The following is a 57,041-nucleotide window of genomic DNA, read 5'->3' on the forward strand; positions in this document are numbered from 1 at the left end:
TCTTCGATCCCTGGCTACCGCCATCGATCCTCGTCGACAATGGCGTCGAGCCGGCCTCGCTCGACGACGTGCTGTCGACCAGCGATTTCGTCTTCGTCGTCGCCTCGGTGACCAGCGAGAACCAGGGCTTTCTCGGCACCGAGGCCTTCGCCAGCATGCGCAAGGGCGCCGCCTTCATCCTGCTCAGCCGCGCCGGCGTCGTCGATTTTCCGGCGCTGATGGCGGCGGTGAAGAGCGGCCATATCGTCGCCGCCAGCGACGTCTTCCCGGAAGAACCGCTGGCACAGGACCATCCAGTGCGTGCCCTGCCCGGCTTCCTGCGCTCGGCCCACCGCGCCGGCGCGCTCGACATCGCCTTCAAGCGCATGGGCGACATGGTGCTGGAGGACATGGACCTGATCGACCGCGGCCTGCCGCCAATGCGTTCGAAGCGGGCCGAGCGCGAGACCGTGTCGAGAATGCGTTCGAAGCCTGTGACCACAAATTGAGCTTAAGGCTGCCTAGGAGATTGAGAGCTTGATCAGGGATGCCTGAGGCTCGGTCTTGCATCGGGCCAGGCAGCGGTCCTACCCGGTTCGTCGCGGTGCTTTGAAGGGCTGCAGTGGTTTCGATGACGAATTGGGTGACAACGGCGACAAGCGCGCCGACGGCTAGGCCGACGCCTAGAAAGAGCAGCGCCAGGAGCGGTCGCTGTGAGCGCGCCCGCCAGCCCTTGAGCCCTCACGATTAGGGCTATTCCGGAAAACGCCCGGCTACGCTCGCCGAGCGCCAGGGCCAGTGGACCAAGGGCAAGAGCTGCGACACCGTCGGCCCGATCGGCCCGTGGCTGGTCACCAGGACGAGGTGAAGGACCCGCAGAACATCAAGATGTGGCTCACCGTCAACGGCAAGACAATGCAGAACGGCTCGACCAAGACCATGGTCTATGGTGTGGCCTATCTGGTTTCCTATCTCAGCCAGTTCATGTCGCTGCATCCGGGCGACAACATCTCCACCGGCACGCCGCCCGGTGTCGGGCCGGGCATGAAGCCGCCGAAGTTCCTGAAAGCGGGCGATTGAAGGGCTTGGCCAGCAGAAGCAGACATTCAGGGGGACGTGTAGAGCTCTCCCCGTTTTTGAGACCTTGCGTCATTCGACGAGAGCGGATCATCCGATGCTGGCGTTCGCAGGGCTCTGTCGCTTTCAGCTCATATTCTCAACCGGGCAAGTTCTTAGCCGGCCAAGTGTCGGAAACCTCATAGCCGGTAGAGAACGGATCGGTTGGATCAAGCATGTGCTGTCCATGATGGACGGCAACGTCATCACAGCGCGGCGGACAGTGGCGACTTCGGCGCTCGCGGCGCGTGCCTTTCGCGTGAGGACTCGCGAAAACTGCTCGTCCTCGGCTCAGGCCGCGTCGCCAGCCCTGTACCGAAGGAAGATCGTGCCGTTCGTCCAATTGCCGAGGGATGGGATATCAATTCGGAGAGCGCGGACCGCATGGTTGCCGATCTGATCAACAAGGTTTCTCAGCATCAATCGTGAGTGGGCTCGAAGCGAGATCAGAAACGCGGATATTGTCAGCGCGGCGACGCTTGCCACGTCACCTTTGATTCATGGCGCATGGCTCTCCCCTGGAATCCATGTTGACCTGATTGGAGGCTTCACACCAAAGATGCGTGAGGCGGACTCCGAGGCTGTGTTACGTGCGGTCGTATATGTGGACACCCCTCATGCGTTGCATGAGGCCGGAGATTTGAGTCAGCCGATTGCGAGCACGCTCATATCGGCAAGTCACATCTGCGGCAACCTTGCGGAGCTTGCAGGGGAGGAGATGAAGGGGAGGAGCAGCGGATCACCCTTTTCAAAGCCGTCGGCTCGGGCCTTGCGGATCTTGTCGCAGCAAAATTGGTGCATTGCTCGCTCTGATGCAGCCAACAGCTGTCAGGTCCTGATGCATCCGGTCGTTCGGCCGGCCTAGCGGTCCCAGGCGCCGCCCGGCGCCCAGGCAGCCCATCAACGGTGATGCGCGTTCAGTTGTTGCCGACGGCGGCGGCCGCCTGCTTGATGAGGCTTGCGACAGCTGCAGGATCGGAGACATAGACGGCGTGACTGCCGGGCGCCTCCACCGTCGTTGCCTGCGCCCGGTTCGCCATGTTGCGCTGCGCCGGCGGCGGGATCATCCTGTCGTCGGTGGCGACAAGATACCAACTGGGCTTTACCCTCCAGGCCGGAGCAGTGACCTTGCCTTCGAGCGCCGCCACGCCCCACGGAACCTGCGAATCCGCCATGAAGGAGGCGAGCCCGGGCCGGACGTCGGCTGCGAACGAGGCGGCGAACTTGGCCTTGTCGAGCATCAGGAAGCCGTCGACGGGCGGCAGGATCGGCGGCACGGACGCTCCGGGCGGCGGGTTGGCGATCAAGGTCGAGACCGACTCGCCGGCGTCCGGCGCGAAGGCTGCGATATAAACGACACCTGCCACCTTCGCATCTGTGCCGGCCTCAGATACCACGACGCCGCCATAGGAGTGGCCGACCAGGATGACATCGCCCGGAGCGGCGGCGATGGCACGCTTGGTGACGGCGACATCGTCGGCGAGCGAAGTGGTCGGGTTCTGGACGATGGTCACGTCATAGCCGTCCTTCTTGAGGATCTGATAGACCCCGTCCCAGCCGGATCCATCGACGAAGCCGCCATGCACGAGGACGACGGACTTTGCTGCAGTGTTCGACATTTGAGTTCTCCTTTTTCAAAAACGTTGGTTGAAGAGTTTGTTGCAGGAGGACTATGCGGCGGGGCGAAGTGGCGCGCTTTGACGCGGCCTTCAGGACCTCTTGATTTTGCATTGAGATCGCTTTGATTTTGCGTCAACGACGCGGTTAGAGTGTCGGCCTGTTTGCCGCGTGGTCTGGAGCGAGTAATTTTGCCGTATCTTTTTGAGGATTTTGCTCTGGACGGCGATCGGCGCGAACTGCGTCGCGGCAACGACCTGATCCCGGTCGAGCCGCAGGTGTTCGACCTGCTGCAATATCTCATCCGCAATCGTGAACGGGTGGTCAGCAAGGACGACCTGGTCGATGCGGTCTGGCGGGGCCGCATCGTCTCGGACGCCACGCTCGCCAGCCGCATCAACGCCGCCCGCAATGCGCTCCAAGACAGTGGCGATGAGCAGCGTCTGATCCGCACCATCCTGCGCAGGGGCCTTCGCTTCGTCGGCACCGTCCGCGAGGAGACCGAGGCGACGACGCCGGTGGAGCAGCCGAAGCCTGCCTCGGGGATTCCCGCCCGTCCCTCCATCGCCGTGCTGGCCTTCGTGAACCTGAGCGGCGATCCGGATCAGGACTATTTTGCCGACGGCATGGTCGAGGACATCATCACCGGTCTGTCGCGCATAAGGTGGCTGTTCGTCATCGCGCGGAACTCCAGCTTCACCTACAAGGGCCGCGCGGTGGACGTGAAGCAGGTCGGCCACGAGCTCGGCGTGCGCTACGTGCTGGAAGGCAGCGTACGCAAGGTGGGAAGCCGCGTGCGCATTACCGGCCAGCTCATCGATGCGGAGGACGGCAGCCATTTGTGGGCCGAACGCTACGACCGCGATCTGACCGACGTCTTCGCGCTGCAGGACGAAATCACCGTCAGCGTCATCGCGGCGATAGAGCCCAATTTGCGCCGGGCCGAGATCGAACGCGTCCGGCGCCAGCGCCCTGACAGTCTCGACGCTTATGATCTCCTGCTTCGCGCACTGCCTGATATCTACACCTTCATGCCGCAGGGTGCCGCCAAGGGTCTGCCCCTGCTGAACGAGGCTTTAGCCATCGAGCCGACCTATGCTCTTGCCCATGGCTTTGCCGCCTGGGCGCATCAGACCCTATTTGTGCGCGGCGGCATGGACGCGGCGAACCGCGAGAAGTCGATCCGTCATGCCCATGCGGCGATCGAGCACGGTCCGGGCGACGCGATGGCGCTCGCTCTGGCCGGCTTCACCATTGGCCTCGTGGAGCATGACCGCAGGCTGGCCGACGAGGCGTTTACAGAGGCTTTGGCGCTCAGTGCTTCCTGCGCCTTCGTCTATGCCTTTGGCTGCGTGCCGGTGGCCTATGGCGGCGACGCGGCGCGCGCGATCGATTGGTGCGAGCGGGCAATGCGGCTGAGCCCCCTCGACGCCATGAGCTGCGTGCCGCAAGGAATCATTGGGTTCGGTAATTTCCTCTCCGGCCGGCATGAACAGGCCGTCGCGGCCGGCCGAAGGGCGGTGGAACTGAACCCCGGCTTCAGCATCCTGCACGGATGGTTGGCGGCACCACTGGCCAGGCTTGGGCGGCTCGACGAGGCAAAAGCGGCGGCCACGCGACTTTTGTCGCTCGACCCGCAATTCACCATCAGGCGCTGGTCTGCCGCCGTCGGAATTGCGCCTGAGATCATCGATGACGTCACCGACGCCATGCGGATGGCTGGCTTGCCGGCATAAGGGCGCACGCCGGGTCGCCGAGCGACCGCTGCCTGTGCGAGCAACGCGAATTCAGGCTTTGCGATCATCCAACGCGAAGTGGTGCCGGTCAAAAGCGGCGGACTACGATCTGAACCCCCGGATGACTTTCTGGCCCGCACTAGATCCGTGGGCCAGCCTAATGGATTTCGCCTGATCCCCAGGGCGATAGAAAGCTGGCTGGCTCGCCATTTCAACCTCCGCCAAATTACGTGCCCGTTTCTCCGAGCATCGCAGATCACCTGCAGCGTCGCTCCCGGCAGATCTTCGGGGAAAATGCTAGCATGGTCATTTCCCATGATCCCGCACCGACAACGGCAAGCCGAATTGACATGAAAGGGCTCCAGTTGCTGTTGCTATCACCGAGCGGCCCCGCTGGCCTTCGGCAGCACGGAGCAGCACCTACACGCTGACGTCGATCCACGCTCCGCTGCCGGAGGACCTTCTTACGTCCTCAACGAGGCCCTGGACACGCGCGCCCGACTGGAAACTCATCGGTTCTGGCCCCTCTCCGGAAATAGCTTTCACGAAGTTCGCTATCTCAATGGCCTTGAGATCATTGAAACCCAGCTGATGGCCGGGGGCGACACAGAACAGACCGTAGGGGTCATGGTCCGGACCGGCTTCGATGCGCCTGAAACCACGACGTCCAGCTCGGTCCGCGACGCTGTAGAAGTGCAACTCGTTGAAACGCTCCTGCGAGAAGACCAGCGCGCCCTCGGTGCCGTACACCTCGAAATCATGCTGCATCTTTCTGCCGGTGGCGATCCAGCTCGCCTCGATTGTGCCAGATGCGCCGTTGTCGAATCGAACGAACATCCGGGACAGGTCATCGACTTCTACATTTCGTCGGCCGCCGGAACTGTCGGGGCGCGAACTGATCACCGTCTCGCAATCACCTAAAACCCGTCTTATCGGACCGAGAAGATATTCGGCCGTGGCAAGCGCGTGGCTTCCGAGGTCTGCAAGGGCACCGCCACCGGCTGGATCATGGCGGAACGTAAACGGGGCTTCTGGATCACCCATATAGTCTTCGGCATGGATGCCGCGATAGCTCCGGATCTCGCCAAGCTCTCCGTCCCGGATCATGTCACGTGCCAAGCGCAGCATCGGATTACAAAGGTAATTGAAACCGACTTGGGTACAGACGCCCGCCCTCTCGGCGGCCTCAGCCATTTCCAAGGCGTCGGCAGCCAGCGGTGCGAGCGGCTTTTCGCAGTAAACGTGCTTGCCGGCAGCGATGGCGGCGAGCGCCATTTCCTTGTGGAAGGCATTCGGCGCAGTGATATCGATCAGGTCGATTTCGGGATCGGAAACCAGAGCGCGCCAGTCGCCACTCGATTTTTTAAATCCTAGCGCTTGAGATGCCTGAAAGGCGATGTCATCGGCCCGGTCGGCGATGGTGTCAAGAACGATATCGAATGGAAGATCGAACACACGTTGCGCGGTTGCGAAGCCGAACACGTGGGTCTTGCCCATGAAGCCGGAGCCGATCAGGCCAATTCGAAGTTCAGGTCTGGCAGTCATGCTTCCGAGTTTCACAAGGTGTAAGTTCGAAACGGATCGGCCGTTGGTCGGCCATGAAATGGGAGGCGGGATGTCTCCCGCCCCCTTTTTGATTACTTCGCGATGCAGGTGGCGACCGTCTCCGGCGTGCAGACGTCAAGTCCTGTGTAGGTCGGATCGGTCGGAGCAGGCTTGCCGTCCTTCATGTCCTTGAGCGCAAACATGGTCTTGTAGCCCATTTCGAACGGACGCTGACCGACCTGGCCGAGGGAGTAGCCTTCCTTCATCTGGTCGATCTGCGTGGGCAAGGTATCGGCAACGACCAGCGCCAGTTCCTTCTTGGCGATCTTGTCCTTGTACGGCTCGACCGCAGCGCGGTTGGCGTCCGGCACAAATTGCGGGAAGCCGCCAGTCGGCACGAATGCGTCAAGGTTCGGCATCTTCGCCATGTAGTCCTGGAACTGCTGCACCGACAGCGGGAAATCATCGTTGGTGTACAGCGGACAGCCGGGCGCCTCGGTCCAGCCGTTCTGACCGGTCAGGGGATCGCCCGGCGAGGCGGCCGACTTGGTCGCGGAGAGCGTGTCGCGGATGCCTTGCATGCGCTCGTTATGGTTTGCCGCTGCCGCGCCACCGGACTGGATGCAGATGGTGCCACCTTTCGGCTTGATCGTCTGCACGATCTTGGCGAGGTTCACGCCGATCTCGTAGTTGTGCGTTCCGACATAGGCGCGCAGGTCCTTGTTCTCGGGTAAGACATCGGCGTCCCAGGTCAGCACGGGAATGCCGGCTTCCTTGGCGGCCTGCAGTGCTACGGCCATAGCGGCCGCGTTCGCCGGCGCGACTGCGATGCCATCGACCTTCTTGGCAACCAGATCCTGCACGATCTGGACCTGCTCTTCACCGCCACCGTGCTCGCCGGGTCCGATGTACATGCACTCGAATGCGCCGTTGGACTCGGCCTCTGCCTTCTTGCAGCCGTCACGGGCCTGGTCGAAATAAGGGTTGTTCATGTTCTTCGGCACCAGCGCGAATACGAGTTTCTGCTGGGCGTAGGCCTGCCCCGCCGTCAGGGCGGACGCGGCAACCGCAGCCGCCAAAAGATATTTCTTCATCGATGTTCCTCCGTTTGTTGTGTTCACCTCAGGATATTCCACCGGCATAGGCCGGCAGAGCTCTAGCCACGCTTGATGGTGAAGAAGGACTTCAGCGATTTGCCTGAAGTACCCAGACCCAGAAGCACAGCGAGAATTATGAAGATGCCGACAAAGGCACCCTGCCAGTTGGAATCGATGCCTGCCATCAATAGGGCGTTGCGGATGACCTCCAGGAATGCTGAGCCGATGACGGCGCCGAACGCGGTGCCGTAGCCACCCATCAGGCTGGCGCCGCCGATGACGGTGCCGGCGATAACGCGCAACTCGTAACCTGTTCCCACCGCGTTGATCGCCGAGCCGCTGTAGCCGAGCAGGAGCAGGGATGCGATTGAGGCACAGAAGGACGAAAACACGTAGGCCTGGAACTTGATCCGATCGACGGGCACGCCTGTCATGCGGGCCGCGCTTTCATTACCGCCGATCGCGAACAGATGGCGAGCCCATGCGGTGAAGATGAACACCCAGCCGAGGGCTAGCGCCATGACAACCATCACCCAAAAGTGGGATGAGAACTGCGGGATCCAGTAAGGAACCCAGCCGTCCGGGGAGTGTATCGGCCACTTTGCCTGGCCGATGGCTTTCACGATCGGGGCGTCAGGCCCAAACTGATAGAGCATTTGGTTGCCTGACAGCACCACCGCCAGCGAACGCGCTATCGACAGCGTGCCAAGCGTGACCACGAAGGACGGCATGCCGATATAGGCGACGAAAAAGCCGTTGAACGACCCACAGGCGATGCCGGCGAGAACGCCCGCGCTAAATGCCACATACCAAGAATAGTGTGCGGTCAGGAGCACGCCGGCGACGATGGCGACGAGGCCCATGACGGACCCCACCGACAGGTCGATCCCGCCCGTGATCAGGACCACGGTCATGCCCAGGCCCATGATGGCGATCAGCGCGAAATTCCGGGTGATGTTGGTGGCGTTTTCGGCTGTGCCGAAGCTCGGTTCCAGTATGCTCATGAACACAACAAGGACGAAGAGCGCGACCGACACCCAGAAGGCCTGGCTGGTCCTCAGCTTCTGGAATGCGGACTGTTCCACGATGCCGACGACGTCGGCAATCGAGGCGTGGCTTTCCGGCGCGGCTTGGAGTTGGTTAGGCTGCACGGATCGCTCCCGTGATTAGTCCGGTGATTTCTTCCGGAGATGTCTGAACGGTGGGTTTGTCGGCAACCTTCGTGCCGCGCCGTAGTACGACGATACGATCGCAGACGGCAAAAACGTCTGGCATGCGGTGGCTAATCAGGATCACCGCGACACCGCGCGCTTTCATGCGCCGGATCAATTCCAGGACCTCAGCAACTTGGCGCACGGAAATCGCAGCGGTCGGTTCGTCCATAATGACGAGTCTGGCGTTGGACAAACGGGTCCGTGAAATCGCAATTGCCTGGCGCTGACCGCCCGACATTTTTTTTACGAGATCGCGTGGCCGCGTTTCTGATTTCAGTTCGCCGAACAGCTCCGCGGAGCGATCGATCATCGCCTGCTTATCGAGTATTCGGAAAGGCCAGATGCCCTTTTTGAGTTCTCGGCCTAGAAACACGTTCTGCGCGGCGGTTAGATTGTCCGCCAGCGCGAGATCCTGATACACGACCTCGATCCCCTCGGCGCGAGCATCGAGCGGCTTATGGAAGTGGCAGGCCTTGCCGCCGACTCTGATCTGCCCTTCGGTCGGGGGAAAATTTCCCGAAATCAGTTTGACCATTGTCGACTTGCCGGCGCCGTTGTCGCCCATCAGGCCGGCCACTTCACCGGGTTCGATCGAAAAGCTGACGTCAGACAGTGCGCGGATTGCTCCGAAGCTTTTGCCGACGCCCTGCACTTCAAGCAAAGACACGTGGTTCATCCTCCCATGGACCGGCGGCTCTTGGAGTCACGCCTCGCCTCATTTTGCAACGGAAATTGCGTATGAAGTTCTTCTGCAACAATGCTTATTGCAGAGTTTTACAATTTGCAACAAATATTTTCTATGCGGACTAAGTAACTGTTTTCAGCACGATATTTTTGCGGAACTTCATGCCGAGCCGCTTGCAAGTGGTTGCCCAGGGATGCAGCATCCGCTTTGTTGCAACGTTCTTGTTGCTCCGGGCTGACAGGGCCTTTGGTAGCGGCTCCCGGTGGTTGTTCAGAGGCCAGGACTATCAATGGCCGTTCAACAACGCGGGCTGGCCCTCCAGCTCTTTGCCGTTGACGACGAGCGTTGGATCGATCCTGCTCTCGAAGAAATCGAGCACGTTGCGCACCGCCGACACGGCCATACGTTCACCGCATTCGACCGTGAGGCCGGCAATATGAGGCGACAGGATCACCTGATCGCAGGACAGGAGCGGATTGTCGGCAGCGGGTGGTTCCTCGTCGAACACATCCAGGCCAGCGGCCGCCACCTTGCCGGACACAAGGGCTGCAAGAAGTGCCCTTTCATCGACGACGCCGCCACGCGCGGTGTTCACGAGCCAGGCGCCCGGCTTCAGGAGGGCGAACTCGCGCTCGCCGATCACAGGAGCATCGCCCTTGGGCGCATGCACGGAAATCGCATCCGCCCACTGAAGGGCCGAGGCCAGATCGGAAACGGCTTTCGCAGGGCCTTCCGGCCATCCGAGTTTTTCGAGATACGGATCGTAGGCGGCGATTTCCATGGAAAAGGCAGCCGCCATCTTCGCGAGATGTCGGCCGATACGGCCGTAGCCAAGAATCAGCAGGCGCTTGCCGGCCAGTTCCGAAGCTTCCAGCCTGTTTCGCCAATTCCAGGCGCCCTCGCGAACGGACCGGTCCCCGCGCACAGCATGCTTGGCGCAGGCAAGGAGCATCATCATGGCGTGCTCGGCGACGGATATGGAATTGACGTCTCCGACGACGGCGAGCGTGATCCCGCGCTTGTTGAGGGACGGCAAATCGACAGAGTCGTAGCCGACACCGTGACGGGACACGATCCGGAGCCTGCGCCCCATCTCAACGGTCGCGGCCGAGAGAGGCTGTGTGCGGATCACCAGCCCGTCGGCCTTGTCGATCAGCGCGGCATAGCTTGGCTCGGAGACTTCCTCCACGTAATCGTAGGTGATGCCGGCGGCCTGCTCGAGCAAGGAAATTCCAGCCGGATGGAGTTTTCCGGCAACCAGGACATGCGGCATCAGTACCCTCCCTTGGAACCGGCGCTGACGCTTGATCCGGCCGTGAGTTCCCTGAACTTTTTGACGTTCGCTTCCGCCGCACCGGCCAGCATGCGCACATCATTGGAGACTGTGGTCATGTTGTAGCCCCACCCGATCGCACGCGCCGCGTAAGCCGGCGTTCCACAGTGCAATGCCGCGGCTATGCCGGTTCTTTTGCACGCCGCCACGATGCGCTGGATGGCCTCGATCATCTCCGGCTCCTCGCGGTCGAAGGCAGGCGGCAGCCGGCCCTGGGTCACGCCGAGGGTCAAGTCGGCCGGACCAACGTAGATCCCGTCCAGTCCAGGGGTCGAAGCGATCGCGTCGAGGTTTTCCATCGCCTCGGCCGTCTCAACCATGGCAAAGGCAAGTATCTCGCCATTGGATTCCGAAGCATAATTGGGGCCGGCAGCGAAGTTCACACGTGTTGGACCAAAGCTTCGGCTGCCGAGTGGCGGATAGCGCACGTAGCTGACAAACTCGGCCGCCTGTTCGGCCGTATTCACCATCGGACAGATGACGCCATAAGCACCCGCATCGAGCACTTTCATAATGATGCCTGGCTCCAGCCAAGGCACCCTGACGAGTGGCACCGTCGCGGAGGCCCGCATCGCCTGGAGCATTGGCAACAGGCCGCTGTAGTCGAGCGCGCCATGCTGGAGGTCGACGCCGATGCTGTCGTAACCTTGCGCCGCCATGATCTCGGCGGTGAAACTGTTGCCGATGGAAAGCCAGCCATTGATGGTCGGCTTCCCTTCCGCCCAGAGCTGCTTGAGCCTGTTCCTGATCATGAAAAACGCTCCTTAGAATACGATTTGAGCCAGCTTGGTATCGAGATAGTCCCGGATACCTTCCGCGCCGCCTTCCCGGCCCATGCCGGAATGATTGGTGCCGCCAAACGGCGCCTCGGAAGCAGCAAGCGCAAAGCTGTTGATGCCGATCATTCCGGCCTTGAGCGTCGCGACAACTCTGCGGGCCCGCCCCGCATCCCGGGTGAAGGCGTAGGCAGATAGCCCCATCTTCGAGGCGTTTGCCCGACCCAGGACCTCCTCCTCGGATGAGAAACGAGTGATGGCCGCGATCGGACCAAAATTCTCCTCGGCAAACACGGTCATGTCGTCTGCGACATCGGTAAGGACCGTCGGCTCAAAGAAATGGCCGGAATTGAAGGCTGGCGAGCGACTACCGCCGGCAGCAATCCTGGCGCCGGCCTTTTCTGCGTCGGCGACGATTTTTTCGATTTCGTCGAGCCTCCTGGCATTGATCAGCGGACCCATCTGCACCGTCGGATCGAGACCATCGCCCAGCTTCAGGGCCTTCGCCCGCGCGACGAAGCCGTCGACGAAAGCATCGTGGACTTGTTCGTGGATAAAGAAGCGGTCCGGGGTGACGCAGACTTGCCCGGCATTGGCGAATTTCGTGGGCACGGACATGTTGAGTGCGCTTTCGATGTCTGCGTCGTCGAAGACGATCAGGGGTGCGTTGCCGCCGAGCTCCATCGACACCTTCTTCACCGTATCGGCTGCGTCGCGCAGCATTTGCTGCCCGACCCGTGTGGACCCGGTCAGCGAGACCTTGCGCACAACCGCCGATGCCATCAACGGCACGTAGGTCGTGGCCGTCGACCCGACGAGAAGGCCGATCGCGCCTGGGGGCAGCTTGCCCGCACGCAGGCAGTCGATCATCACCATCGCGACGCCTGGCGTCTGGCTGGAAGGCCGGACGATGGCCGAACACCCGGCGGCAAGCGCTGGAGCAATCTTGCGGGCGACGAGGGCTGCCGGAAAATTCCATGCCGTAAAGGCCGCCACGACGCCGATCGGCTCATGCAGCACTTCGAGGCGGCCTCCAGGGACACGGCTCTCGATAATGCGGCCGTAAATGCGTCGAGCCTCTTCGGCGTACCAACGGAACTGATCCGTCGCCAGCACCCACTCGCGTCCGGATTGCGCGATGGGCTTGCCAGTCTCCAACGTAATCATCCGGGCAGCCTCGTCCTGCCGCCTACCCATTTCGTCGGCGATGGCATGAAGTGCATCGGCGCGCTCGAACGCGCTCTTTGCCCGCCAGGCGCCAAGGCCACGTTCGGCCGCCGCCAAGGCAGTTTGCGTATCGTCCAGCGTCGCGGTTGGAGTGTCGCCAAGTGAGCGTTCAGTGACGGGACTGGCTACCGTCGCCGTGCTTCCGTCTGAAGCGGCGCGCCATTCACCGTCGATGAAAAGTCCATATTTATCATACATTGCCGGCACCGATCTCGCTGATGTTGACCACGCGACGCTCAGCGACGGATTTGATCGCTGCTTCCGCGAGAACCAGGGCAAGGCGTCCGTCTTCGAAAATGACCGACGGCTGGCGCCCATTTTCGATGGCGTCGACAAAATCGTCGATCTCGGCGTTGAATGCTTCCCTGTATCGCTCGATGAAGAAATGAAGGTAGGGCTGCGCCCGATTGGTCAACCCATCGGCATAAATACGGGCCTCATGCGCGCGGCGATTCTCGGAAATCGCCATGCCGGCCGATCCGAAAGCCTCGACGCGCTGATCGTATCCGTAGACCGCCCGTCGTGAGTTGTTGATGATGCACTGCTTGCCGCTGGCGGTGCTCAAAACCACGGTCACCGTATCCCAGTCATTCGTCTCGGCCATCAGGTCGGCGTCGACCAGCCGGCTGCCGGTCGCAAAGACCTCAATGGGCTCTTCACCGAGCATGAAGCGAGCCATGTCAAAATCGTGGATCGTCATGTCGCGAAATATGCCGCCCGACGCGCGTATGTAGGCAGATGGCGCCATGCCAGGATCTCGCGACGTGATGATCACCTGGTGGAGCTCGCCCAGCTTGCCACTTTGGATAGCCTCTCGCACAGCGGCGTGCCCGGGGTCGAAGCGGCGGACGAAGCCAATCATGATGGGCAGTTTGCTTCCACGGATATTGGCCGCGCAGCGATCGACACGCTTCAGGTCGAGGTCGATGGGCTTCTCGCACAACACCGGCTTTCCGGCTGCAACTGCGCGCTCGATGTAGTCGACATGGGTATCGGTGGCCGTCGCGATCAACACGGCGTCGACATCGTTCGTGTCGAACATGGCGTCGGCCGAATCCAACGCGGAAACGGAGAGCATGGCTGCCACTTCGTCGGCCGCGGCGCGATTGACGTCATAGACCGCCGCGAGTTTCGTTCGTGGATGGGCCGCGATGTTAGCCGCATGCATGCGCCCGATGCGCCCGCAACCGAGCACGCCAAATCTGAGCATTGAATTCCTCCGCAACAATATTTTTGCAATGATCGTTGCAATGAGGTTGATTTGTCAATGATTATTTCGTAATAGTCTGCACAACGGAAATTCGCCAGGGAGGAAGCGATGACGAAGACCATTCGTCTGACCATGACGCAGGCGCTCGTGCGCTATCTGAGCAATCAATTCACCGTTGTCGACGGCAGCAAGGTTCCGCTGTTTGCGGGCGTGTTCGCCATTTTCGGTCACGGCAACGTCACCTGCCTATCCGAAGCGCTCGAAGCGGCGCAGGACGTCCTGCCCACATGGCGCGGCCAGAACGAGCAGTCGATGGCACTGGCCGCGATCGGATTCGCGAAGGCGAAGCGCCGGCGCCAGATCATGATCGCCGCCACCTCTATCGGCCCGGGCGCTCTGAACATGGTAACCGCCGCGGGCGTCGCCCATTCAAACCGACTTCCGGTACTGATGCTTGCAGGCGACACCTTTGTCAGCCGCCGGCCCGATCCGGTCATGCAGCAGGTCGAGCACTTCGGCGACCCCTCAATCAACGTCAACGACGCGTTCAAGGCGGTGACCCGCTACTGGGACCGTATTGTCCATCCCGAACAGATCATCTCCTCCCTGCCCCAGGCGGTCGCGGTTCTGCTTGATCCGGCCGACTGCGGGCCGGCCTTCATCGCCCTCCCCCAAGACGTGCAGGAAGTCGCCTGGGATTATCCAGAGTCCTTCTTCGAACCCACGGTCCATGCGATTCCGCGCCCCCGGCCGGATCGCGGGCGCCTCGAAGAGGCGGTGCGTCTTCTCAAGACGGCCAAGCGTCCGCTGATCATTTCGGGCGGCGGCGTGCGTTACTCCGGTGCGGAGGCCACTCTTGCCAAATTCGCTGAAGCGCGTGGCATTCCGCTTGCCGAAACCATCGCCGGCAAGGGCACTGTTACACACGACCATCCTGCCCATGTTGGGCCAATAGGCATCGTCGGCTCGACATCCGCGAACGCGCTTGCGGGTGAAGCCGATGTGATCCTGGCCGTCGGGACGCGGCTCATGGACTTCACGACGGGATCATGGAGCGCGTTCAGTCCTGACGCCAAATTCGTCTCGATCAACGCCGCACGGTGGGATGCCACGAAGCACCGGGCGCTCGCCGTGGTCGGCGATGCGCTGGAAACCATCAACGAAGTCGAGGCCGCTCTCGGCGACTGGAAGGCCGACAGCGGCTGGACCGAAAAAGGCAAGGTCGAGTTTGCCAAGTGGAACACCGCGCTCGACGGATTCCAGAAGCCCACGAATGACCCGGTTCCGACCTACGCGCAGGTCGTCGGCGTGGTCAACGCGAAGGCCGGCGAGCGGGATCTGCTGATCACCGCGGCGGGCGGGCTGCCCGGGGAAGTCATGAAGAACTGGCGGGTGAAAGAGCCGAACACGTTCGATTGCGAGTTCGGATTTTCCTGCATGGGCTATGAGATATCAGCCGGATGGGGAGCGGCGATGGCGGATCCGAGCCGCACGCCGATCGTGATGATCGGCGACGGCACCTACATGATGATGAATTCCGACGTCTACTCTTCGGTTCTCGCCGGCCACAAGATGATCCTGATCGTCTGTGACAATGGCGGCTATGCGGTGATCAACCGGCTGCAGAATGCCAAGGGCGGCGCGTCGTTCAACAACATGATCAAGGATTGCCGGGTCAAGGAGCCGTTTTCGGTCGACTTTGCAAAACATGCCGAGGCCATGGGCGCCCTTACGCGACGCGTCGAGAGCCTTGCGGATCTCGGCCAGGCTGTGGAGTGGGCCAAGGGGACGGATCGTACCACGGTCATTACCATCGTCTCCGATGGCTATACCTGGACACCCGGTGACGCATGGTGGGATGTCGGCGTGCCGCAGGTCAGCGAGCGGGCCGAGGTGCGCGAGGCCCATTCCGCGCAAGCCGAAGGCCGCAAGCGGCAGCGCATAGGAGTCTAAGTTTTTCGGACGCCCCCCGGGGCGTCCTCTGCCGGAACGATGCCACACTCCCTGAGCATTGTTCCGGCAGTTTTTTTCGCGGCGCCGAAAGTGGTCGGCGGCGGCTTGGAATGATGATGGAGATCAAGATGAGAGCCAAGCTTGGCATCGCGCCGATCGCCTGGTGGAACGATGACCTCGCCGAATTGAGCGACGACGTTTCGCTGGAGGAGTGTCTGCGGCAGGCCCGCGAGGCGGGCTTTACCGGCATGGAGACCGGTCGCCGTTTCCCGATGGACGCGGCCGTGCTCGAACCCATTCTGAGGCAGCACGGTATGACCGTCTGTGGCGGCTGGTTTTCCGGCCTGCTGCTTGACGGCGATATCGAAGCGGAGAAAGACCGCATCGCGCAGCAGATGCAGCTTTTCAAGGCCGTCGACGCCCCCTGCATCGTCTACGGCGAAACTGCAGGTACCATACAGGGCGACCGCTCCGCGCCGCTTTCCACCAAGCGGCGGCTCTCGCAAGACGAGATCAGAACCTATGGTCGCAAGATGACTGCCTTCGCCGAATGGTGTTCGGACGAGGGCATGCCGATTTCCTACCACCACCACATGGCCGCGCCGATCGAGACCGAGGAAGAGCTCGACCTCTTGATGAAGCATTCCGGCGAGGCTCTGGCCTTGCTTTACGATGCCGGCCACATGGCCTTTGCCGGCGGCGACGTGCTGCGAGTGGTCGACAAGCACCACGCCCGCATTTCGCATGTACACACCAAGGATATCCGCCAGGCAGTCGTGGACGGGCTCGACCGCACCCGGGAAAGTTTTCTCGACGCGGTGGTCAAGGGAGCCTTCACCGTGCCCGGTGACGGCTCGCTCGACTTCGAGGCGATCGTCAAGCGCTTGGCGAGCTACGGCTACGAAGGCTGGTTCGTCGTTGAAGCCGAGCAGGATCCCGTCAAAAGCCCGCCGCTCGAAATGGCGAAGATAGGTCACAAGGAATTGCTGCGCGTCATGGCCGCGGCTGGCTACACAGTGGAGGACAACGCATGAACCGGATGGATGGTAAGATCTGCGTCGTCACCGGATCGACGCAGGGACTGGGCGCGGCAATCGCTCGCCAGCTCGCCGAAGCCGGAGCCGCGGGTCTCGTCACACTTGGCCGCAACGAAACCAAGGGCCGCGCGGTGGCCGCCGACATTTCGCACGCCACGGGCGTGCCCGTGCATTATGTCAACGCCGATCTTGGAAATGTCGACGATTGCCGCCGCGTGATCGCGGAAGCGGAGCGCGTTTTCGGAAGGATCGACGTGCTCGTCAATGCTGGTGCCCGTACCGACCGGGGCACGATCCTCGACACGTCGCCAGAATTGTTCGACGCTCTGTTTGCCGTGAATGTGCGCGGACCTTATTTCCTCATGCAGGAGGCGATCCGGCACATGATCCGCCATGGCATCGAGGGTGCGATCTGCAATATCGGCTCGATCTCGCAGCAGGCCGGCCAGCCTTTCATCAACGTCTACTGCGCCACTAAGGCGGCACTGGCAACGCTGACCCGCAACACGGCGTTTTCCGTCATGAAGAACCGCATCCGCGTCAATCAGCTGGATATCGGCTGGATGGCGTCCGATCACGAGCGGGAATTGCAGGCGAGCGAGAAGGGCGATCCCGACTGGGAAGCGAAAGCCGTTGCAAACCTGCCCTTCGGACGCCTGATCGACCCCCGCGAGGCGGCACGGGCGGTCAACTTTCTCGTTTCGGACGATGCGGGGCTCATGACGGGGGCAGTCGTGGATTATGATCAGACTGTGCTTGGCGCCGCACCCGGCCCCATGGTCGTGCCTGAGAAGGCGATGACGCTCTGAAGCCATCGGAAAGCCCAATCGGATACGGAAAAGAAAGCGCTGCCTTGAGGAACCGCGTCACTCTTCGAGGCGACTATTGTTTCGATAACGGATGAACCGGCGGCCCTGCCGCCAGAAGGAGAGCAAGATGCGGACCATTAAGGGGCCAGCTGTGTTTCTGGCTCAGTTCGCGGGCGACGAAGCACCGTTCAACAGCATAGAGGGATTGGCCGGCTGGGCGTCGGCCAAGGGCTTCAAGGGCGTGCAGATACCGACCTGGGACAAGCGCGTCATCGATTTGAAGCAAGCGGCTGAAAGCCAGACCTATTGCGATGAGTATGCCGGCAAGCTCGCCGAACACGGCCTGGTTGTCACCGAACTGGCGTCGCATCTGCAAGGCCAGCTCGTGGCCCTGCATCCCGCCTACGATCATCCGGCGGATTCCTTCGCCGCACCCGAGGTGCGGGGCAATCCGGCCGCACGGCAGGCGTGGGCAGTCGAGCAGCTTCATCTCGCCGCCAAGGCGTCGAGGCGTTTCGGCATAGACCGCCACGTCACGTTCTCAGGTTCGCTGCTGTGGCCCTTTCTCTATCCCTATCCGCAATGGACGGATGGGCTGATCGAGGACGGCTTCGATGAGCAGGCGCGGCGCTGGCGGCCAATCCTTGATGCCTTCAACGAGAGTGGCGTGGACCTGTGCTACGAAATCCATCCTGCCGAGGACCTGCATGATGGGCTGACCTTCGAGATGTTCCTGGAGCGCGTCGGCAATCATCCGCGCTGCAACATCATGTACGACCCCAGCCATCTCGTGCTGCAGGCCATCGATTATCTCGCCTACATCGACCACTATCACGAGCGCATCAAAATGTTCCACGTCAAGGATGCCGAGTTCCGGCCGGACGGCAAGACCGGCGCCTATGGCGGCTTCCAGCCCTGGATCCGGCGCGCCGGCCGTTTCCGCTCCCCAGGCGACGGACAGATCGACTTCAAGGCGATCTTCTCGAAGCTCTCCGGCTACGATTTCGACGGCTGGGCGGTGTTGGAGTGGGAATGCTGCCTCAAGAATTCAGAGGACGGCGCAGCTGAGGGTGCCCGCTTCATCGCCGATCACATCATCCGCGTTTCCGAACGTGCCTTCGACGACTTCGTCAAGGCCAGTGCTGACCGCACGATCAACGATGCAATCCTGGGTATCGACAGGAGCACACGCTCATGACGGCGGATTTTCAGCGACCGCTTCGGCTCGGCATGGTCGGCGGCGGCGAAGGCGCCTATATCGGCAACATCCACCGCATCTCGGCCCGGTTCGATGGCGCCTTCCAGCTTGTCGCCGGCGCCTTCGACGCGGATGCCGTGCGCGGCCACCGCTTCGCCGCAACGCAAGGTATCGACCCAGCCCGATCCTATGACGACTTCAAGGCCATGATTGCCGCGGAGAACGACCGCGAGGACCGCATCGACGTGGTGGCGATCTGCACGCCAAACCACACCCATTTTCCGATCGCCAAGGCTTTTCTCGAGGCCGGCTACGAGGTAATCTGCGAAAAGCCGCTGACCAATACACTCGAAGACGCAATCGCGCTCGAACAGCTGGTGCGCGAGACCGGACGCTTCATGGGCGTGACCTACACCTATTCGGGTTATCCGATGGTGCATGAGGCGCGCGAGATGGTGGCGGCAGGCAAGCTCGGCGCGATCCGCGTCGTGCAGGTGGAGTATCCCTTGGAATGGATGGCGACGGCCATCGAGGCCGCAGGCAATGTCCAGGCCGCCTGGCGCACCGACCCGAAGCGATCGGGGCGCGGCGGTTCGATCGGCGACATCGGCACGCACGCCTATCATCTGGCTGGCTTCGTGACCGGGCTGAAGCTTAAGGCTCTGACCGCCGACCTGGCTTCCTTCGTCGAGGGACGCGTGCTTGACGACAACGCCCACGTGCTCCTGCGCTACGAGGGCGGCGCGCGAGGCTTGCTTTGGTCGTCACAGGTCGCACTCGGTTGCTCGAACGGGATCCGGCTGCGTGTCTTCGGCGAAAAGGGCGGTCTCGCCTGGTTCCAGGAGCAACCGAACGAGTTGATCTTCTCGCCCCTATTCGGTCGCACCGAGACCATCAAGCGGGGCGCCGACGACCTCAGCGAGGCCACGAAAGCGCGAACCCGCACACCGCCCGGCCATCCCGAGGGTTATCTGGAGGCCTTCGCCAACCTCTATCGTGGCTTTGCCGAAGCCATCCGCGCCCGTCGTGAGGGGCGCGAGGCAACGGCAATAGGGTTGAACGTGCCGACCGCTTATGACGGGCTGAAGGGCGTGGCCTTCGTCGATGCAGTGGTCGATAGCGCCGAAGCCGAAGGGCAGCCCTGGCTCACGCCCTACGCCGTCTGACTAGGTCGCGACTGCTTCCGGGCGTGATCGTTGTCCTTGCGGCATAGGGAGACAAGTCTCTTCGCCGGTAGGCTCTCAGAAATAGGGCATTAGATGTCGATCAGAATAGCAATCATCGGCGCAGGGATCATGGGCGCCGACCATGCCCGGATTGTCGCCGAAGACCTGCCGGGGGCAAGCCTCCAGGTCGTATGCGACGCCTCACCGGAACGAGCCCGAAAGGTGGCACAGGACCACGGCGCGACCTATGCCGCCACGGACCCCTTGGAAACCATCCGGCGCAGCGACGTTGACGCCGTGCTGATTGCCAGCCCCGACGAGACCCATGCACCGCTGTCGCTCGCCGCGATCGAGGCCGGAAAGCCGGTGCTCTGCGAAAAGCCGTTGTCGCAAAGCTCGAAGGAGTGCCTGGGCGTGATCGAGGCGGAAGTGTCGCACGGCCGACGGTTCGTCCAGCTTGGTTTCATGCGCCGCTTCGATCCGGCCTACCGCGACATGAAGGCGGCGCTCGACGACGGCTCGCTTGGCCGAGCGATCATGATGCATAACTTCCACCGGAACGTGGAAGCGCCGGCCAACTTCACCGGCCAGATGGCGATCACCAATTCCGCACCGCATGAATTCGACGTCGCACGCTTCGTACTGGGCGCCGATCATACGGCAATCTCGGTTTTCCAGCCGGGGGGCGTCGACGCATCGAAGACTGGCGCGCCGGTCTTCATGGTTCTCGAAACAGACAGGGGTCAGCTCGTCAACATCGAGATCAACAATAACGCCGCCTATGGCTATGACGTGCGCGGCGAACTCGTCGGCGAAAAGGGATCGATCTTTCTGAATGTGTCTGCCCCAACGCGGCAAAACGGCGCTCTCATGACCTTCGAGCGCTATGCATCGGATTGGCGCCCACGTTTTGCCGAAGCCTACCGGCTCCAGGACAAGGCTTTCCTTCACTTCGTCGCACAGGGGAATTCCCGGCGGTGGCCGCAGACGTCTGGGACGGTTACTGCACGGCTCTGGTCGCCGAAGCCGGTGTCAAAGCGCTTCACGAGGGTCGGCGAGTCGCCATTGCGAGGGCGGAAAAGCCATCCCTGTATGACCGGTAGAGGATAGAGAGATGAAACTGGGCTTCGTTTCCGACAGCCTTGGCGGCATGACGTTCGACGCACTTCTCGACCATGCCGCACGCCTTGGCGTCTCTGGGGTCGAGGTGAACACGGGCGGTTGGTCGACTGCGCCCCATTTCGACCTGAAGACGATGCAGGTTAGCGCGGACGCGCGTCGGAACTTTGCCAAAGCCTTCGAAAGCCGCGGCCTCGAAATCATTTCGCTCAACGCCAACGGCAATCCGCTGCATCCAACCCAGCCCGAGCAGGCCGAATGCCTGAAGGACACGATCCGCATCGCCGGCGAGATGGGGATCAAGACTGTCTGCACGATGTCCGGCCTGCCGGCAGGACACAAGACGACCTCATGCCGAACTGGGTGGTCTCCTCCTGGCCGCCGGAGACGCAAGAAATCCTGCGCTACCAGCGGGATGAGAAGCTTTGCCTTTCTGGGCGGACATTGCGAAACTCGCCAGGGAATGCGGCGTCGAACGCATTGCGCTGGAGCTTCACGGAAACCAGTGTATCTACAATGTTCCGTCGCTCCTCAAGCTGCGAACGGCCATCGGTCCGGTCATCGGCGCAAATCTCGACCCGTCGCACCTATTCTGGATGGGCGCGGATCCACTCGTTGCGGCCGAAGCGCTCGGCAAGGCCGTCTATCACGTCCACGCCAAGGACACGATGCTCAACGCGCCGGTGCAGGCCAGGACCTCGCTCCTGGAAAACGGCTCTCTGGTGGATATCGCTGCCCGCAGCTGGTCCTACATCACCCTTGGCTTCGGCCATGGCGAGGAATGGTGGCGGCAATTCTGCTACCGACTGACAATGGCGGGCTATGATGGCTGGCTTTCAATCGAACATGAAGACGTTTTGCTCAACAGCCTCGAAGGGTTGGAAAAGTCCGTCGCCCTGCTTAAAGGGGTGATGCCCGTCGCTCAGAGCGGCTTCAAGCCCCAGGCGATTTGATCGCTTGCGGAGGCGACGATAGCAGCATTCGATCTCAAGGCATGAGCGGGAAAGGTAACGCAGCCCGCACCAGCTATTCGCCGGAGCAGAGAAAGTTCTCCGCGTCAGTCCGGGTTCTCGAATGCTGCGTATTTGAACAGGTCCAACGCTACAGGAAAAGGCTTGCCGTCGGCGGGGAAGCCTGCCTCGCTGCCTTTCGCCGGCCCCGGGAAGATGAGCTCGCCGTTGCGCGGATTGACCGGGCCGGCATAGATCTGTTCCAGCATGCGGACTTGCGGTGCGGTCAGGCAATCCGGGCCGTCGGCGCCCTTGCACAGCAACTGCCTTGGCTTGAATGCACATTTATCGGGCTCGTCGACAAAGCCCTGCTTGAGGCCAACCGGCGAGGCGCATTGCTTCATCACGGCATCGTTCACCATGGCGAATTTGGGCTTGGGGATCTGCATGTCCGGATTGCGGTCGCTTATCCAGCCGGCCCAGAGCTGCTCGGCATTGAAGTTGACGATCGGATTGGGCGGCGCACCCACGACGATGCCGTCATAGTCTTCTGGATATCGCTTGGCTTCGATCAGCCCTTCCAGCCCGCCGAGCGAGCAGCCGATCCAATAGGATCGAGCGGCTCTCTTGCCGTAGAAGGATTTGATGATCGCCTTGGCCGCGACCGTCATCAAGTGATCGGCGCGGTACGCATAGTCGATCAGCTTCTCGCGGTGGCCGAGCGCGAAGCGTCCACCCTGGCCTTCCGGGATGGCGCTATCATGCCCCGTGTCGGTGCTTGCGGTGGCGTAGCCCTCCACAAGCCCGCTTAGCATGCCCGACACCATGAGGGAGCCGGCCCAGCCGAAATTGCCGACGCCAAGGAACTTGCCGTTCCAACCAGCCACCGGCAGCCAGACCTCGACCCCAATGGCTGAATCGCTGCTGGGTGTGAGGGTGGCCGCCACGCGGCAGAATGCAGGATTGGGCGCTTCCTTGGCGTGGCCGGCCACGTTCATCCCTGGCTGGCCCATGATCTGCGAAAGCGGGTCATCGGGCATCTGGTACTGACCCGCAGCCACCAGCTCGGCGGCAGTGACCCTTGCGTTTGGCAGCGCCAGCTTGGCCAGTTCGCCGCACAACACGACTGGTGAGGCTGCCTGCGCGGCAAACGGAAATGCCGTGACCAACAGGCCGACACCGACGACTTGCCAAATCCTTGACCATCGCATGACGGATCGAGCACCTACGCTGAAGCAATACCGGATTTTCATAGCAGCCCAGGTAAGCGGGCGACTACTGCCTTCCAGTTTTCACCGATCGTTTCAGCGTGATTGGGTCGAAGCCAACGCAAATCAGAAATTCTGCTGGCCCATGGCCTTTTCGATCAGCTTGTCGATCGAGACGGCCAGCACGAGAAGCAGTCCCGTCACGATGAGGCGAACGCAGTTCTCGACGCCCATCAGGTTGAGCCCGTTCTGGACTGTTCCGATGACCAGCGCGCCCAACAAAGCCGCGTGAATGGAGCCGCGGCCGCCGAACAGGCTTACGCCGCCGATGACGGTAGCGGCGATCGATTCCAGCAGCAATGTGCCGCCCCCTACCCCGCCACCGGAGAAGACGCCAACGCCCAGTGCCCGCGATGCGCCCAGTACGCCGGCCAGCGCTGCGATGCCGCCGGCAATGGCGAAGGCCGCCATCTTGATGCGCGGAACCTTGACGCCGGCCCGTCGCGCAGCCTCGTCATTGTTGCCTACAGCATAAAGGTAGAGGCCGAACCGGGTTTCCTTGAGGATATACCCGCCTATCCCGAGCAGGATCGCAAAGATCAAAACCACGACCGGTATGCCCTGATGTGCGTTGAGGATCGTCACGACGATGGCGCCAAAAATCGCGGCAGCACCAAGCGGCAGCACAAATCGGCTGAACAGGGAAGCTTCCAGACCGGCGCGTTTTCTACGAGCGATCCCTGACAGGACCAGAGCGGCAAACGCGACGAGTCCGATCACCAGCGCGGCCCATGACGTGATTCCCGAAATCTTGGTCTCGGCGATCTTGTCGATGCCGGTTCCCATCAACCCGTAGCGGGCGGTGGGCGGCAGAAGGACGAGTTGCAAGCCATTGAGGGCCAGTCCAAGCCCTAGCGTCACCACGAAGGATGGTACGCCGACAAACGTGACCCAGCGCGCCGAAAAGCTGCCGATAGCAGCACCCATCACGATTGCGACCGTCACCGCCAGCCAGGGCGAAACGCCGTAATCGACAACAAGCTTGGCCATCAGGACCGATGTCACGCCGTTGATCGCCGCGACCGACAAGTCGATTTCCTTGACCAGCAGCACGAACATCAGACCGATCGCCATGATGCCCACAACCGTGCTCTGGACGAGCAGGTTCGACAGGTTCTGCGGTGTCAGAAAGACGTTGCTCTGCAAGGCGAAGAATACCCACAGCGCCACGAGCCCGATTATTACGGGCAGTGCACGCATGTCGCTGTTGAGCACTTCGCCGAAGGTGCGGCGTTTGACGTCACCGGAAGCGGCGGCCGAGCTTGCCATTTTGACGTATCCTCCTGACACTTTTTGTCCGACAGAGCTCAGCCAGCGAGGTTGACTGCCTCGTTGCCACCGACCATCGCGTTGACCACTTGCTCGCCTGTCACTTCGCTCGATTTGAAACTCGCGACATTCGCGCCCAGGCGCATGACCTCGATGCGGTCAGTGGCGTTGACGACGAAATTGTGGATGTCGTGGCTGACCACGACAATGCCGAGCCCATCGTTGGCCAACGTGCGGACCAGGGCCGAGACCTGTTCGGCCGCGGAATGGCTGAGTGCGGCTGTCGGCTCGTCGAATATGACGACCTTCGGCGTCCACAGGATGGAACGTGCGATGGCTATGTTCTGTCGCTGACCGCCAGACATTGCTCCGACAGGGCGCGTCAGTGACAGCTGGCCAAGTCGCATGCGCGTCAGCACCTCGCGGGCACGAACTTCGCATTCGGCGCGACGGATCCGCCGGCCGAACCATGTCGGACCAGTCAGCTCCCGCCCGAGAAACAGGTTCTGCACGGCGTCCAGATTGTTGCAGAGCGCGAGATCCTGATAAACGGTCTGGATCCCAAGGGCGGTGGCGTCAGCTGGGCTGGCGATCTTCGCCGGTTGGCCCTCGATGCTGTACTCACCGGCGTCGAACCCGAACACACCGGCCATGATCTTGACGAGCGTTGACTTGCCGGCGCCGTTGTCGCCGACCAGCGCGACCACCTCGCCGGCGTGGACGTCCACCGAAGCGCCTTGAAGGGCATGGACCGACCCGAACGATTTACGGATGTTGCGCATCGAAATAAGCGGCGTGGATTGATACGCCGCATGAACATCGGCGCCGCCGCGGGTTGCTGCCGCTTCGACCATCAGGCTCCTCCCATCAAGTAGCCGGAGGACAGCGAGCGCCGCTGCCCTCCAGTTCGATCACATTATTTGTTGTTCTTCTTGCAGACTTCAGTGTCTTCGATGCCCTTGCAGATTTCTGGCCAGGTCCAGACGCCGGCGGTGACGACGTCCGAGAGATTGTCCAGGGTGATGTTCTTGACCGGCAGGAAGACAGCCGGCACATCCATGAACTTGTTGTTCACCTTGCCATTGATCAGATCCTTTGGCACTCCCTTGCCATCCAGGATCGAAGCCACGACGTCCGCCGCATAGGTCGCTTCAACCTTGAGATCCTTGAGCACGGAGTTGTCCTGCCATCCCTGCGCGACGTAGCGCAACGCCTCGACGGTCGCGTCCTGACCGCCGGTCACCAGCTTGTCGCCAGGCTTGGCCCCCTGGCTGATCAGAGCGGCAACCGAGCCGCCGGTGGTGCCATCGTTCATGCCGAGGAAGACATCGACATCGCCGCCATTGCGGGTCAGGCAGTCTTCGGCGAAGGATTGCGCCAGCGCCGGATCCCAGTTCTGCGTGTACTGCTCGCAGACGACCTTCACCTTGCCCGAATCGATCAACGGCTGAAGGAATTCGTTCTGGCCCTTTTCATACTGGCCTGTACCGTACTCGCCCTCATTGCCCTTCACGCGCGCAACCTTGACCGGCGACTTCTTCATGGCGCTGATCAGCTCGGCGGCGCGCTTGCCTTGCGCTTGTCCAACTGACAGCGAGTCGAAGACGACGTGTGCTTCGGCCTTGCCGCCGACCGCGTCGTGATCATAAAGGACCACCGGCACCTTCGCATCGGCTGCCGCCTTAAGACTGCCGGCGGCGAGGTTTGCGTCCGTCGCCGCAAGCACGATCACGCTGGCGCCCTGGGTGATGGCGTCTTCGACCAGCCGCTGCTGCCGCGCCGGATCCCCTTCGCCATTCTGCACGGTCACCTCAGCGTTCGGCGCCTTCTCCTTCATCGCCGCGACAAAGAACGGCGCGTCCCGGCTTGTGAAGCGAATCGTCGTGGTATTCGGCAGCAGAAAGAACACTTTCTTGGCATCTTGAGCATGTGCCGCCGCCAAGGCGCTCGCCATAGCGGTTGCCGTCAGAAATGCAGTCAGAAGTCGCTTCATAGTTTCCTCCCATGGAACACTCAGTTCGCCCCCTCCTTCACGACAGCGCGGGACACTCCCGAACCGGGTGAAGGATAGGCTGCAACGAAAATTGCAAGATATAAATATCCCGCAATGAACGATGTGTCAACGATTTGACAATGAAATTGTTGCATCGTGCAGAGTGCGCAATTTCTATTGCGATCTGCGGACTCGAGTGCACCTGGCGCGCTTGGTTCGCAACCGGAATGCCAAGGACGCGGAACGCCCGGGTTATTGTTGGGGAACCGCTACTGCCCGGTGACGGTTGGTATGCGCGGACTGACAGCGTTGTTCTGCAGTCGCGCCGCGAGTGCAACCGTCAGCGCCTGGGCAAGGCACATTGGGGCGGCAAGCGAACGGGAAAAGGTATATTCATGCTCCGGCACGGCGAAGAGAACACTGGCGTTCTTGGCCAGCGGAGACAGCGTGCTGTCGGAAATGGCAATGATCGGAACTTCGCTGCGCGCGGCCTCCTCCACAACGTTGACGACTTCATTGGCGTAAAACCGAAAAGACACGGCAAACAAGACATCGGTCTTGCGGATCATGCGCGCCATATGCGTGGCGAGTCCGCCGCCGGGATCAAGCAGCACGCAACGTTTGCCCAACATGGTCAAAATATAGCGGAGAAGTTCGACCACAGGCGTCGACCGCAGCTGCCCGATCAGGTAGATCGCGTCGGCCTTTTCGAGAAGGGTCACGGCCTTGGCCAGGTCCTCGGGCGGTATTTGCGTCAGCATGTCCTGCAGCGAGGCGATGTCGCGGACCACGAGGTCGCGCATGAATCCGACTTCGCTGCGATCTGTTCGCGCTCCCAATTCGCCTTCCAGCGCCTTGATACGAGCCTCGAAGCCGGGCGCCGCGGTCGACAGACGCTTCTGAAAGCGGGACTGGAGTTCGTTGAAGCCTTCATAACCGAGCGCCTGCGCAAAGCGCACGAAGCTAGAGGCATGCACTCCGCTGCTATCCCCAATCGCATTCACCGACCTGACAGCGACGTCGTTAGGATTCTGGGTGAGATAGAGCGCGATCTTCTGGTAGGATTTGCTCATTTCATCATAGCGATCGTGGATGAGCCGGATCAGCTCTTCATAGTCACGCGGCGCTTCAGCGGTCGGTTTCATGCTGCACTCTTTCGCAATATTCATTGCACAATGACGCGTCTGCGTCGATTCTGCTAGTGAAATCAGTAGCAACATTGTTTAGGCAAAAGCGCGTGCAGTTGAGATGGAAATTGGCAGGTCTGCCTGGCTCGACGCCCATGGCCGCGATTGAGCCCGCGCTGCATCATCACCTAACTGCCGAAATCCGGAGGACGATCAACGCGCGAAGATGCTTCGTGCGAGGCCGTGCCTTGCTACCGACGTGAGGGTCGACTGGCTTTCACACTGTTGCGGCTCGCCCCATCTGATTCACTGTCGGCAATCAGCGAAAGGTAGCGCTCGAGAGCCTTCGAGAACTTGGCTTGCCAGATCTCATGCGCAGTGCGGAGATCTCCGTCCCGCAAGCTTTCGAGTAGCTTGACGACATACTTCTCGGCGTCGCCCTTTCGGTCTGTATAGACAACGCCCAACTGATGGTTGAAGCGCCTCACATCTGCGGTTAGCTCGGAAAAGTAGCGGATGGTCCGCTGCAATCCCGTCGCGTCAATGATCGCTTGCTGGAACTCAAGATCGTTGCGAACGGTCTCGACCTGGCTATCGAGGTTAGCAAACTTGACGGCATTCTCAGCCAATTTTTCGAGACGCTTGAGGTCAGCCGAAGCCAGGCGACCTGGTTCCGCGAGCAGATGGTCCAGGGCAATTTTTCCCAGGGCCATCCGGATATTGTAGACTTCGATGACGCTGTCTGCGTCCACCGCCCTGACAGATGCTCCCTTGTTCCGCTTGATCTCGACGAACCCCTCGCGAGCTAGCAGGCGCAATGCTTCCCGGACCGGATGCCGGGAGACGTTCAACATGTCGGTAAGCTGTTGCTCGACGAGCCGGTCGCCGGGCTTGAAGTGGCCGGCAATGATCGCGTTCCGGATTTGCTCCGCAGCGAACTGCGTGCTTTCCATCTGCGTCATGGGAGCCAGAATGGCGCCTGTTTCATTTGCGTGTCGCATCAAGATCCTCATAAGGCGACCGCAGGAGATCGGCTGCACAGGCATTCGGAATGTAGACTATATACGAATGCGATAATCTAATGAGAAGCCTGCCACTAAGCTATCCTTACGGAATAAGTGGAAAACGTTCTGTCCCGCCTGACTTGCCGTTAGAGCGAGACCGCCAGGTTCTTCGTCGGAAGGGCGCCAGCACCACGATACGCAGTGAGCTCTATTTCGAAGAGATACTCAGGTCCGCCCAACGGACCACAGCTGACGCAGCTTGCCGGAGAGATGTCCCGGAACTTCTCGCCCATATAGGCCATGACTTCCGGGACGTCTTCCTGGCGCGGAATGAAGATGCGTCGCCGCACAACATCCGCAAGGCTGCTGCCGACCGCCTCAAGCGCGCCTTCGACGTTCTTCATCGCTTGCCTTGCCTGCTCGACGGCCGTCTCAGGCATCACACGGGTCTTGTAGTCGCGTCCTGCGGTCAGGGACATGAAGATCCAGTTGTCGAGGGCGACGATCCGCGAATAGCCTTCCTTCTCTTCTAGGATGCTGCCGGACTTTAGCTTCACGAGTTCCATGCCGTTCTCCATTGCTGATCAGATCGAGATGCCGCCGTCGATCGCCACCGTCTGACCGGTGATCAGCGCGCCGGCGAAACCGAGGAAGACGATAAGCTCCGCGACATCCGCCGTGGTGCAGACTTTCTTCAGAGGTGTGCTGGCGAGGGTGCTCTGGCGACGCTCCTCCGACCATTCAATCGCCCACGAACTTTCGACGACGCCGGGCGCCACCGCGTTGACGCGCACATCGGGCGCGAGCGCACGCGCCAGGTTCTTCGTCAGGTTGATGACGGCGGCCTTGGAGCCGCTATAGGCGATGGTGCTGGCCACGGCGCCGAAGCCGGCGATGGAAGCGGTGTTCACGATAGAACCTTTGGCCAGCTTGAGAGCAGGCGCCGCGGCCTTCGAGCACCTGAAAACGCTCATAAGGTTGACGTTGAGCAGATTTGCCCAAAGCTCCTCCGTTATGCTGTCCAGGTCGTTGATCGGCACCGGGACCTTCACGCCAGGTATTCCCGCGTTGTTGACAAGCAGATCGAGACGGCCGAGCTTTGCCACCGCATCGAGCACCATTGCCTTGGCCTGCCCGGCATCGCCGACATCGCCTGGAGCACCCATGACGTCGAGCCCCTCCTTTTGTAATTCAACGACAGCCGCCTCGCCCCGCTGGTCCGCCGGCAGATAGTTGATTGCGACCTTGGCGCCGGCCTTGGCCATCATGCGCGCGGTTTCGAGGCCGATGCCCGACGCACCCCCGGTGACGAGCGCCGCCTTTCCCGTGAGATTGAACGAGATCATGAGTTACCCTTCGATGCTGCGTTTGGATGGAATTCGCTAGGCGACTGAGCTTCTGACGATTTCAAGGGGCTTGCGATTCTCGCGCCGCAGGAACTTCTGTGTCTGTTCTTTGCGGGGATTGTCGATCACCTCTTCGGCCGTGCCGATTTCGCAGACTTCGCCCTGGCAGAGAAAGGCCACGCGGTCCGCCGATTCCCGAGCGAAATTGATATCGTGCGTGACAACCACCATCGTCATGCCTTCGCTCTTCAGGAGACGCATGGTCTCAAGCACTTCGCCGACAAGTTCGGGATCCAGGGCGGAAGTGACCTCGTCGAAGAGCATATAGCTCGGCTCCATCGCAAGCGCTCGGGCGATGGCGAGACGCTGCTGCTGCCCGCCTGAGAGCTGAGACGGCAAGCTGTCGCCCTTGTCGCCGAGCCCCACATGCTCGAGGTGCTTCTGCGCAAGTGCACGCGCCTCCGCGCGGCTGCGCTTTGTGACCACCCGGGGTGCCAGCGCGACATTTTCCAGCGCCGTGAGGTGCGGGAAGGCGTTGTACTGCTGGAACACGATGCCCAGCTTGCTGCGCAGCTTGTTGATATCCGTCTTCCGATCGTGGACGCTGATGCCGTCTACGAGGATCTCGCCACCCTGGATCGGTTCGAGCCCGTTGATGCATTGCAGGAGCGTCGATTTTCCCGACCCGCTCGCCCCGATCAGGCAGACGAGTTCGCCCTTTTCGACCGTGAGATCGATGCCCTTGAGCACGATCACCGATCCGAAGGCCTTCTGGACGTTGCTGATGCGGATCATACGCGGACCTTTCTTTCGAGGTGCCGGCTGTACCGGGAAACAGGATAGCAGATAAGGAAATAGAAAAGTCCCGCACCCATCAGCAGCAGCCAGGTCTCATGTGTCCTGGTGATGAGTATCTGGGTGGAACGCATATATTCGATGTAGCCGACCACGCCTGCGAGAGCGCTGTCCTTGATCAGGCTGAGGACGAGCCCGATCCACGGAGCCAATCCCGTCCTGAATGCCAGGGGCAAAGATATGTACAAGAGCTCCTGATAGCCGTTCATGCCGAGCGAGCGAGCGCTCTTACGGTATTGAACCGGGACTGAGAGCAGGCTCGCCCGGACCACCTCGGCAGTTACTGCCGACATCCAGGCGCCAAGCGCGACGGTACCGAACCAAAAGGGCGAAGCGCCGAACCCCAGGATCGATAGGAAGCTGTTGGCGAGGATCAGTTGGATGATCATCGGCACGCTGCGTATGATGTCGACGAAGGGGGCCGTGGCGATCCTCACGGTCATGGACACGGTGCGCAACCAGCCAAGGACGATCCCGCCAAGGGTGCCGACAAGGGTTGCTGCAGCGGCCAGCCTGACCGTGTTGAGCAGGCCCTCCGCCAGGAAATAAGCATCCGACCAGGCGAGCCCTTGGTTTGCGAACTGAAACTGCACGCCTAGCTCCTGTAGATGAGCCGAAAGGCCAGTTGCGAGGAGAACTGCAGCCCTTTAGCGATGATGTAATAGATCAGCGCCGTGACCAGAAAGAACTCGAATGTCCGGAAGGATGCGGACTGCGCGTACTGCGTGGCGCCCGAGAGCTCCTGCAGTCCGACCAACATGCCAAGCGAGGTGTTCAGCATTCCCCAGATGCCTTGAGTGACATAGGCGAGGAAGATCACCTTGAACATCTGCGGAAAGATCACATGGATGAAGCTCTGCGGGCTGGTCATGCCGAGTGAGCGCGAAGCCGACAGCTGCTGTCGCGGGATGGCGTTGAGGCCACCCCTGAAGATTTCAGTCATGTATCCGGCGTTGTTGAAGGAAACGGAGATGAGGACGGCCGCGTAGCTGGGGATGTTGATGTGGAAGGCGCCCAGCCCGAAATAAAAGAGATAGAGCTGAAAGACAGCAGGCGTGTTGCGCGACAGCTCCACCCACCAGGTCGAAAAGCGGTAGGCCCATCCCTCGCCCTGCTGGCGCGCGACAGCCATGGGCATCGCAATGAGCGTGCCGACAATGAAGGCCAGAATGGTGATCTGGATCGTCACCCAGGCGCCGGCCAGCAGCAGGGGCAGTGAATCCCAGACGATGGACCAGTAGAACTGATAGCCATTCATGCCAATCATCCCATGCTCATGCCGGCAGGGTTTTCCTGCCGGCACGGGCCCTATGGTTAGAAGTTGATGCCTTCAGCTGTCAGCGGCGGCAACGGACCATCCCCGTAGTACTTGTGATAGACCTCGGCCCAGCGGCCATTTGACACCTGAGTGAACACGAAAACCCGCGCCCAGTTTAGGAATTGTTGGTCGTCTCGTTTGACGGCAATCGACCCGAAGTCGGCGAGAGGGGCAAGTCCGGCCATCACGAACTCCGGGAACTGACCACTTTGCGATAGCGAGTTGAAGACGGCGACATTGATCACGATGGCGTCGATCTTGCCCTGCTGCAGAGCCAGGAAGGTTTCCGCATCACTCGCAAAGCCGGTGTAGGTCGCACCCGTACCCTCCCAGCCCTTGCCCATCTCATCCTTGAAGAGTTGCTCAGGCGTGGTGCCAACGACACCACCAAGCTTCTTGGATGCCAGGTCGGAGTATTTGGCGATGCCGGTGTCCTTGCGGGTCACAACTGCCATGACGTTGTTGGTGTAAGGCTGGGTGAACGCCACGGTCAGCGCACGTGCCGGGGTCGGCGTAGTCGAGGCGATAAGGACGTCGATGCGGTTCGAAACCAGCGCCGGGATACGATCCGGCGAAGGCGTCTCGACGATTTCCGGCTCTGCGCCGAGCGCCTTTGCCATGTCCTTACAGTACGTCACGTCATAGCCGTCGGGCTCGTTGTTTGAGTCCCGGAAGCCGGCAGGCGGACTGTCCAGCATGATGCCACAACGCAGCTTTTTGTTCTTGATGATCGTGTCGAGGGCCGAGTCGGCTTGCGCCTGAGCGGCAAGCGTGAACGTGGCGACCGCTGTCGCCAGCAGAGCCTTTACAATCGTTTTCATTTCATTCCCCTTTCTTGTATTGCACACTAGTTTTTTGTTGGTTGAGCATTTGTGAGGCCGCTCAACTCGCCTTTCTCGCCAACCCGGGTGTCACGCCGAGAGCTTCGATAGGTCCCACTTCCTTCTCGATCAGCGGCACGACTTCGTTCTTGAACCGAACGATAGAGCGATGCGCCAACTCGATTGGCATGCAGCCGAAGGAGAAGTTGCAGGTGTAGTTGCTTGGATTGAGACGTTTGATGTCCGCGACCATCTTCTCGGCAACGGTGTGCGGATCGCCCACCACCATGTTGTCTGCATATTGGTCGAGCGTGTACTCGCCTTCGTACGCCTGGTTGCTGATGTAGCCGTTGTCGTCCAGCGGCGGTGAGGCCTGGCGCAGATAATTCGCCATGCGCCCCACGTACCGGGCCCGCTCCGCCACGGCCAATGCCTCGCTGCGGCTGTCGGTTATGGCCAGGTACTGCATGATCGCCAAGGGCTTGATCGAAGGCTGCTCGCCGATGGACGTCCAGGCGTCGTTGAGCCCGTCGACCATCTTGTAGAGCACTGGCGATCCAAGCGTGCTGGCTGCGAGGAACGGGACCGCCTTCCATTTCTTGAAGCGATCGAGGAGCTTGGGGTGTGACGACGTCACAAAGATCGGCGGAAGAGGCTTCTGCTGGGTGCTGATCGCGAAGCTGGTCTTGGGGAGAGAAATATACTTTCCGTTGTACTCGACCTCGCCATCGACGAGCGCCTTTTCGATGACGTCCCAATACTCAAGGAAAACGTCGACCCTGTGGTCCAGCACGACATTGTAGCGATCGAACTCATAACGCTGATAGCCGGTACCCAGGCCGATGACGAGGCGGCCTTCGGTCTGTGTATCGGCGACCGCGATCTCCTGGGCGAGACGAAGCGGATTGTAGAGCGGCAGCACGATAACGCCCGGGCCAAGCTTGATCTTTTTGGTCCAGCCGGCCGCGAAGGAGCACATCATCAGCGGCGACGGAGAGCTCGAATAATTGGCGAAGTGATGCTCGGCGAACCACGCAATGTCGAAGCCAAGCTCATCGGCGGTCTCCACCATCTTGCGCGTGTCGCGCATCACGCCCTGTGCGCCGTCGGGATGATCGCGAAGCGTCATCAGGTTAAAAAGACCAAGCTGCATTCATTTGCTCCTAAGATCCCTCGGCGACGGCTGTCGACGTTGGCAAACAGTCCTATCCAGCCTTCTGCAGGCCCATGGGTGAAGTCAGCGCGTAGGCGCCGTTCTGATAGATCAGCGGGTCAACATCGGAGGCGAATGCCACCCCTTCGACCCGCCCGATGATGATGTCGTGCGTAGCATAGGAGATCGCCCGATCCATCTCGCAGAACAGGTTCGCCTGCGCGCTTGGCAGGTATGGGACGCCTTCCTTTTCGGTCCACTCGCCGATGTCGAATCGCGTCTCGGCTGGCCGTCCGCCACTGAAAGAGTTGGAGATGTCGGCCTGTGAGGCTCGAAGCACGTTGATGCAGTAATGCCCCTCTTCCTTGAGAGGCATGTTGATCGACGAGTTGCGGTTGACGCAGGCAAGGATCGAAATGGGAGCGAAGCTGAGCGGCGTGACCGACGTGACGGTGATGCCATATCGGCGTCCGTCGTGCCGGCACGAGATCACGCAGACCGTGGACGCCACGCGCCGCATCGATTGCCGGAAATGCTCGGTACTCAGGTCCTGCGAGAGCATTATTTGCTTCCTTGTTCCCAGCCTCAAAATTGCAGATTGTCTACAATCTGTCAATGTGTTTTTGGGCCACCCCGCTCCAGACGAAACTGCCTTGTTTAGTGGTGGTCGTGCGCTTCGTCCGGGCCCGGGAGCGGGAATTGCCTAGCCAGATCCTCGACTTGCTCCGCAGATAGATATCGCGGGTTGAGACCACGCAGCAGAAGGTACAGCTTTGCTGTTTCCTCGAGTTCCTCGATCGCGAAGACAGCGCCCTCGAGGTCCTTGCCAGTCACCACCGGCCCATGGTTGGCCAGCAGGACCGATGAATATTTGCCGGCCAATCCCCTGATGGCCCGGGCGACCGCCGGATCGCCCGGCCTGAAATACGGCACCAGCGCAGTTCGGCCAGCGCGCATGAGATAGTACGGCGTCATCGGCGGCAGCACCGACTTCGGATCGATTTCGGGAAGCATCGTGACGGCGACCGAATGCGTCGAATGCAGATGCACGACAGCCCGAGATCCTTTGACTGTGTCGTAGAGCGCGGAATGCAGGGGGATCTCCTTCGTCGGCTTGTCGCCCGAAACCAGATTGCCATTTGCGTCAAGGCGGGAAATGGACGCCGGATCCAGAAATCCGAGCGACGTGTTTGTCGGGGTCACAAGCCAGCCGCCTTCGTCGAGCTGAACAGAGATATTTCCCGAGGAACCGGGGGTGAGTCCGCGATCGAACAGCGACCTGCCGAAGCGGACAATCTGTTCACGGAGTTTCGTCTCTCGCATCCCTGTCACCCGAGATTCTAGGCGCATGGCACGAAGCCAACGCACTGAGCCTACCCACGGACGCCAACCTGAAAATCTCAAAAAGTGCGGCGGCCGCCCGTTGCGGATTGTAGATAATCTGCATTATGATCGGATTGAAAGCAAGAGGTTGAATACGCATGTCTGCTGACAAAAACGCGGAAAAATCAAACGTCGCCGTCATCGGGCTGGGCTCGATGGGGTTTGGCATGGCGAGTTCGCTTGTGCGACGCGGACACGCGGTCGTCGGCTACGATCCCTCCGCGACCGCTGCGGAAAAGCTGGTTGCAAGCGGCGCGGGATAGCGCAATCACCGAGCGAAGCTGTTGCCAATGCGAGCGTCGTCCTCTGCGTCGTCGTGAACAGCGCGCAGACCGACGCGGTGATTTTCGGCGACGGCGGCGTGTTCCCTGTGATGCCACCGGGCTCGGTATTCATTTCGTCAGCGACCATGGCGCCATCGGAGGTGAGACGCCTGTCCACGCGCCTCGCGGAGCGCGACATCCTCTATCTCGACGCCCCGATCTCGGGCGGCGCAGCAAAAGCTGCGAGCGGCGCCCTGACGATCATGGCGTCGGGCAGCCCGAATGCCTTCGCACGGGCGCGGCATGTCCTGGATGCGGTCGCGGCGAAGGTCTATCGCCTGGGCGACGAACCCGGCATCGGCGCTTCGGTGAAAATGATCAACCAGCATCTGGCAGGAATCCATATCGCGGCCGCATGCGAGGCCATGGTGCTCGCATCCAAGCTCGGCTTGGACCTCTCGACTGTCTACGAGGTCATAACCGCGTCCGCGGGAAACTCCTGGATGTTCGAGAACCGTGTCCCGCACATTCTCGATGGCGACTACAGGCCGCTGAGTTCGGTTGAAATATTCGTCAAGGATCTGGGAATTCTCCAGGACATGGCTCGTGCCGAACGTTACCCCGTGCCGCTCGCTGCAGCTGCCCTCCAGATGTATCTCGCGACCTCGGGCGCAGGCATGGGACGTGACGACGATTCTTCGGTTGCGCGCACCTATGCCACCCTATCCGGCGCGTCGCTGCCCTCGGCCAAGGCGGCATCATGATCGATCTCGCCGCATGATCCGCTTCGCCGCCAAGCTCACCATGATGTTCACGGAATGGTCGTTCCTTGACCGCTTCGAGGCTGCCGCGGAAGCCGGCTTCGGAGCCGTGGAATTCCTGTTCCCCTATGAATTCGCACCCGAAACCGTAGGCAGCCGACTGAGGGCATGCGAACTCGAACTGGCGTTGTTTAATCTTCCTCCTGGAGACTGGGCTGCGGGCGAACGGGGCATCGCTGCCTTGCCGGATCGGTTCGAGGAATTCCAGTCAGGCGTCGACAAGGCGCTGGACTACGCCCAGGCGACTGGCGTGCGCTCCCTCCACATGATGGCCGGCCTTGCGGACCCGTCAGACGCAGAAGCGTTGAGAAGCTACAGGCGTGCCGTGGACTTCGCCGGATCGAAGCTGGCCGCCCAAGGCCTGAACCTTCTGTTGGAACCGATTAACGGCCGCAGCATGCCCGGTTATTTCCTGAACGACTTTGCGCTTGCTGCAGCATTTATTGAGGAACTCGATCACCCGAACGTCAGGCTTCAGTTCGACGTGTTCCATCGACAGATCATGCATGGTGACCTCACCGAGAGCTTCCGGCATCTGCAGCCGCTCATCGGGCACGTCCAGATCGCCGGGGTGCCCGGACGGCACGAGCCGGATACCGGCGATCAACTATCGGCACTTCTTCGAACAGCTTGAGACGAGCAATTATTCCGGTTTCGTCGGCTGCGAGTATCAGCCCGCTGGCTCGACGAAAGCCGGCCTTGGCTGGTTTGCGCCGTATAGGGGGCGCAGGCAGTGACGGTCATTCTCGCAGCCATAGCCGACGACTACACCGGGGCCTCCGACCTTGCGAACACGTGGCGCAAATGCGGCCTTCGAACCGTCCAGACCATAGGCATCCCGGTCGATAGCCGTCCGTTCGAAACGATTGATGCGCTTGTGGTCTCGCTGAAGATCCGTTCCGTTCCGGCTGTCGATGCGGTCGCAAGAGCGATCGCTGCCGGGGAGTTCCTCCGGCGCATCGGCACCCGCCACGTCATGTACAAGATCTGCTCGACCTTCGATTCGACCGATGCAGGCAATATCGGTCCTGTCACCGATGCCTTAATGGAGCGGGCTGGACAGGACTGGACCGTGGTTACGCCAGCGTTCCCGGAAACCGGACGCACCGTCTACAAGGGGCACCTGTTCGTCAACGATGTTCCGCTCAACGAAAGCGCCTTGCGGGATCACCCTTTGAACCCGATGCATGACGCCAATCTTACGCGTGTTCTTGCAAGGCAATCCAAGCACGCTGTTCACAGTCTCGACTGCCAGACGGTCGCGCTTGGCCTGGAAAGCTGCAGAGCGAAGATCGCCGCAATGCCTGGCCGGCGGAAATCGATCATCGCCGACGCCATCTGGGACAGCGATCTCGATGTCCTCGGTCAGTTGGCGTCCGACGGCGCCGTGTCGACGGGTGCGTCCGGACTTGGCTACGGACTCGCAAGGGCCGCTCTGGCCGCACGCCCAGCCCAGCGATCAATGGCTAACCTTGCTGCTGTCGGCGGCCGATCGGCGGTCATTGCCGGCAGCTGTTCCGCCCGGACACTGGAGCAGATCGATGCCGCCGAAAGACACATGCCGGTGCTACGCCTCGATGCGCAGCGCATTGTCTCCGGCGGAGGTGCCGTCGAGGAGGCCCTTGAATTCGCTCGACGGCAGCTTGCGGCTGGGCCAGTGCTCATCGCGTCCTCCGGCAGCCCCGATGCGGTTGCAGCGCTCCAGCGGCAGCACGGCAAGCACGAGGCCGGGCAGGCGATCGAGAACGCCTTGGCGGAAATCGCCATCGGGCTCGTCGACGCCGGCGTTCGGCGACTCGTGGTGGCGGGAGGTGAGACCTCGGGGGCCGTGGTGGACAAGCTAGCGATCGGCTCGTTCGAGGTCGGTGATGAACTTGCGCCCGGTGTCCCGATGCTGCGCACCATCGGACATCCGGGAGGCGACCTGATGATGGCACTCAAATCCGGCAATTTCGGCGACGTGAACTTCTTTGCAGAAGCGCTTGCGAGGCTCGCTTGAAAACGAGGAGAGGATATGACGGTGACAGGAACTAGGGTCGGGCTGATCCGTGGTTTCGGCTCCTGGCACTTGATACTCGAGACAGGTTGCTTCCCTTCTCCCGGCCGGCCCGCTTGCGATTTAGTCCAACATCAACGATCGGAGAACCATCATGACCAGGAGCTTTGAGGGCAAAACCGTCGTCGTGTCAGGGGCGGCGGGAGGTGTCGGCCGGGCTGCGGTTTCACTTTTCATCGAAAACGGTGCCAGGGTATGCGCCACAGATCTCAACCCAGCCGTCGCCGACCTGGAACGAGACCCGCCCGATCATGTCGTAGCGGTTGCCGCTGATGTCACCAAGGCTGCTGACGTCGAGAAAATATTCGCAACGGCAGAGCAGCGGCTCGGCCCGGTCGACGTGCTCGTCAGCAACGCCGGCTTCATCATTTCGAAGTCCGCTCACGACACCAGCGAGGATGAGTGGGACGCCGTCATGAATGCGAACGCCAAATCCTTCTTCCTGATGTCGAGGCGCGCGCTGCCTTCGATGCTCGCGCGTGGCCACGGTTCGATTGTTGCGACGGGATCCATTTCAAGCGTCGTCGGCTTGCCGGAACAGGCAGCCTATTGCGCGGCCAAAGGCGCCCTGCTCCAGCTGGTACGACAGATGGCCGTAGATTATGCATCCCGAGGCATCCGGGTGAACGCTGTGGGAGCAGGATCAATCAATACGCCGTTCCTGACACGCTACCTTGAAGGCCTGGACGATCCAGCCGCAGGCGAGGCCGCCATCAAGAGCGCCCATCCCATTGGCCGCTGGGCCGAGCCCAGGGAAATCGCCGATGCCATCGTCTATCTTTCTGGTCCGAACGCGTCATTCGTGACAGGGCATATCTTAATGGCCGACGGCGGCTACAGTGCCCGGTAAGGAGGGTCGTTCTGAAAGTACCCACGATAGACGCCGTGTTGCGGCAGGAGTTGTAGGCGATCCGCCATTGGCCGCAGTCCTCGCAGGCTTCGACATGACCACCCAATGGTGCGGCAGTGTTCGATCGCCGACATGACCTTGAGCTGCTGCAGGCTCAGATGCCCTGCGTGGGCGACCCGGTATCCGGGGCCGGCAGCACGGAAGAAATCGGCAACCTCCAGGTGCGCGCGCACCTGTTCAGCCGGGCGGCGTCTTGCCTTCCATCAGGCGCCATCAGCCAGTCGAGCGGCCCTGCGACCGCGTGGATCGTTCGGATCGAGACCTTGGTGTAGAGCGCGGTGGTATCGAGCTTGCTGTGCCCGAGCAGGACCTGGATGTCGACATCCTGCTCAAGCAGGTGGGTGGCGAAGCTGTGACGCAGCGTGTGCGGGCTGACGCGCTTGCGGATGCCGGCGACTTCGGCTGCCTCCTGGACCGAGCACGCGCAATTCGACCGGAGGCGCAAGGCAGAAAGTTCGAAACGGTTCCAAGAACCCCAAGCAAACTGAGCGCCGCAGCGGACGATGAGGTTCACGGATATCCCGGCGAACATCCGCACAGCAACGGTCAATATCGGCGGCAGAAGGACGTCCGAAAAGGGCTTTCGGCGGCTCTGTCGTGGGAACGAAAAAAGAAGAGAAGCAGAACTTTCGTGTGCGATTTTTGCACACGGCCTCCCGCAAGTATCTGATATTACGTATCTATCTGTCCCATCCATCATCGGAGCGACTGCAGGGTCGGATGCGTGAGATGGTGAATGTAATTTCAGCCGCGACGGAGCTCACCGGCGACTTCAACAAGGCGATCTACTGGTATCGCAATGAACCGATCGCCGACTATGGCCATCGCACGGCGGCCGAGCTCGTCGCCGGCGGCCAGGTAAAATTCCCGTTGACCAATCGAGGACTTCCGGCACCTTCCAGCGCGTGTCCCCGGTGCCGTTGCCAGCGATCCTCTGCACGGCGTCGATCAGTTCTGAGTCAAGTATTCTGCCATAGTCCGGACCGGTTACGGCTCGCAACTCGAGGCGTCCATTGTCGATTTCCAGTGTCTTCACCTGCTCTGCTCGGTGGTTGAGCAGACCGTGCTGAAGGTTGATCGCCGCGAGCGGGGCTGGAAGCTGCCGCAGATAGGCGGCTGGTGCGCCGACCAGGCCGGCGAGTTGGCCAAAACTCCAATGCGTGGGGGCAACCGGGGCAAGCGCACCGGGCAGCATTAGCCTCAGGCGCTCGGGGATCGTCGCGACTGGCCTCGACGCGGATTAGCTCACTTTCGACGATGCGGGTCTTGCTGCGCTCCGACCGGGCCTTCACCGAGTTCCAAAGGTCGGCGAGCGACAGGTAGCGCTCGTCCGCCGGCCGGTTGAACCATTCTGACGACACGCGGCCAATGCGCTGGCCGCGGCCGACGTCGACCTTGTAACCGGCCCGCTCGTTGCCCTTGGGCGTGTGAATTTCCATCTTGGTCATGGGTGTCGCTCCTCGGCGGGCGCCGGGAGACTCTCTCCCGGACCTTCACCCGCCGCCGCGGCCCGCCCACCCTCTTCCTCTACGACGCAGCCACGATCCTGCTGCGAAGTGTCCCTCGCCCGACGAAGAAGCGAAAACTGGCTATGGATGCATGTCTTCAGGTTCTGCGTGGTGAAGCCCAGACGCCGGTAGCGAGACGCGCCTTCGTTACAGCGGCGTTAGAAGCGAAAATCCTACGCAGCGACTGAGGTCCAAATGATATTAGCCTCGATCACAGTGGCAGCGGCGGATGGCCGGCGAGATCACCAAGTTCGAGTTTTGGTTCAAAATGCTAGCACGGCCTGTGCAGATGCTTCGCGCGGCTTCGAAACCACGAACGTGCCGGCCGGCAACGGCCGAAGCAGCTCTTCTTCCAAGCAGGTCCTGTCGAGCCAAGCCACCCGTTGATCGCGCCGCATCACTGCCACCTGTCGGTCGTGGAAGGGCGCAACGTCGTCGTTCGCCTCGATCGTCAGGATGGCATAAGCCTCACGCCAGTCACGTGTCGCCGGGCGCCAGATTCCGGCGAAAAAGACCAGTCACCGTCGGCGAGCGAGAAGCTATAGGCCTTGCCCCTGCTCCGGTGCCGGAACGAGGCAACGGTGACTGCGAAACGTCCTGCCCTAGCGCGCATGACGGTGAACGGCCTGCCTCCAATTTTGCTGGGCTGAAGGCCCCAAGGCAACTCTGCCATCTCAACATCGCCGCCGTAGCGCCTTATGATAACGCGGCCTTCGTCGAGCGATGCGTCGGAATCGAAAACCATTGCACTCATCGTCGTTCGAACATAACAAGAACACGGTCGCGCTGCAATGCGATCAAACGGAGGACTGATGTGCAACGACTATCGTTCGACGGTGGACGTCGCCGAACGGCATGCTGTCGCGTACAATCTGCAGCTGCTCTCCGAAGTTGGCTGTTGCGGTGCTGTGCAACTCGCTTTGGCGAAAATCACGGATGACGATCAGCGCTTGAGTGAGCGCCCGAACCGGTCCTCAATCCGCGACTGCAGGAACTCGAGCCCCATCGAGAGCAGCCAATAGATCATCGAGGCGGTGATGAGCATCTCGATGTGGCGGAACTCGGTCTGGCCCTGCGTGCGTGCGAGATACATGATCTCCCAGACCCCGACCACCGAGACCAGCGAAGAATCCTTCAGCATCGCAATGAACTGGTTGCCGGTCGGCGGTACGATGACGCGCATCGCCTGCGGCAGGATGACCAGGAACATCGTCTGGTTAGCGCTGAGGCCGAGCGCCGTAGCACCCTCGGTCTGGCCGCGCGAGATGCTTTCGATGCCGGCACGGAAGATCTCGGTCATGTACGCGCCGTAGCAGAGCGACAGCGCCATGATGCCGGCCGGCACGGCGCCGATCACGTAGCCAATCTGCGGCAGGCCGAGATAGATGATGTAGATCTGCATCAGCAACGGCAAGCCACGAAACAGAGAGGTATAGAAGGTCGCCAAGCCATAGACCACGCCGTTGCGGGAAAGTTTGGCGATGGCGCCAACGAAGGCGATGAGGGTGGCGATGGCGATCGAAATGGCCGAAATGTAGAGGGTCGTCACCACGCCCTTCGAGACGAGGAAGCCGATCTTCTTGGCGATGAACGCGAAGGACAGGTCGAAAGAATAGAAAAACAGCATTAACAACACGAACAGCTCTATCCACACCGCCACAATCTGCTGTTTGCGGCTGAGATACCGCAGCGCGTTCCAGTTCGCCGCCACGATCAATGCGATCAGCACCGCCGAGACCGCCCGCCCGATCTCAGGGTTGGCGGCGAGACACTCGACTGTCCCCGGAACAAGCTTGCCGAGCCAACTGGCTTTGATGCCGAGCCCGTACAGGCCGGCGGCGATGGCGGCGAGCATGAAGAACACGCCAACGCGGCGCGCCGCGTCCGGGTGGTTGAGCAACAGTCGGCCGATCACGTCCTCGATCTCCTTATGGTCAGCGGGCGCGCTCGCGCCACCAATCCTGCGCCTGCAGCTTCCAGTAGGTAAGTTGCGCGACTGCAAGTCCAGCCGGGCCGCCTGCCCAGGCAAGCCCAAATGGTGCGAACAGCCGGTAGCGGTCCGATTCTCCCAGTATGGCCTCGGCGATCAGCTTGCCGGCGATCGCCGTGGTGTTGATGCCATGGCCGCCAAAAGCCGTGAGGTACCAGACGCCCGGCTGCAACGCGCCGATTTGGGGCATCAAGTGGCGGGCATAAGACATGAGCCCGGACCAGGCGAGTTCGGTCTTGAGCTTTTCGAGCTGCGGATAAGTTGTGACCATCTCGCGGCGCAATTGCCACGCCAACACGCCCGGTGAGGCCGCCCGCGTGGTGATGCGCCCGCCCCAGAGCAGCCGTTTGCCGTCTTCGAGAATGCGGTAATAATCGCCAGCGCGACGGTTGTCGCCAACGGCGTCGGTTGTCGTAATCGCCTTGGCGATCAGGTCAGGCGCCTCCTCGCTCACCATGACGTAAGTGGCGATCGGCAGGAACGCCCGCTTCAGCCTGCCGACCAGTGGCCCGGTATAGCCACCGGTGGCAAATACGGCCTGGCGGGCGCGCACATGGCCGCCGTCGGTGCGCACGATCTTTTCCGCGCCGTCAAGGTTGGCTTCAACGGCCCCCGATCTCTCGTGGATCCTGCCGCCCAGCCGTTCGATCTCGCCCGCAATGGCGCGGAGATAGTTGAGCGGATGCATGTGGAAGGCGCTGGGGTCGCGCAAGCCTTGGTAGTAGCGCTCGGAATGCAGCACCGCTCGCACCTGGTCGCGCTCGAGATAGTCGAGCCGATAGTTGAAATCCCGCGCCAGTTGCTCGGCATATGCCTTGAGCGCGGCGCCGCCATCGTGGCGAAGCACGCTCAACATACCGGAGCGCGGCCCTGCCGCCTTGATGTCGAGATCGCGGATCGTCTGCCGCACGAAATCGACGCCTTCGATGGACAGGCGGTGCAGTCTTTGTGCCGCGTCCACGCCGGCCATCGCGGCGATGTTGTCGGTGCCTGTGGCGAAGCCGGGATTGACGAAGCCGCCATTGCGACCGGAAGCGCCGAAGCCGATGCGCTGCGCCTCAAGCACGACGACCTGCTGGCCGGCGCGAGCCAGCTGCAACGCCGTCGTCAGGCCTGCCAGTCCGCCGCCGATAACGACTGTTTCGCACTGCGAAACGCCGCTCAGCGGCGGTCTGATGGTGTTGTCGGCAAGCGTGCGTCGGTAATAAGTGTCAGGATATGTCATGATCGATATGATGAGATGGCGGCACTAGAGCATTTTGAAGCCGGGCGGAGCCGCCCGGTGTCGCAGAAATGCGGTTGAACAAAACAGATGGAGCGGGATGTTCAATTTGAATGCATCCCGCCCAAGCTTCGTCCACGACGCTCCTCAGTCGGCGCTGTAATCCTTGCCGTACCACTCGGTAGTCAGCTTCGTGAGGGTACCGTCCTTCTTCATCTCGTCGAGAATGCCGCCGATCTTGGCATTCCACTCGGCATCACCTTTTTCCGCGATCACCACCAGTGGCTCACGGAAGGCATAGCCGCCTTCCAGGATACGCAACGGGTAGCCGTTCTTTATCGCGTTCTGAGCTGTCTGTTCTGGTGCGATGACCGCGTTGAGGCGCACGCCGTCACCGAGCCTCAAATCGTCGAACGGCAGCATTGAGTCGGCGAAAGTCCTGATCTCACCGGGCTCCAGCTTGTATTCGATGGGCGGCAAGCCGGGAGCATCGATCTCAAGCTGTCTGCGGACGAAATCCTCCGACGTGGTGGCGGTCTCGACGCCGATGATCTTGCCGTTAAGGTCGGCGACCGATTTGGCCGGGCTGTCCTTGTGAACCACGTAAACGTAGGGGCTGTAATAATAGATGCCTTCGAAATCGATCACCTTGGCGCGCGCCTTGGTCGGCGTCACCGAGCCGACACCCAGATCGTAGCGCCCCTGCCAATGACCGCCCGTCATCGTCGCCCAGTCCGGCGTGTCGAAACTGACCTCGACGCCGAGGCGCTTTCCGATCTCCTTCGAGACGTCGATGTCGAAGCCGACCAACTGATTGCTGTCATCGAGGAAACTCTGCGGCGGCCAGCCGCTGTTTGTGGCGACCACCATTGCCTTCTTCGAGGTAACCCGGTCGATGGTTTCACCCGCCGACGCCGCAGACGCGAACGCTAGCGTGGTAGTGGCCAAGGCCAGCCACGCGATCAATTTCCTCACTTAAACCTCCCTCTTCATCGTTAGATATATGCGCCCTCTCCCATAGAGAAAGGGCTATTTGAGAGCGCAACATGAGATCGATCTCATATCAGACTAGGTACACATATCGACGAGGGGATCAAGTCCTTTTTCAGCGATTGGAAAGAAAACCCGGCCAGCTTTTGTGCCGGCAACGCGCCGACAATCGGCGGCTACAGCGACGCATCGGCGGCACTGTCGTGAAGTTTTCGGGACTTGCATCAAGGGCAGATCAGCCATCGTATCCTCCTTGGTGGCGTGAAGGACAAGACGCTCTGGACGTCGCTTATTTCTTGCGGTGGCCCGGCTTGAGCCCAGCCAGCAGATTGGTGATCCTGTCCGCCTTCCGGTTGCGGATCTCGGCCTCATTCTTGCGGCGCACCGCGCCGCGGACGAGCTTGGCGCCGAGATAGCGGAACGGCTCGGGCGGGAGCGACATCCGACGCTCGATGCCGACCAGCCCGCTGGCGCTCCAGCGATCGTTGCGCTCCAGCACGAGGCTGGCCAGTATCCGCCCGCCAATCGGCGTTTGCGCGATGCCGGTTCCGTTGAAGCCCATGCCGTAGAAGATGTTGGGATGGCCGCGCAGGTGATCGAAGACCGGAACGTGTTCGGGTACACAGTCGATGGGACCTGACCAGTCATACTCGACCCGCACGCCACGCAGCGCCGGATAGACTCTGTGCAGTTCGCGCACATTGTCACGGCCGTGCTCCGGGCTGCGGTTGAAGCTGGCGCCGAAGTTTCCGGCGAACGCCAAATTGCCGCTGCCTCGGCCGAAGACCACCCTGCCCGTGTTGGTGCGCTGGTAGTAGAGGACCTGTGCCTGTGAATCGCAGATTGAGGCACCATCGCGCCAACCAATGCTGTTGAGCAGTTCGGGCACGGCGGCGGTTGCGACCACTTCGCTGTCGACGACGTAGAGATGACGGCGCAGTTCCGGCAGCGCTGAGAGCCATGCGTTCGCGGCAAGCACAACTTTCTCTGCCCGCACCTTGCCTTGCGCCGTTCGCAGCCTGCACGTCCTGCCGGATTCGATGTCGAGGACCGGGCTGCGCTCATGGATGATCACCCCGCGTGCCAAGGCAAGATTGCGCAATCCGATCGCCAGCTTGGCGGGATGAACCGTACCCGCATTGCTCTCTACGACCCCGACATAGGATGCGGATGAACCGGTCCGGCATTCTATGTCCTCGACCGTCAGCGGCCTGAAACGGTTCTCTCCGGCCGCTGCGGTCATCGCAACGGCGTTCTCCCAGGCGCCTTCCTGGGCAAATGAGCTCGCGGTCCACAGCCATCCATCTAACCGCAAATCCATGTCGATGATGCCGCTTTGCTGCAGCGCCTTCAATTCCGCTATCGACGCCACCGTGTCGGCGCAGAGCTGTCGCGCTTCTTCGAGGCCGACGACGGCACTGATCTGATCGATTTCGGCGAACCAAGAGTGGACTTGGCCGCCGTTGCGTCCCGACGCCCCCGATCCGCACAGATCGGCTTCAAGCACGATGACCCGTGTTTCCGGCGCCAAATCACGGATGCGCAGCGCCGTCCACAGGCCGGTATAGCCCCCACCGACGATCACCACGTCGGCGCGCTCGTCGCCTCTCAACGGTGCGGTCGCGGTGTCGGCGCCGATGTCCTGAAGCCAGAAGGACCGGTCGGACGGAAGCGCCACCTTCGGCTGTCGCAGACGCAGTGTCGTCACGGCCGGGCTCCCTGGGCGTCGGCAATGAAGCTGGCATATTTGGCCGGCAGCCAATCTGGTATGGGACGCGGTCTCTGGGGAAACCCGCCGAGATGTGTGCAGGTCTGCGCAGCGGCGATTGAAGCCTCGTGCAATGCCTCCGAGGCGCGAAGGCCGTCGAAACGGAAGCCGGCGAGGAAAGTGGCGATAAAACTGTCGCCGGCCCCACACGTATCCACGACATCGACAAGCGTCGCCGGCGCATGCACTATGTCATTCGAGCCATCGTCAAAGTAGGATCCGCGACGGCCGCAGGTCAAAACCACTTGGCTCGCGCCGGCGGCCCTGAGCGCGGATAGCAATGGCTCGATGGGGACATCGACATCGTCTGGGCCGGAGGCAAACAGCATCGGCACGCCGCCGAGCGGCAGTGCCAGATGTGCCGTCGATACATCGATGCTGAACGGCACACGATCCGCGACCATCCGGCGGACAAGGTCTCTGTTGGCATTGGTGCCGAGATGCACCCAGTCGGCTGCGGCGATGATCGCATAGTGCTCCGGCGACGGCATGTAGCTCTCACCGACCCCGAAGGATTCGTGCAGGAATTTGCGCTCCCCGGATTCGTCGCGAAGCAAGGTGACCGCGGTGTCGCCGGGGCGACGTTCGACGTCATCCGGCGAAAGGCCGACGCCTACCAATTCGGAAAGTACCATATCACCCTCGGCATCCTCGCCGACAGCGCCAAAATACCGTGCCGTCCAGCCGTTGCGCCGCCATTGCGCGGCGACGTTCAGGGCGTTGCCACCGACGGTAAGCAGACCGCTGGCCAGGTAAGCGTCGAGGCAATTATCCCCGACAGCGACAAGCTTCTTCAACGTCATGCCAGCACCTTTGCGCGATTCAGGTACGGCTCGATAGCGTTGAGGCAGCGCGTCCAGGCCCCTATCGGATCCAGCGCGTAGCATCCATTGCCGAACGGCTCGAAGGTGATCTTGCCCGCGTATCCGGCGCTCGCCAATTCGCTGACAAAGCGGCCGAGCGGCAGTATGCCGTCGCCCCACACAAGATGTCCGCTCGGCGTGCCGTCGACGAGTTGGACATGCGCAAGCCGAGCGCCGAACAGGTCTACATAGCCGGCCACCGTGTCGCCGGCAGTGGCCATGGCAACCGTGTCCAGCACAACATCCATGTTGTCAGCGCCGAGTTGGTCGAGCATGCGGCGCAGGCCAGCAGCGTCATTGATGACGTTGGTCTCGAATCGTTGCAGTGGCTCCAGCAGGCACCGGACACCGTTTCGGCCGGCATGCGCGGCGATCATGGCAAGCCCCTCGAGGGCGTGATCCCATGCCACCTGCGGCGCCTCGTTCTCGTAGCCTCGCCCCGGAGTCAGGAACAGGTAACGGGCGCCCAGTGCCGCGCAGATGTCCGCCGCGCGGCAGAACCGCTCGATGCTGTCACGGCGCAGGTCCTCATCGCCTGAGGCAATGTTGATCGGATATAGAACCTGCTCTGGCGTGAAGCACCAAGTGGACAGGCCGCTGTCGGCGAGCACCCGACGAACGGATTCGACCCGTGTGTCGGTGGCGTGGAAGAGGTCGAGATGCTGGGCAATCCCCCACAATTCGATCTCCCTCATGCCGAAGTCGCGGATCGTCCTGGCAACCTCATCAAACGGAAAGTGCTGAAAGCTGAAATTGGCTCCGATCAGCTGATGGGCAGCAAGCTGCGGCATGAAGGCTCCTTTCGGGAATTGTTATTTGCCGATGCCTTCGGCCAAGCCACGGATGAAGTAGCGTTGCGCGGCAAAGAACACGACCACGATGGGCAGGGCCGAGATCGTCATGGCCGCGAAGACCACGGCATAGTTGGTTCCGTGCGTTGCCATGATCGACGTCAGTCCAACCGGCAACGTCTGCACATCGCTGCCGCTCGTGAAGATCATGGCGAAGAGATATTCGTTCCAGGCAAAAAGGACGTGCAGGATGACACACGAAATGATGATCGGCCGGCACAGCGGCAAGGTGATGCGCCAGAAGATCTGACCCTCGCTGGCGCCGTCCATCGTCGCCGCCTCGTCGATGTCTTCAGGCAGATCCAGCATGTAGGCACGGATCAGGAAGGTGGTGAACGGGACCCGGAACGCCGTGTAGAGAATGATCAGCGCCCAGTAGGTGTTATAGAGACCGAGCGCTTGCAACATTTTCACCAGTGGTATGATCGCCACGGTGGGGCTGAGCATCAAGCCGCCAAGAACGATGGCAATAACCAGAGGCTTTGCCGGCATCTTCGTGCGGGTCAGGCCGAAGGCCGTCCAGGCACTGATCAGCACCGTGCATATGGCCGAAGCGACGGTCACCAGCACCGAGACTGTCACATATCCACGAACCCCTTGGTTCCACGCCTGGACGTAATTGTTCCACGACCAATGGACAGGCAGAGCGAAGGGATCGCCGAAGATCTGCGCATTGTCCTTGAAGCCGCTCAGCGCCATCCAGATCAGCGGATAGATGACGATCACAGCGAGGCAGACCAGGAAGGAATAGAGCAAAGTCGTGGCGATGGCCGACCATACATTGACACGCCGGCTGCGACCGGCTGCGACCGTCGCACTCATAACTGCACCCGCCGTTGCTTCGTGTACCAGAGCTGTGCCGCGCCGGTGAGCATGGTGAGGACGAAGATGACGGCGGCAATCGCCGCGCCATAGCCGAAATTGTCCTCAATAAAAGCCTTTTGGTAGAGCCATGTGCCCAGCACCTGGCTGCTGTTGTTTGGCCCGCCCGCGGTCATGACCATGACCTCGTTAAACACCTGGAAGGCGCCGGTGATCGTGACAATGATCATCAGCCCCGTCATTTCCCGGGTCAGCGGAAAGGTGATGCTCCACAGCCGGCGCAGCGGACCGGCGCCATCGATCGTTGCGGCATCGTAAAGGTCGCGCGGGATCTTCTGGATCGCGATGGCAAACAAGAGCGTCGAGTAGCCAAATCCCTGCCATTGGCTCATGGCGATGATGGCATAGATGGCGGTGTGCTCGTTGCCGAGCCAGGGCATGACGAACTGGCTCAGACCAACGCGGCTGAGCGCGGCATCCAGCAAGCCGATCTGCGGCTGGTAAATGAAATAGAACAGCAGTCCGGTCACGGTGATCGAGATGGCCGACGGCACGAAATAGATGGCGCGCCACAGACGGCGCCAGCGTTCGCTCCTCAGGTCCTCGATGATGGCCGCCAGCAGGAACGCGCCGAAGACCTGGAAGATAACGGAAATGATGGCGTAGAGGCAGTTGTTCCACAGCGCCAGCAGCACGACCGGGTCATGCAGCAGCCGGTCGTAATTGGCAAGGCCGACATTGGTGACCTCGCCGGTATAGATGTCCTGGTCGGTGGTGCTGACGATGAAATTGTCGACGATCGGATAGTAAACGAACCAGCCGATGAGGATGAGTGCAATCGCCGCCCATCGCAACGACCACAGATTGGCGAAGCGGGCCCGCGGCCTGTTTGGCCGTTGCGGCCTGGCGACGCCGCGAAGCACGGCGCCGCTCTCCATTGTGTCCGAGGCCCTTGCCATGGTCTGCTTTATTTGACTGCGGATGCGGCCTTGCGCACCTCATCCATCACTTGTTCGGGCGTCATCGAGCCACCTGCCAGCGCCTGCAGGCTGGAGAGCCAGACGGCGGCGACGCGTGGCGGGTTGGCCGTGTCCAACCAGGGCATGAGATAGGAGGCCGCGTTGATGTCCTTGAGACCATCAACGACAGCAGCGCTCATGTTCTTTTCCGAGGCGCCGCCGATGGTGGCGCTCGGCTGGCCGTAGGGTGGCGCTGACAGGACCTGCGCGTTTTCCTTGGAGGTCGCGAACTTCATGAAATCGATCGCCAGCGGGATGTTTTTGGACGCCGCGTTGATCATGTAGCCCTCCGGCGCGCCCTCGATCGACTTGGGGTCACCCTTGGCCCCCTCCGGCACGGGCAGTCTGAAAAACCCGAAATCGGCGGGTTTCAGGGCCGAATCCGGCGTGGCGGCCTGATCGAACTCGATGATCTCCTGATAGTACATGGCCGACTGCGCGTTGGTGAAGGCCTGGAGAGCCGAGGCATAGGATGTGCCGTTGACGCCGGCGCCATCGGTGCAGCGCTCTACAAGCTGGCTGAACTGCTTGAGCGCTGCGACATAACCTGCATCGCTGTAATCGGCGGTGGCCGGGTCGAAGTCGCGTTCCAGTTTTGCCTGCGGCACGTTGTAGGCGAGCAACTGGCCCGCAAAGTGGATTGCCGGCCAGGCCTCCTTGTTGCCGAACGAAATCGGTGTCGCGCCAGACTTGCGAATGGCGTCGCAGCTGGTCAACAGTTCCTCGAAAGTGGCTGGCGCCTTGAGGCCGAGCTTGGCGAAGACCTGCTTGTTGTAGCCCATGAACTTGGCATCCTGGTAAAGCGGAATGCCATAGAACTTGCCATTGTATTCGAATGCCTTGACAGCGGCCGGAGAGAGCGTCTTGCCCCAGTCGGTGTCGGGGCTGATGACGGCACTCAGGTCAACGGCGCGATTGCCGCGCACGAAGTTGCCACCCCAGCTTCCTGTCCAGGAGAAGTAGATATCGGGCAGCGAGTTCGAAGCAACCAAGGTCTTCGTCTTGCCCTTCACGCTGTCGTCGCTCTCCTGGATGAGTTCGACCTTCACGCCCGGATGGAGCTTTTCATAGTCCTGCGCAAGATTGACGAAATAGGGCGACAGCTGCTGCAGTCCGAACTTGGTCAGGACCGACAGCGTGCCGCTATACTCGACCTTGGCGCTGGGGTCGGCCGCAACCGGCACTGAAGCGGCGAAACTGCCGACCATCGACAGCCCCAATGATGATACCGCGGCCAGTGTGACCGCCACGACTTGCAGCGAACGTTCCATTAGCAGCTCCTTCAGAGGTGAGAGTGGATCAGTATTCAACGCGTTTGTAGTAGCGACGTGTCGTCAGCGGGTGATTGCGCAGCACCTCGAGATGCGCGCTCAGCCGCTCGAGCAAGGTGGCAAGCAGGACCGGCGAGATCATGCTCCGCACCTGGGCGGAAATGCGCGGCAACTTGACCGAGGCCGCGTCGAGCGTACGAACACGGTCCGTGTAGCGTTTGGCAAAATTTTCGACCCGGTCGGCCAACGGGCGAAGCGCATCCTCGCCTTTGAACACGAAGACGCTGACGCCTGGCTCGACCAGTTCGAGCGTGCCATGAAAGAAGTCCGCGGCGTGCACAGGGCGGGTGCGGATCCACTGCATCTCTTCGAGGATGCACATGCCGTAGTAGTTGGCTTCGGGCCAAACCGATCCTGCGCCCGTGAAGATGTGATAGGTTTCGTCCTTGATCGTCCCCGCCAGTTCGGCGGCCTTGCCCTCGAACGCGGCTTTGGCATCGGCGAGCAGGCCCGGCAACAGCTTGAGCTCGGCGACAGTCGCATCGAAGCCGTCATATTCGCCACGTTCGGCCAGAAGCGCCAAGACGATCAGTAACGTCTGCAGGTAGAACGATTCCGATGATGTGTCGTCTTCGGCGAAATTCGTGAAGTTGTGGTCAGCTTCCCGCGCTATCGGCGAGTCCGAATGGCCCGTGAGCGAGATCGTGCGGACGCCCCGTTTTTTTAGGAAGGCCATGAGTTCGACGCCTTCCTTTGTCGTACCCGACAATGAAGGGATGACGACCACAGCGTTGCTGTCGAGACCGGCTGGCGGGTCAAGCACGACCTGTGCCGGATATGCCGCGCATACCGGGAAGGTGGAGTAACGCTGCGCCAATTCGATCGCCGGGAGCGTCAGGAGCTGCACGCCGCCGGTACCCATGAAAAACAGTCGCTCGACGCCCTCCGAAATCAGCGTGCGCATGAGCGAGCGCGCCTCGCCCGCGATGGCAACGGCCCCGCTCTGAATCCTTATGAAGCGATCTTTGTCGAAGTTCAGCATGTAGTTCTTCCTTGTACTCGGATGCGGTAGAGCCTCTATCCAGGCGCAAGGATCGAAGCGCCCGTCTCACCCTTTGATCAGTCCCGGCCAATGTGAGATCGATCTCACATCCGGATAATGGCCATGCAATTCCGCGGTTGGCAAGCCCTTGCCGACAAAATTGTTGGTAATGGAGGAATCCGGGCGTTGTCAGCGCCTGCTGAATCGAGCAACCGAACCGCGCACGATCAGGCGCGTCGGGAACCGGATATGGCGAGGCGCGATCTTTTTGCCGGCCAACCGTTCCAGCAGAAGCTTGGCAGCCAGCGGCCCGATCTCCGAGATCGGCTGGGCCACCACGGTGATCTGGGGGTCGGTGAAGGTGGCGAGATTGAAGTCGTCGAAGCCCACCAATGACACGTCGTGGGGGATCGACAGGCCCATCGAGCGCAGACCGAGAAGTGCACCCTGGGTCATCAGGCTGTCCACGGTGAACAGGGCCGTCGGGCGGTTGCGGCGGCTGAACAGGCGGATGGTTGCGTCGACGGCATGTTCGACGGTCGAGCGCGACACGCTGATCAGCGATTCGTCGAGCGCAATGCCATGCGATTGCAATGAATTCTGGTATCCGGCAAGACGTTCCTGCGCGGTGAAGATGCGCGACTCGTCGCGCAGCAGTCCGATCCGTTGATGGCCATTGGCGACGAGGTAGTCCACGGCCGCGCCCGCCCCGCCCTCATTGTCGACGACGACACTGTCGCAGTGCAGCTCTTTGACGACGCGGTCGATCAGCACGACCGGCGCGCCTTCACGCACCAGCTGGACGATGTGCTCGCTGTCGGTTGCGGAGGTTGGCGCTAGGATGAAGCCGCGGATGCTCAACGACCGCAGGCTTTCCAACAGCTCCTTTTCCTGTTCGACATTTTCCTCGCTGCTGGCAATCAGCAGGTTGTGGCGATGCTTGCGGAGCTCAACCTCGATGTCGTGGGCGATGCGTGCGAAGAACGGATTCTGGATATCGCCGGGCACGAAGCCGACGATCGGCAACTGACCGCTGCGCAGGGCCTGCGCCACGAGATTGGCCCGATAGCCCAGTTTTTCGGCGGCTTCCAGAACCCGCAGCGCGGTCTCGTCGCCGACATAACCGTAGCTGTTGAGCGCACGCGCCGCCGTGGCGCGCGACACATTGGCCGCGGCGGCAACGTCCTTCAAGGTGATCCCTTTCTGCGTCACGGCTACTTGTCCTCCTGCGACCCTGACATTGATCGCATCGTGCTTCCGGCTCTGCGTTGCATTTATCTTGTGCGGCATATCCGCGAATTCTCAAACTTCCAACGCAGCTTGTGCACGCTCTTTCCTCAAGCGTCCTATCATCGATTTTGGAAGAAGTGCTGAAACTGCGAACTCTGGCCGGTCGGCTCACCGGCGGCGCCCTATCGATCATCAGGACGATCGGGGGCGTCCGAGGCGAAGGTGATATGATGCAACGTCGCTGGAGCTGGCCCGGACCAAACAGGCGGCCGGTCTATAATTTCCGTTCGGAGGGCCGAGAATTCACCTCCGGTCGCTGCCTGATCGTGGCGGACGGCTTCTACGAATTCACCGATCCCGAAGACCCCAAGAAGAAGCGCAAGGACAAGTGGCTCTTCACAAAGAAGGAGGAGCCGATCTTCTGCATCGCTGGCATCTGGCGTGAAACGCCTGAGGTCGGCGAGGCATTCACCATGCTGACGATGGAGCCAGGACCCGACATCGCGCCCTACCACGACCGGCAGATCGTCATCCTCGATCGCAGCGCGTGGTCGGATTGGCTCGACCCTTCGGTGTCGGCCAAGTCGCTGATCAAGCCCCTTTCACCCGGCACGCTGCAGGTAGAGCAAGTCGGATGGATGAACCGGTCGGCGACCGATGCCGATCAGGGATGGGGCACGGAACGCACCACCTGCCGGGCCGGCTTATCCTGCCGCTCACCTTGATACGAGACCTGACGCAGGAGATTGTCTTCAGTCCAGGTGAGATAGGTGACCTCGACCACCATTTCAGGCTTGACCCAATGGACGCGCGACAGCTCAAGCGGCGAGCCGAACCGGCTCTCACGTGGCGGTGGGACGTCGAGCGGCATTCGATCTACCTGAAGTGGTCCAAGCCGGCCAGCCAATCGCTTGAGCTCTGCAATCGTGATGCCTGTGCCGGCGCGGCCTGCATACATCAGACGACCATCATCGGTGTAGTAGCCGAGAAGCAGCGAGCCGATATGGGGGCGGCTTCCAGTTGGATCGGTCCAGCCGACGACGATGAATTCCTCTCTGTTGAGACACTTTGACTTGACCCATAGCCCGCGATTGCCGGATGCATAGGCGCTGTCGATCCGCTTTGAGATAGCACCCTCGAGTGCAAGCCGGCAGGCGTGCTTGCGGAACGCAGGCCCGTCGCCGATCACGTGATCGCTGAAACGCAGGCCAGGCATATCGGACGAAAACAGGCCCTCCAGTCGCGCCTTGCGATCTATCAGCGGCAGCTTCGCAATGCTTTCTCCGTTGAGAAACAGAAGGTCGAAAGCAAAGAAGACAAGATCGCCCGTGCGGCCTTCGTCCATGCCGGCCTGCAGGCGGCTGAAGGAGGTGACGCCGTCTGCCCGAACGGCGCACAGCTCCCCGTCGACATATGCCTCTTTCACCGGGAGCGCGCGCAGGGCCGCTATCGTCGTTCGATAGCGATGCGACCAATCGAGGCCGGTGCGGGTAAGCAAGCGGATGTCGCTGCCGTCGATCCGCGCGTGCATGCGGTATCCGTCGTACTTGACTTCGTGAAGCCAGTTCGGGCCGTCGGGCGCTTCGTCGACCAGGCGCGTGAGCTGGGGCTCGATCCATTTCGGCGGATGCGTTTTGTTCGGCTTTGTGGGATTCACCGTCGTGCGCGCCATTGAGATAAAGCGTCGTCATGCGGGCGAGACTACCACATGATAACCGCTGCAGCTTTATCGGAAATCCTGCGTTTTCACGTTGATGCGGTCGATGTGCTCGCAGGGATCTTATCCCGAATCGGAGACTATGCCGATCAGACTGCCCAAGCCGCGGGACTGCCGGTAGAAAATGCCGCCGCGGCTCGGCATAGTCACGATCTTCGGCGTCGCGAATGTCTCCGTTCGGGTGGAAAGCGGAAGGGCAGCTTTCTGGATGCCACCGGCGATCCCCTGCACGGCAACCAGGAGGGGCGTTGCCGATCAGACACTCTCAAGTTTTGGCGCGAGAATAAAATCGAAACGGGCCCGGCCTAAGCCAGTGGTGGCGGCTCCCTCGAGCTGTAATGCCGTCCGCAATGTGCGGACGGTAGTTTGATTGAATTAATCAAAGATTCGGAATTTTGGTTGCGCATGACGGGCATCCGGGTAGAGCAGAATAGCCGTCGCCGAAGGATTGCCCCTAGTCTTCCTTCAAAGCCTCTGCCTCGTCTTTAAGTTTCTGCCAGTCCGCGCCATGCTTGCGAAGCAGCGCTCTGGCCTGTTTCGGAGAGACGTCGGTCACCTCCGCCAGGTGCTCAACTTCCAGTTCTGCGCCCTTCACCACGCGGCTTGTGTCGTTCGTCTTCTTGGCGACCATATTCTGCGCTCCTCGCCCATCGATCACAGGCAACGAGCGCCGGTGAGTATTGTTCCGGACCTATGGAACTATCTGCCCGCCGCATTGGTTTCTCGATTGAAGGGAGGACGATCATGCTAAAATTTTTACTTGGTTTTAGCGCGCTCTGGGCGATGTTCCAAATTGGTAGGGAGTTCGGCAGAGCCGAGGCAGAAGTCATGTTGTCGCCTCCCGTCGATTATGATCGCCATCCATCGACAAAGAGCGATGCGGAATACGGCGATCCGACCTGACATTGTCATTCGCCGGCCGCAGGTCGGGGATCTGATGCCGTAGAATTCCGGCCGGCTGAGGCGACAAACCTGACCGGTGCCGCCGCCTATGGCGATGGTTGCTGATGTCATCTGCGCTCAACAATGTTCGCCGGAGAGGGGCCGCCTGAATGACGAGAGCTTTCGAGCGTCCCTTGCCGCATATGGCCTCGCTCAGTGTCTCTTGCTTTGCGCCAATCCGAGACTCAGTGCGCTGATCGAGATCTCGCAAACCCCCGCTGCTGATGTCGAAGCCTTCTTCGCCTGGCTCTCGGAGCCGCCGCCAATCGAGACCTGCAAACATGGCTTCGAACTGGGCGTGGGTCAGTATCATCAGTCCATCCTTGATACCGAGGCCAGGTGAAGCTGCCATGACGATACCGGAGCCATCCCAGTAGATTAGCTTCAGCCGATCTGCCTTACGAGCGCAACCCCAACGATGCAGACGGACTGCTCATGAAGGGTCGGTTAAT

At 61.2% G+C, this 57,041-nt stretch carries 51 protein-coding genes and 11 pseudogenes; 21 read left to right on the forward strand and 41 right to left on the reverse strand.

Annotation, left to right across the window (positions count from 1 at the left end; all coding sequences use genetic code 11):
- From NKJ90_RS23750 to NKJ90_RS23760, 3 genes and pseudogenes are all read left to right on the forward strand, one after another.
- A partial coding sequence (locus tag NKJ90_RS23750; protein WP_352486931.1) for an NAD(P)-dependent oxidoreductase occupies positions 1–488 on the forward strand: 488 nt, incomplete at its 5' end.
- Between the two features lie 326 nt (positions 489–814).
- A pseudogene (locus NKJ90_RS23755) lies at positions 815–1,059 on the forward strand (fumarylacetoacetate hydrolase family protein).
- Positions 1,060–1,588: 529 nt separating this feature from the next.
- Entirely contained in the window at positions 1,589–1,960 is a 372-nt protein-coding gene (locus tag NKJ90_RS23760; RefSeq protein ID WP_352486933.1) for a hypothetical protein, read from the forward strand.
- A 52-nt stretch (positions 1,961–2,012) separates the two neighbouring features.
- Here NKJ90_RS23760 and NKJ90_RS23765 read toward each other — a convergent pair whose 3' ends face one another.
- On the reverse strand, positions 2,013–2,714 hold the full coding sequence (locus NKJ90_RS23765; protein WP_352486934.1) for an alpha/beta hydrolase: 702 nt from the start codon (positions 2,712–2,714) through the stop codon (positions 2,013–2,015).
- 189 nt (positions 2,715–2,903) lie between these two features.
- Between NKJ90_RS23765 and NKJ90_RS23770 the strand changes: the two genes are divergently transcribed.
- Positions 2,904–4,448: a winged helix-turn-helix domain-containing protein gene (locus NKJ90_RS23770; RefSeq protein ID WP_352486935.1), complete on the forward strand. Its 1,545-nt coding sequence runs from the start codon at positions 2,904–2,906 to the stop codon at positions 4,446–4,448.
- A 420-nt stretch (positions 4,449–4,868) separates the two neighbouring features.
- Here the strand turns inward: NKJ90_RS23770 and NKJ90_RS23775 are convergent, their stop codons facing one another.
- From NKJ90_RS23775 to iolG, 8 genes are all read right to left on the reverse strand, one after another.
- Positions 4,869–5,993, reverse strand: a complete 1,125-nt coding sequence (locus tag NKJ90_RS23775) for a Gfo/Idh/MocA family protein (RefSeq protein ID WP_352486937.1) — start codon at positions 5,991–5,993, stop codon at positions 4,869–4,871.
- A gap of 92 nt (positions 5,994–6,085) precedes the next feature.
- The gene (locus NKJ90_RS23780; protein WP_352486938.1) at positions 6,086–7,087 is read right to left on the reverse strand and encodes a substrate-binding domain-containing protein; all 1,002 of its coding nucleotides are present in this window, start codon (positions 7,085–7,087) and stop codon (positions 6,086–6,088) included.
- Positions 7,088–7,149: 62 nt separating this feature from the next.
- Positions 7,150–8,241, reverse strand: a complete 1,092-nt coding sequence (locus NKJ90_RS23785; protein WP_352486940.1) for an ABC transporter permease — start codon at positions 8,239–8,241, stop codon at positions 7,150–7,152.
- Positions 8,231–8,980, reverse strand: a complete 750-nt coding sequence (locus NKJ90_RS23790) for an ATP-binding cassette domain-containing protein (RefSeq protein ID WP_502904940.1) — start codon at positions 8,978–8,980, stop codon at positions 8,231–8,233. Before NKJ90_RS23790 ends, NKJ90_RS23785 begins: the two co-directional genes overlap by 11 nt.
- Before the next feature lie 295 nt (positions 8,981–9,275).
- The gene (locus NKJ90_RS23795; protein WP_352486942.1) at positions 9,276–10,262 is read right to left on the reverse strand and encodes a hydroxyacid dehydrogenase; all 987 of its coding nucleotides are present in this window, start codon (positions 10,260–10,262) and stop codon (positions 9,276–9,278) included.
- Positions 10,262–11,074, reverse strand: a complete 813-nt coding sequence (locus NKJ90_RS23800) for an HpcH/HpaI aldolase family protein (protein WP_352486943.1) — start codon at positions 11,072–11,074, stop codon at positions 10,262–10,264. The genes NKJ90_RS23795 and NKJ90_RS23800 overlap by 1 nt, the downstream gene beginning before the upstream one ends.
- A 12-nt stretch (positions 11,075–11,086) precedes the next feature.
- Positions 11,087–12,523 (reverse strand): NAD-dependent succinate-semialdehyde dehydrogenase, encoded by a 1,437-nt coding sequence (locus NKJ90_RS23805; protein WP_352486944.1) that lies wholly within the window; start codon positions 12,521–12,523, stop codon positions 11,087–11,089.
- A complete protein-coding gene (iolG, locus tag NKJ90_RS23810; protein ID WP_352486946.1) occupies positions 12,516–13,535 on the reverse strand; it encodes an inositol 2-dehydrogenase in 1,020 nt (339 codons plus the stop codon). The genes NKJ90_RS23805 and iolG overlap by 8 nt, the downstream gene beginning before the upstream one ends.
- Before the next feature lie 108 nt (positions 13,536–13,643).
- Between iolG and iolD the strand changes: the two genes are divergently transcribed.
- The 7 genes and pseudogenes from iolD to NKJ90_RS23845 all read left to right on the forward strand — a co-directional run bounded on the left by iolD (position 13,644) and on the right by NKJ90_RS23845 (position 21,770).
- Positions 13,644–15,488, forward strand: a complete 1,845-nt coding sequence (gene iolD, locus NKJ90_RS23815; RefSeq protein WP_352486947.1) for a 3D-(3,5/4)-trihydroxycyclohexane-1,2-dione acylhydrolase (decyclizing) — start codon at positions 13,644–13,646, stop codon at positions 15,486–15,488.
- A gap of 128 nt (positions 15,489–15,616) precedes the next feature.
- Complete coding sequence (gene iolE, locus NKJ90_RS23820; RefSeq protein ID WP_352486949.1) at positions 15,617–16,522, forward strand: myo-inosose-2 dehydratase; 906 nt, start codon at positions 15,617–15,619, stop codon at positions 16,520–16,522.
- Positions 16,519–17,334: an SDR family oxidoreductase gene (locus tag NKJ90_RS23825; RefSeq protein ID WP_352486951.1), complete on the forward strand. Its 816-nt coding sequence runs from the start codon at positions 16,519–16,521 to the stop codon at positions 17,332–17,334. Before iolE ends, NKJ90_RS23825 begins: the two co-directional genes overlap by 4 nt.
- Before the next feature lie 127 nt (positions 17,335–17,461).
- Positions 17,462–18,532 (forward strand): sugar phosphate isomerase/epimerase family protein, encoded by a 1,071-nt coding sequence (locus tag NKJ90_RS23830; protein WP_352486953.1) that lies wholly within the window; start codon positions 17,462–17,464, stop codon positions 18,530–18,532.
- Positions 18,529–19,698, forward strand: a complete 1,170-nt coding sequence (locus NKJ90_RS23835) for a Gfo/Idh/MocA family protein (protein ID WP_352486954.1) — start codon at positions 18,529–18,531, stop codon at positions 19,696–19,698. Before NKJ90_RS23830 ends, NKJ90_RS23835 begins: the two co-directional genes overlap by 4 nt.
- Positions 19,699–19,791: 93 nt before the next feature.
- Positions 19,792–20,801 (forward strand): annotated as a pseudogene (locus NKJ90_RS23840) (Gfo/Idh/MocA family oxidoreductase).
- An 11-nt stretch (positions 20,802–20,812) separates the two neighbouring features.
- Positions 20,813–21,770, forward strand: a pseudogene (locus NKJ90_RS23845) (sugar phosphate isomerase/epimerase family protein).
- Between the two features lie 104 nt (positions 21,771–21,874).
- Here NKJ90_RS23845 and NKJ90_RS23850 read toward each other — a convergent pair.
- The 15 genes from NKJ90_RS23850 to otnC all read right to left on the reverse strand — a co-directional run bounded on the left by NKJ90_RS23850 (position 21,875) and on the right by otnC (position 35,244).
- Positions 21,875–22,936, reverse strand: coding sequence for a tannase/feruloyl esterase family alpha/beta hydrolase (locus NKJ90_RS23850; protein WP_352486956.1), 1,062 nt, complete (start codon positions 22,934–22,936; stop codon positions 21,875–21,877).
- A gap of 165 nt (positions 22,937–23,101) precedes the next feature.
- Positions 23,102–24,304: a sugar ABC transporter permease gene (locus NKJ90_RS23855; RefSeq protein WP_352486957.1), complete on the reverse strand. Its 1,203-nt coding sequence runs from the start codon at positions 24,302–24,304 to the stop codon at positions 23,102–23,104.
- Positions 24,305–24,342: 38 nt separating this feature from the next.
- Complete coding sequence (locus NKJ90_RS23860) at positions 24,343–25,158, reverse strand: ATP-binding cassette domain-containing protein (protein ID WP_352486959.1); 816 nt, start codon at positions 25,156–25,158, stop codon at positions 24,343–24,345.
- Between the two features lie 62 nt (positions 25,159–25,220).
- Complete coding sequence (locus NKJ90_RS23865) at positions 25,221–26,297, reverse strand: ABC transporter substrate-binding protein (protein WP_352486960.1); 1,077 nt, start codon at positions 26,295–26,297, stop codon at positions 25,221–25,223.
- A gap of 269 nt (positions 26,298–26,566) precedes the next feature.
- Positions 26,567–27,517, reverse strand: coding sequence for a MurR/RpiR family transcriptional regulator (locus tag NKJ90_RS23870; RefSeq protein ID WP_352486961.1), 951 nt, complete (start codon positions 27,515–27,517; stop codon positions 26,567–26,569).
- Between the two features lie 158 nt (positions 27,518–27,675).
- A complete protein-coding gene (locus tag NKJ90_RS23875) occupies positions 27,676–28,425 on the reverse strand; it encodes a GntR family transcriptional regulator (RefSeq protein WP_352486963.1) in 750 nt (249 codons plus the stop codon).
- A gap of 149 nt (positions 28,426–28,574) precedes the next feature.
- Positions 28,575–28,994, reverse strand: a complete 420-nt coding sequence (locus NKJ90_RS23880) for a RidA family protein (RefSeq protein ID WP_352486964.1) — start codon at positions 28,992–28,994, stop codon at positions 28,575–28,577.
- Positions 28,995–29,012: 18 nt separating this feature from the next.
- On the reverse strand, positions 29,013–29,774 hold the full coding sequence (locus NKJ90_RS23885) for an SDR family NAD(P)-dependent oxidoreductase (RefSeq protein ID WP_352486965.1): 762 nt from the start codon (positions 29,772–29,774) through the stop codon (positions 29,013–29,015).
- Positions 29,775–29,810: 36 nt separating this feature from the next.
- Positions 29,811–30,569, reverse strand: a complete 759-nt coding sequence (locus NKJ90_RS23890; RefSeq protein ID WP_352486967.1) for an amino acid ABC transporter ATP-binding protein — start codon at positions 30,567–30,569, stop codon at positions 29,811–29,813.
- A complete protein-coding gene (locus NKJ90_RS23895; protein WP_352486968.1) occupies positions 30,566–31,222 on the reverse strand; it encodes an amino acid ABC transporter permease in 657 nt (218 codons plus the stop codon). The genes NKJ90_RS23890 and NKJ90_RS23895 overlap by 4 nt, the downstream gene beginning before the upstream one ends.
- 2 nt (positions 31,223–31,224) lie before the next feature.
- On the reverse strand, positions 31,225–31,887 hold the full coding sequence (locus tag NKJ90_RS23900; protein ID WP_352486969.1) for an amino acid ABC transporter permease: 663 nt from the start codon (positions 31,885–31,887) through the stop codon (positions 31,225–31,227).
- 56 nt (positions 31,888–31,943) lie between these two features.
- Positions 31,944–32,768, reverse strand: coding sequence for an ABC transporter substrate-binding protein (locus NKJ90_RS23905; protein WP_352486970.1), 825 nt, complete (start codon positions 32,766–32,768; stop codon positions 31,944–31,946).
- A 61-nt stretch (positions 32,769–32,829) separates the two neighbouring features.
- Complete coding sequence (locus NKJ90_RS23910; protein ID WP_352486972.1) at positions 32,830–33,921, reverse strand: LLM class flavin-dependent oxidoreductase; 1,092 nt, start codon at positions 33,919–33,921, stop codon at positions 32,830–32,832.
- Between the two features lie 52 nt (positions 33,922–33,973).
- Positions 33,974–34,483 (reverse strand): flavin reductase family protein, encoded by a 510-nt coding sequence (locus NKJ90_RS23915; protein WP_352486974.1) that lies wholly within the window; start codon positions 34,481–34,483, stop codon positions 33,974–33,976.
- A gap of 95 nt (positions 34,484–34,578) precedes the next feature.
- On the reverse strand, positions 34,579–35,244 hold the full coding sequence (gene otnC, locus NKJ90_RS23920; RefSeq protein WP_352486976.1) for a 3-oxo-tetronate 4-phosphate decarboxylase: 666 nt from the start codon (positions 35,242–35,244) through the stop codon (positions 34,579–34,581).
- A gap of 158 nt (positions 35,245–35,402) precedes the next feature.
- Here otnC and ltnD point away from each other — a divergent pair.
- The 4 genes and pseudogenes from ltnD to NKJ90_RS23940 all read left to right on the forward strand — a co-directional run bounded on the left by ltnD (position 35,403) and on the right by NKJ90_RS23940 (position 39,294).
- A pseudogene (gene ltnD, locus NKJ90_RS23925) lies at positions 35,403–36,331 on the forward strand (L-threonate dehydrogenase).
- 13 nt (positions 36,332–36,344) lie between these two features.
- Positions 36,345–37,125, forward strand: a pseudogene (gene otnI / locus NKJ90_RS23930) (2-oxo-tetronate isomerase).
- The gene (gene otnK, locus NKJ90_RS23935) at positions 37,122–38,387 is read left to right on the forward strand and encodes a 3-oxo-tetronate kinase (protein WP_352486978.1); all 1,266 of its coding nucleotides are present in this window, start codon (positions 37,122–37,124) and stop codon (positions 38,385–38,387) included. Before otnI ends, otnK begins: the two are co-directional and overlap by 4 nt.
- A 151-nt stretch (positions 38,388–38,538) precedes the next feature.
- Positions 38,539–39,294: an SDR family NAD(P)-dependent oxidoreductase gene (locus tag NKJ90_RS23940; RefSeq protein WP_352486980.1), complete on the forward strand. Its 756-nt coding sequence runs from the start codon at positions 38,539–38,541 to the stop codon at positions 39,292–39,294.
- A gap of 37 nt (positions 39,295–39,331) precedes the next feature.
- On the opposite strand, the pseudogene NKJ90_RS23945 reads toward NKJ90_RS23940, so the two are convergent.
- Positions 39,332–39,527, reverse strand: a pseudogene (locus NKJ90_RS23945) (transposase zinc-binding domain-containing protein); the annotation flags it as partial.
- Between the two features lie 4 nt (positions 39,528–39,531).
- Positions 39,532–39,772: pseudogene (locus NKJ90_RS23950) on the reverse strand (tyrosine-type recombinase/integrase); the annotation flags it as partial.
- A gap of 266 nt (positions 39,773–40,038) precedes the next feature.
- Between NKJ90_RS23950 and NKJ90_RS33585 the strand changes: the two are divergent.
- Positions 40,039–40,218, forward strand: a pseudogene (locus NKJ90_RS33585) (hypothetical protein); the annotation flags it as partial.
- On the opposite strand, the pseudogene NKJ90_RS23955 reads toward NKJ90_RS33585, so the two are convergent.
- Positions 40,217–40,802 (reverse strand): annotated as a pseudogene (locus tag NKJ90_RS23955) (hypothetical protein); the annotation flags it as partial. The pseudogenes NKJ90_RS33585 and NKJ90_RS23955 sit on opposite strands and share 2 nt — an antisense overlap.
- Positions 40,803–40,804: 2 nt before the next feature.
- Between NKJ90_RS23955 and NKJ90_RS23960 the strand changes: the two are divergent.
- On the forward strand, positions 40,805–41,050 hold the full coding sequence (locus tag NKJ90_RS23960; RefSeq protein WP_352486981.1) for a DUF982 domain-containing protein: 246 nt from the start codon (positions 40,805–40,807) through the stop codon (positions 41,048–41,050).
- 75 nt (positions 41,051–41,125) lie between these two features.
- Here NKJ90_RS23960 and NKJ90_RS23965 read toward each other — a convergent pair.
- The 12 genes and pseudogenes from NKJ90_RS23965 to NKJ90_RS24020 form a co-directional block, all read right to left on the reverse strand.
- Positions 41,126–41,616 (reverse strand): annotated as a pseudogene (locus NKJ90_RS23965) (SOS response-associated peptidase family protein).
- A 189-nt stretch (positions 41,617–41,805) separates the two neighbouring features.
- Positions 41,806–42,777 (reverse strand): amino acid ABC transporter permease, encoded by a 972-nt coding sequence (locus tag NKJ90_RS23970; protein WP_023762005.1) that lies wholly within the window; start codon positions 42,775–42,777, stop codon positions 41,806–41,808.
- A gap of 19 nt (positions 42,778–42,796) precedes the next feature.
- Positions 42,797–44,077: an NAD(P)/FAD-dependent oxidoreductase gene (locus NKJ90_RS23975; protein ID WP_352486983.1), complete on the reverse strand. Its 1,281-nt coding sequence runs from the start codon at positions 44,075–44,077 to the stop codon at positions 42,797–42,799.
- Between the two features lie 144 nt (positions 44,078–44,221).
- Positions 44,222–45,049 (reverse strand): transporter substrate-binding domain-containing protein, encoded by an 828-nt coding sequence (locus NKJ90_RS23980; protein ID WP_352486984.1) that lies wholly within the window; start codon positions 45,047–45,049, stop codon positions 44,222–44,224.
- 304 nt (positions 45,050–45,353) lie between these two features.
- Positions 45,354–46,772: an NAD(P)/FAD-dependent oxidoreductase gene (locus tag NKJ90_RS23985; protein ID WP_352486985.1), complete on the reverse strand. Its 1,419-nt coding sequence runs from the start codon at positions 46,770–46,772 to the stop codon at positions 45,354–45,356.
- The gene (locus NKJ90_RS23990; protein ID WP_352486987.1) at positions 46,769–47,635 is read right to left on the reverse strand and encodes a PfkB family carbohydrate kinase; all 867 of its coding nucleotides are present in this window, start codon (positions 47,633–47,635) and stop codon (positions 46,769–46,771) included. Before NKJ90_RS23990 ends, NKJ90_RS23985 begins: the two co-directional genes overlap by 4 nt.
- On the reverse strand, positions 47,632–48,486 hold the full coding sequence (locus NKJ90_RS23995; protein ID WP_352486989.1) for a sugar phosphate isomerase/epimerase family protein: 855 nt from the start codon (positions 48,484–48,486) through the stop codon (positions 47,632–47,634). Before NKJ90_RS23995 ends, NKJ90_RS23990 begins: the two co-directional genes overlap by 4 nt.
- 21 nt (positions 48,487–48,507) lie before the next feature.
- A complete protein-coding gene (locus tag NKJ90_RS24000; RefSeq protein ID WP_352486990.1) occupies positions 48,508–49,368 on the reverse strand; it encodes a carbohydrate ABC transporter permease in 861 nt (286 codons plus the stop codon).
- Entirely contained in the window at positions 49,365–50,327 is a 963-nt protein-coding gene (locus NKJ90_RS24005; protein WP_352486992.1) for a carbohydrate ABC transporter permease, read from the reverse strand. The genes NKJ90_RS24000 and NKJ90_RS24005 overlap by 4 nt, the downstream gene beginning before the upstream one ends.
- An 8-nt stretch (positions 50,328–50,335) precedes the next feature.
- A complete protein-coding gene (locus tag NKJ90_RS24010; protein ID WP_352486994.1) occupies positions 50,336–51,658 on the reverse strand; it encodes an ABC transporter substrate-binding protein in 1,323 nt (440 codons plus the stop codon).
- 28 nt (positions 51,659–51,686) lie between these two features.
- Complete coding sequence (locus NKJ90_RS24015) at positions 51,687–52,700, reverse strand: SIS domain-containing protein (RefSeq protein ID WP_352486996.1); 1,014 nt, start codon at positions 52,698–52,700, stop codon at positions 51,687–51,689.
- A 189-nt stretch (positions 52,701–52,889) separates the two neighbouring features.
- Complete coding sequence (locus tag NKJ90_RS24020) at positions 52,890–53,891, reverse strand: LacI family DNA-binding transcriptional regulator (protein ID WP_352486998.1); 1,002 nt, start codon at positions 53,889–53,891, stop codon at positions 52,890–52,892.
- A gap of 227 nt (positions 53,892–54,118) precedes the next feature.
- Here NKJ90_RS24020 and NKJ90_RS24025 point away from each other — a divergent pair.
- A pseudogene (locus NKJ90_RS24025) lies at positions 54,119–54,565 on the forward strand (SOS response-associated peptidase family protein); the annotation flags it as partial.
- Between the two features lie 29 nt (positions 54,566–54,594).
- Here NKJ90_RS24025 and ligD read toward each other — a convergent pair.
- Positions 54,595–55,602 (reverse strand): non-homologous end-joining DNA ligase, encoded by a 1,008-nt coding sequence (gene ligD / locus NKJ90_RS24030; protein WP_352486999.1) that lies wholly within the window; start codon positions 55,600–55,602, stop codon positions 54,595–54,597.
- 36 nt (positions 55,603–55,638) lie between these two features.
- Between ligD and NKJ90_RS24035 the strand changes: the two genes are divergently transcribed.
- Positions 55,639–55,956: a hypothetical protein gene (locus tag NKJ90_RS24035; RefSeq protein WP_352487000.1), complete on the forward strand. Its 318-nt coding sequence runs from the start codon at positions 55,639–55,641 to the stop codon at positions 55,954–55,956.
- Between the two features lie 145 nt (positions 55,957–56,101).
- On the opposite strand, the gene NKJ90_RS24040 is transcribed toward NKJ90_RS24035, so the two are convergent.
- On the reverse strand, positions 56,102–56,278 hold the full coding sequence (locus NKJ90_RS24040) for a hypothetical protein (protein ID WP_023762019.1): 177 nt from the start codon (positions 56,276–56,278) through the stop codon (positions 56,102–56,104).
- A gap of 113 nt (positions 56,279–56,391) precedes the next feature.
- Here NKJ90_RS24040 and NKJ90_RS24045 point away from each other — a divergent pair, with 113 nt between their 5' ends.
- The gene (locus NKJ90_RS24045; RefSeq protein WP_352487001.1) at positions 56,392–56,550 is read left to right on the forward strand and encodes a hypothetical protein; all 159 of its coding nucleotides are present in this window, start codon (positions 56,392–56,394) and stop codon (positions 56,548–56,550) included.
- A gap of 88 nt (positions 56,551–56,638) precedes the next feature.
- Positions 56,639–56,932 (forward strand): hypothetical protein, encoded by a 294-nt coding sequence (locus tag NKJ90_RS24050; protein WP_352487002.1) that lies wholly within the window; start codon positions 56,639–56,641, stop codon positions 56,930–56,932.
- The last annotated feature ends 109 nt before the right edge of the window (positions 56,933–57,041 follow it).

It is taken from the genome of Mesorhizobium sp. M0051 (assembly GCF_040323235.1).
Taxonomy (GTDB): Bacteria; Pseudomonadota; Alphaproteobacteria; order Rhizobiales; family Rhizobiaceae; genus Mesorhizobium.

Excerpts from the sequence above, each read along its gene's own strand:
- iolG (WP_352486946.1), bottom strand. The coding sequence starts at position 13,535 with ATGCTCAGATTTGGCGTGCTCGGTTGCGGGCGCATCGGGCGCATGCAT.
- NKJ90_RS23900 (WP_352486969.1), bottom strand. The coding sequence starts at position 31,887 with ATGAATGGCTATCAGTTCTACTGGTCCATCGTCTGGGATTCACTGCCC.
- NKJ90_RS24040 (WP_023762019.1), bottom strand. The coding sequence starts at position 56,278 with ATGGTCGCCAAGAAGACGAACGACACAAGCCGCGTGGTGAAGGGCGCA.
- NKJ90_RS23790 (WP_502904940.1), bottom strand. The coding sequence starts at position 8,980 with ATGAACCACGTGTCTTTGCTTGAAGTGCAGGGCGTCGGCAAAAGCTTC.
- NKJ90_RS23765 (WP_352486934.1), bottom strand. The coding sequence starts at position 2,714 with ATGTCGAACACTGCAGCAAAGTCCGTCGTCCTCGTGCATGGCGGCTTC.
- NKJ90_RS24035 (WP_352487000.1), top strand. The coding sequence starts at position 55,639 with ATGATAACCGCTGCAGCTTTATCGGAAATCCTGCGTTTTCACGTTGAT.
- iolE (WP_352486949.1), top strand. The coding sequence starts at position 15,617 with ATGAGAGCCAAGCTTGGCATCGCGCCGATCGCCTGGTGGAACGATGAC.
- NKJ90_RS23885 (WP_352486965.1), bottom strand. The coding sequence starts at position 29,774 with ATGATCTCGTTCAATCTCACGGGAAAGGCGGCGCTCGTCACCGGGGGT.
- NKJ90_RS23795 (WP_352486942.1), bottom strand. The coding sequence starts at position 10,262 with ATGCCGCATGTCCTGGTTGCCGGAAAACTCCATCCGGCTGGAATTTCC.
- NKJ90_RS23880 (WP_352486964.1), bottom strand. The coding sequence starts at position 28,994 with ATGGAACTCGTGAAGCTAAAGTCCGGCAGCATCCTAGAAGAGAAGGAA.
- iolD (WP_352486947.1), top strand. The coding sequence starts at position 13,644 with ATGACGAAGACCATTCGTCTGACCATGACGCAGGCGCTCGTGCGCTAT.
- NKJ90_RS23940 (WP_352486980.1), top strand. The coding sequence starts at position 38,539 with ATGACCAGGAGCTTTGAGGGCAAAACCGTCGTCGTGTCAGGGGCGGCG.
- NKJ90_RS24000 (WP_352486990.1), bottom strand. The coding sequence starts at position 49,368 with ATGAGTGCGACGGTCGCAGCCGGTCGCAGCCGGCGTGTCAATGTATGG.
- NKJ90_RS23855 (WP_352486957.1), bottom strand. The coding sequence starts at position 24,304 with ATGGCAAGCTCGGCCGCCGCTTCCGGTGACGTCAAACGCCGCACCTTC.
- NKJ90_RS23780 (WP_352486938.1), bottom strand. The coding sequence starts at position 7,087 with ATGAAGAAATATCTTTTGGCGGCTGCGGTTGCCGCGTCCGCCCTGACG.
- NKJ90_RS23990 (WP_352486987.1), bottom strand. The coding sequence starts at position 47,635 with ATGACGTTGAAGAAGCTTGTCGCTGTCGGGGATAATTGCCTCGACGCT.
- NKJ90_RS23890 (WP_352486967.1), bottom strand. The coding sequence starts at position 30,569 with ATGATCCGCATCAGCAACGTCCAGAAGGCCTTCGGATCGGTGATCGTG.
- NKJ90_RS23835 (WP_352486954.1), top strand. The coding sequence starts at position 18,529 with ATGACGGCGGATTTTCAGCGACCGCTTCGGCTCGGCATGGTCGGCGGC.
- NKJ90_RS24045 (WP_352487001.1), top strand. The coding sequence starts at position 56,392 with ATGCTAAAATTTTTACTTGGTTTTAGCGCGCTCTGGGCGATGTTCCAA.
- NKJ90_RS23865 (WP_352486960.1), bottom strand. The coding sequence starts at position 26,297 with ATGAAGCGACTTCTGACTGCATTTCTGACGGCAACCGCTATGGCGAGC.
- NKJ90_RS23910 (WP_352486972.1), bottom strand. The coding sequence starts at position 33,921 with ATGCAGCTTGGTCTTTTTAACCTGATGACGCTTCGCGATCATCCCGAC.
- NKJ90_RS23905 (WP_352486970.1), bottom strand. The coding sequence starts at position 32,768 with ATGAAAACGATTGTAAAGGCTCTGCTGGCGACAGCGGTCGCCACGTTC.
- NKJ90_RS23830 (WP_352486953.1), top strand. The coding sequence starts at position 17,462 with ATGCGGACCATTAAGGGGCCAGCTGTGTTTCTGGCTCAGTTCGCGGGC.
- NKJ90_RS23800 (WP_352486943.1), bottom strand. The coding sequence starts at position 11,074 with ATGATCAGGAACAGGCTCAAGCAGCTCTGGGCGGAAGGGAAGCCGACC.
- otnC (WP_352486976.1), bottom strand. The coding sequence starts at position 35,244 with ATGCGAGAGACGAAACTCCGTGAACAGATTGTCCGCTTCGGCAGGTCG.
- NKJ90_RS24010 (WP_352486994.1), bottom strand. The coding sequence starts at position 51,658 with ATGGAACGTTCGCTGCAAGTCGTGGCGGTCACACTGGCCGCGGTATCA.
- NKJ90_RS23870 (WP_352486961.1), bottom strand. The coding sequence starts at position 27,517 with ATGTTGCTACTGATTTCACTAGCAGAATCGACGCAGACGCGTCATTGT.
- ligD (WP_352486999.1), bottom strand. The coding sequence starts at position 55,602 with ATGGCGCGCACGACGGTGAATCCCACAAAGCCGAACAAAACGCATCCG.
- NKJ90_RS24005 (WP_352486992.1), bottom strand. The coding sequence starts at position 50,327 with ATGGCAAGGGCCTCGGACACAATGGAGAGCGGCGCCGTGCTTCGCGGC.
- NKJ90_RS23805 (WP_352486944.1), bottom strand. The coding sequence starts at position 12,523 with ATGTATGATAAATATGGACTTTTCATCGACGGTGAATGGCGCGCCGCT.
- NKJ90_RS23860 (WP_352486959.1), bottom strand. The coding sequence starts at position 25,158 with ATGGTCGAAGCGGCAGCAACCCGCGGCGGCGCCGATGTTCATGCGGCG.
- NKJ90_RS23975 (WP_352486983.1), bottom strand. The coding sequence starts at position 44,077 with ATGACATATCCTGACACTTATTACCGACGCACGCTTGCCGACAACACC.
- NKJ90_RS24015 (WP_352486996.1), bottom strand. The coding sequence starts at position 52,700 with ATGCTGAACTTCGACAAAGATCGCTTCATAAGGATTCAGAGCGGGGCC.
- NKJ90_RS23875 (WP_352486963.1), bottom strand. The coding sequence starts at position 28,425 with ATGCGACACGCAAATGAAACAGGCGCCATTCTGGCTCCCATGACGCAG.
- NKJ90_RS23825 (WP_352486951.1), top strand. The coding sequence starts at position 16,519 with ATGAACCGGATGGATGGTAAGATCTGCGTCGTCACCGGATCGACGCAG.
- NKJ90_RS23995 (WP_352486989.1), bottom strand. The coding sequence starts at position 48,486 with ATGCCGCAGCTTGCTGCCCATCAGCTGATCGGAGCCAATTTCAGCTTT.
- NKJ90_RS24050 (WP_352487002.1), top strand. The coding sequence starts at position 56,639 with ATGGCGATGGTTGCTGATGTCATCTGCGCTCAACAATGTTCGCCGGAG.
- NKJ90_RS23775 (WP_352486937.1), bottom strand. The coding sequence starts at position 5,993 with ATGACTGCCAGACCTGAACTTCGAATTGGCCTGATCGGCTCCGGCTTC.
- NKJ90_RS23915 (WP_352486974.1), bottom strand. The coding sequence starts at position 34,483 with ATGCTCTCGCAGGACCTGAGTACCGAGCATTTCCGGCAATCGATGCGG.